This window comes from Streptomyces sp. NPDC000878, assembly GCF_053599695.1.
In genome coordinates this window covers 1-45,492 of record NZ_JBSFMT010000078.1, presented here as the reverse complement: position 1 = coordinate 45,492, position 45,492 = coordinate 1, and the positions used below count along the sequence as shown (strand labels likewise).

Annotated in this window: 32 protein-coding genes; 17 read left to right on the top strand and 15 right to left on the bottom strand. The window is 70.2% G+C overall.

The window, feature by feature from the left end; translation table 11 throughout:
* The first annotated feature begins 381 nt into the window (after window positions 1-381).
* Window positions 382-1,380 carry a DUF2510 domain-containing protein gene (locus ACWDR4_RS41750; protein ID WP_450416361.1) on the top strand — a complete coding sequence of 333 codons (999 nt, stop codon included), beginning with the start codon at window positions 382-384 and terminating at the stop codon, window positions 1,378-1,380.
* Window positions 1,381-1,518: 138 nt separating this feature from the next.
* Here ACWDR4_RS41750 and ACWDR4_RS41745 read toward each other — a convergent pair whose 3' ends face one another.
* Window positions 1,519-2,133 carry a TetR/AcrR family transcriptional regulator C-terminal ligand-binding domain-containing protein gene (locus tag ACWDR4_RS41745; protein WP_450416359.1) on the bottom strand — a complete coding sequence of 205 codons (615 nt, stop codon included), beginning with the start codon at window positions 2,131-2,133 and terminating at the stop codon, window positions 1,519-1,521.
* A 225-nt stretch (window positions 2,134-2,358) separates the two neighbouring features.
* Here ACWDR4_RS41745 and ACWDR4_RS41740 point away from each other — a divergent pair, with 225 nt between their 5' ends.
* Entirely contained in the window at window positions 2,359-3,174 is an 816-nt protein-coding gene (locus ACWDR4_RS41740) for a phosphatase PAP2 family protein (RefSeq protein WP_450416358.1), read from the top strand.
* Entirely contained in the window at window positions 3,171-4,172 is a 1,002-nt protein-coding gene (locus ACWDR4_RS41735; protein WP_450416356.1) for a hypothetical protein, read from the top strand. The genes ACWDR4_RS41740 and ACWDR4_RS41735 overlap by 4 nt, the downstream gene beginning before the upstream one ends.
* Window positions 4,173-4,429: 257 nt before the next feature.
* Here the strand turns inward: ACWDR4_RS41735 and ACWDR4_RS41730 are convergent, their stop codons facing one another.
* The 6 genes from ACWDR4_RS41730 to ACWDR4_RS41705 all read right to left on the bottom strand — a co-directional run bounded on the left by ACWDR4_RS41730 (window position 4,430) and on the right by ACWDR4_RS41705 (window position 12,893).
* Window positions 4,430-5,320, bottom strand: coding sequence for a phospholipid scramblase-related protein (locus tag ACWDR4_RS41730; protein ID WP_450416354.1), 891 nt, complete (start codon window positions 5,318-5,320; stop codon window positions 4,430-4,432).
* An 88-nt stretch (window positions 5,321-5,408) separates the two neighbouring features.
* Window positions 5,409-7,463 carry a phosphocholine-specific phospholipase C gene (locus ACWDR4_RS41725; protein WP_450416353.1) on the bottom strand — a complete coding sequence of 685 codons (2,055 nt, stop codon included), beginning with the start codon at window positions 7,461-7,463 and terminating at the stop codon, window positions 5,409-5,411.
* A 190-nt stretch (window positions 7,464-7,653) separates the two neighbouring features.
* Window positions 7,654-10,149, bottom strand: coding sequence for a caspase family protein (locus ACWDR4_RS41720; protein WP_450416351.1), 2,496 nt, complete (start codon window positions 10,147-10,149; stop codon window positions 7,654-7,656).
* Complete coding sequence (locus ACWDR4_RS41715) at window positions 10,146-10,523, bottom strand: effector-associated constant component EACC1 (protein WP_450416349.1); 378 nt, start codon at window positions 10,521-10,523, stop codon at window positions 10,146-10,148. Before ACWDR4_RS41715 ends, ACWDR4_RS41720 begins: the two co-directional genes overlap by 4 nt.
* Before the next feature lie 149 nt (window positions 10,524-10,672).
* A complete protein-coding gene (locus ACWDR4_RS41710) occupies window positions 10,673-11,839 on the bottom strand; it encodes an NAD-dependent formate dehydrogenase (RefSeq protein ID WP_450416348.1) in 1,167 nt (388 codons plus the stop codon).
* 121 nt (window positions 11,840-11,960) lie between these two features.
* A complete protein-coding gene (locus ACWDR4_RS41705; RefSeq protein ID WP_450416346.1) occupies window positions 11,961-12,893 on the bottom strand; it encodes a LysR family transcriptional regulator in 933 nt (310 codons plus the stop codon).
* Window positions 12,894-13,106: 213 nt separating this feature from the next.
* Between ACWDR4_RS41705 and ACWDR4_RS41700 the strand changes: the two genes are divergently transcribed.
* The 3 genes from ACWDR4_RS41700 (at window position 13,107) to ACWDR4_RS41690 (ending at window position 15,362) form a co-directional block, all read left to right on the top strand.
* Entirely contained in the window at window positions 13,107-13,526 is a 420-nt protein-coding gene (locus ACWDR4_RS41700) for a TOBE domain-containing protein (RefSeq protein WP_450416344.1), read from the top strand.
* A 122-nt stretch (window positions 13,527-13,648) separates the two neighbouring features.
* Entirely contained in the window at window positions 13,649-14,329 is a 681-nt protein-coding gene (locus tag ACWDR4_RS41695) for a TetR/AcrR family transcriptional regulator (protein ID WP_450416342.1), read from the top strand.
* Between the two features lie 199 nt (window positions 14,330-14,528).
* On the top strand, window positions 14,529-15,362 hold the full coding sequence (locus tag ACWDR4_RS41690) for a hypothetical protein (RefSeq protein ID WP_450416340.1): 834 nt from the start codon (window positions 14,529-14,531) through the stop codon (window positions 15,360-15,362).
* Window positions 15,363-15,387: 25 nt separating this feature from the next.
* Here ACWDR4_RS41690 and ACWDR4_RS41685 read toward each other — a convergent pair whose 3' ends face one another.
* Genes ACWDR4_RS41685 through ACWDR4_RS41675 form a run of 3 tightly spaced genes read right to left on the bottom strand, consistent with a single transcriptional unit; the run spans window position 15,388 to window position 24,926 of the window.
* Entirely contained in the window at window positions 15,388-15,591 is a 204-nt protein-coding gene (locus ACWDR4_RS41685) for a hypothetical protein (protein WP_450416339.1), read from the bottom strand.
* A gap of 3 nt (window positions 15,592-15,594) precedes the next feature.
* Complete coding sequence (locus tag ACWDR4_RS41680) at window positions 15,595-16,236, bottom strand: hypothetical protein (RefSeq protein ID WP_450416338.1); 642 nt, start codon at window positions 16,234-16,236, stop codon at window positions 15,595-15,597.
* The gene (locus tag ACWDR4_RS41675; RefSeq protein WP_450416337.1) at window positions 16,233-24,926 is read right to left on the bottom strand and encodes a ricin-type beta-trefoil lectin domain protein; all 8,694 of its coding nucleotides are present in this window, start codon (window positions 24,924-24,926) and stop codon (window positions 16,233-16,235) included. Before ACWDR4_RS41675 ends, ACWDR4_RS41680 begins: the two co-directional genes overlap by 4 nt.
* A 302-nt stretch (window positions 24,927-25,228) precedes the next feature.
* Between ACWDR4_RS41675 and ACWDR4_RS41670 the strand changes: the two genes are divergently transcribed.
* Window positions 25,229-28,150, top strand: a complete 2,922-nt coding sequence (locus ACWDR4_RS41670; RefSeq protein WP_450416335.1) for a hypothetical protein — start codon at window positions 25,229-25,231, stop codon at window positions 28,148-28,150.
* 276 nt (window positions 28,151-28,426) lie between these two features.
* Window positions 28,427-29,191, top strand: a complete 765-nt coding sequence (locus tag ACWDR4_RS41665; RefSeq protein ID WP_450416333.1) for a LamG domain-containing protein — start codon at window positions 28,427-28,429, stop codon at window positions 29,189-29,191.
* A 78-nt stretch (window positions 29,192-29,269) separates the two neighbouring features.
* Here ACWDR4_RS41665 and ACWDR4_RS41660 read toward each other — a convergent pair whose 3' ends face one another.
* From ACWDR4_RS41660 to ACWDR4_RS41645, 4 genes are all read right to left on the bottom strand, one after another.
* Complete coding sequence (locus ACWDR4_RS41660) at window positions 29,270-30,442, bottom strand: lactonase family protein (protein WP_450416331.1); 1,173 nt, start codon at window positions 30,440-30,442, stop codon at window positions 29,270-29,272.
* Window positions 30,443-30,552: 110 nt separating this feature from the next.
* Entirely contained in the window at window positions 30,553-32,283 is a 1,731-nt protein-coding gene (locus ACWDR4_RS41655; RefSeq protein ID WP_450416329.1) for a carboxylesterase/lipase family protein, read from the bottom strand.
* A gap of 2 nt (window positions 32,284-32,285) precedes the next feature.
* Window positions 32,286-33,569 (bottom strand): HupE/UreJ family protein, encoded by a 1,284-nt coding sequence (locus ACWDR4_RS41650; RefSeq protein WP_450416328.1) that lies wholly within the window; start codon window positions 33,567-33,569, stop codon window positions 32,286-32,288.
* On the bottom strand, window positions 33,566-34,810 hold the full coding sequence (locus ACWDR4_RS41645) for a DUF3500 domain-containing protein (protein WP_450416327.1): 1,245 nt from the start codon (window positions 34,808-34,810) through the stop codon (window positions 33,566-33,568). The genes ACWDR4_RS41650 and ACWDR4_RS41645 overlap by 4 nt, the downstream gene beginning before the upstream one ends.
* A gap of 126 nt (window positions 34,811-34,936) precedes the next feature.
* Between ACWDR4_RS41645 and ACWDR4_RS41640 the strand changes: the two genes are divergently transcribed.
* The 9 genes from ACWDR4_RS41640 (at window position 34,937) to ACWDR4_RS41600 (ending at window position 44,939) form a co-directional block, all read left to right on the top strand.
* Window positions 34,937-35,647 carry a response regulator transcription factor gene (locus ACWDR4_RS41640; protein ID WP_450416325.1) on the top strand — a complete coding sequence of 237 codons (711 nt, stop codon included), beginning with the start codon at window positions 34,937-34,939 and terminating at the stop codon, window positions 35,645-35,647.
* Window positions 35,644-37,056, top strand: coding sequence for an ATP-binding protein (locus ACWDR4_RS41635; protein ID WP_450416324.1), 1,413 nt, complete (start codon window positions 35,644-35,646; stop codon window positions 37,054-37,056). The genes ACWDR4_RS41640 and ACWDR4_RS41635 overlap by 4 nt, the downstream gene beginning before the upstream one ends.
* A gap of 618 nt (window positions 37,057-37,674) precedes the next feature.
* Entirely contained in the window at window positions 37,675-39,153 is a 1,479-nt protein-coding gene (locus tag ACWDR4_RS41630) for a helix-turn-helix domain-containing protein (RefSeq protein WP_450416322.1), read from the top strand.
* On the top strand, window positions 39,135-39,725 hold the full coding sequence (locus ACWDR4_RS41625; protein ID WP_450416320.1) for a helix-turn-helix domain-containing protein: 591 nt from the start codon (window positions 39,135-39,137) through the stop codon (window positions 39,723-39,725). Before ACWDR4_RS41630 ends, ACWDR4_RS41625 begins: the two co-directional genes overlap by 19 nt.
* Window positions 39,726-39,888: 163 nt before the next feature.
* The gene (locus tag ACWDR4_RS41620) at window positions 39,889-40,605 is read left to right on the top strand and encodes a ParA family protein (protein WP_450416319.1); all 717 of its coding nucleotides are present in this window, start codon (window positions 39,889-39,891) and stop codon (window positions 40,603-40,605) included.
* The gene (locus ACWDR4_RS41615) at window positions 40,602-41,477 is read left to right on the top strand and encodes a hypothetical protein (RefSeq protein ID WP_450416318.1); all 876 of its coding nucleotides are present in this window, start codon (window positions 40,602-40,604) and stop codon (window positions 41,475-41,477) included. Before ACWDR4_RS41620 ends, ACWDR4_RS41615 begins: the two co-directional genes overlap by 4 nt.
* 126 nt (window positions 41,478-41,603) lie before the next feature.
* Entirely contained in the window at window positions 41,604-41,915 is a 312-nt protein-coding gene (locus ACWDR4_RS41610) for a hypothetical protein (RefSeq protein WP_450416316.1), read from the top strand.
* A gap of 262 nt (window positions 41,916-42,177) precedes the next feature.
* A complete protein-coding gene (locus ACWDR4_RS41605) occupies window positions 42,178-43,491 on the top strand; it encodes a DUF4365 domain-containing protein (RefSeq protein WP_450416315.1) in 1,314 nt (437 codons plus the stop codon).
* On the top strand, window positions 43,488-44,939 hold the full coding sequence (locus ACWDR4_RS41600; protein ID WP_450416313.1) for an argonaute/piwi family protein: 1,452 nt from the start codon (window positions 43,488-43,490) through the stop codon (window positions 44,937-44,939). The genes ACWDR4_RS41605 and ACWDR4_RS41600 overlap by 4 nt, the downstream gene beginning before the upstream one ends.
* A 189-nt stretch (window positions 44,940-45,128) precedes the next feature.
* Here ACWDR4_RS41600 and ACWDR4_RS41595 read toward each other — a convergent pair whose 3' ends face one another.
* Window positions 45,129-45,353, bottom strand: a complete 225-nt coding sequence (locus ACWDR4_RS41595) for a hypothetical protein (protein WP_450416312.1) — start codon at window positions 45,351-45,353, stop codon at window positions 45,129-45,131.
* Window positions 45,354-45,492: the final 139 nt, after the last annotated feature.

Below are 45,492 nucleotides of genomic sequence, written 5' to 3'. Positions count from 1 at the left end.
TCCCGACGTCGTACACCTCGCCGTCAGGCCTGGATAGCCCTCACGCCCGGCCCTGCGGGCCTGAAAAGCACGGGGCGCAGCCCCTGCTTTTCAGGGGCGCGGGGAACTGCGCGACCAGCCCCCACGGCGCCGCAGCCAACCATCAACCCCTCACGCCGTCTCAGCCCGCCTCCACGACCTCACCGGCACCCAAACGCCCTCGGCCCACTCACCCCCGGCCGGGAACAGCGGCCCAGGAGGCGCCGGTGCGACCGCTGGTCGAGGGCGCCTGACCTCCCGTATCCCGCTTTCTCGGTATGTCGGGCCGCCTTTCTGCGTCTTTCCGTGAGGAAAGGTGGCTCCTCTCATCCGCCTTTCACCCGGGCCTCATACGGTGGGGGCATGACGCAGGAGACTCCTCCCGGCTGGTACCCCGACCCCGGGCAGACAAGTGACGGCCCCGCCACCGAGCGCTGGTGGGACGGTAAGGCATGGACGGAACAGACCCGTCCCGAGGGCTCGGCCGCCGCCTGGGGTCCACCGGTGCTGGCCACCGGCGGGGCGTATCCGGTGTACCCGGACTATTCGCCGGCAGACACCGGCACCCGGCGCGGGCTGCGCACCGGCATAGCCGTGGCGGTGGCGATAGCCGTCCTCGCCGGCATAGGCGGCGGTGTGTACGCGCTGACCAAGGACGGCGGTGGCGGTGACAGCAACGTCAGCTCGCAGGTGCCGGGCGGTACCGGTGGGCAGGGCGGGCCCGGTGGGCAGAGCGGTGGCGGTCAGGGCGGGCCCGGTGGTGGCACCGGGGGCGGCTCGGGCGGGCAGACTCCCGATCCGCAGCAGTCCGAGCCCTCGGAGAGTCCGAAGATCGACAGCGGGTCCGTGCCCGACTCGGTCAACGGGATCAGCCTCCCGATCCCCGACGGCTGGTACGGCCAGTCGATCGGCGTGGGCGGGCAGGTGACCTCGGACAGTTCGTACAAGTGCCCGGGCGACACCACGAAGACCTGCACGAAGGGCGGGGCGTACTCGGCGCCCGCGCTGGCGCTGGGCACCTCGGGCAGCACGGCCGAGGCGGTCGCCAAGGCGGACATCGAGGCCAACGCCGAGGAGTCGTACGGCGGTACGACCTACGGGAAGATCACCTCGCACGAGGTGCTGGCCTCCAAGGCGGTGACCGTGGCCGGACAGAAGGGCTATCTGGTCCGCTGGAAGGCGATCACGAGCAAGGGTGCCGACGGGTTCGTCGAGTCACTCGCCTTCCCCGCGCCTTCCAACCCTCAGCAGATCGTCGTCGTCCGGTTCGGTGTCGACGCCGACCAGAAGGAGTCGGTGATCGACGAGATCACCGCCGGCATCAAGGTCTCGTCGGGGGACGGCAGCGGGCAGAACGTGTGACCGAATGGATCGGCCGGGTGGGGCGCCTCTCCGCTCAAGAGGAACCCCACCCGGCCGGGGGGTGCGCGCCGCCCCCGTCCCCACGGGTCGGCGCGAACAGGTCACCGTCCGGTCATGCCACGGGCGGCGGCCTGCGTCTCAGGTGACGCCGAGTGCGGGCAGCACCGCGGCGTCCACGAATCTGACCAGGTACTCCGGGTCGGCGTACTGCCCCTCCAGGACGGGGCGGACCCGCAGCACGCCCAGCATCTGCGCCGGTACGTACTCCAGCGCCGGATGGTCGGCGGCGATCTCGCCCCGCTCGACCGCGCGCCGGATCATCTCGCGGAACGCGTCCAGCTCCGGTTCGACGAGCGCCTCGCGCAGCGCCTCCTGCAGCTCCGGGTCCTGCATGGCGGCATGGCCGAGCGCCTGCATCAGCTGGGTGTCGTGCCCCGACCACTCGCCCGTCGCCCGCGCCGCCTCGCGCAGGTCCCCGGCGAGGGACCCCGTGTCGACGCCGGCGAAGCGGGCACGCCGGTTGGCGCGCAGCGCGGCGGCCACGAACTGCGGCTTCGTCTTCCACTGCCGGTAGAGCGTCGACTTGCTGCAGCGCGCGCTGGCGGCGACGCCCTCCATGGTCAGCGCCTCGTACCCGCACGCGCGGATCTGGTGCAGCACGGCGTCGAAGTACTCCTGCTCACGCTCCGGCGTGATCTTGGAGCGGCGGGAGGCGACGACCGGTTCCGGTCCCTCCGCGGCCTGCGACGTCATGACTGCACTCCTTGTCCCTGTCGTTTCTGACGTTTCTGTCGTTCGTATCGGGGCGCCCTGTGGCTTATTCCCGATTTCAGTGTGGCGTAAGTCCATCGATACGCCAGTGTACCGGAACGGATTCGTTTCGGTACACTCTCGTATCGGTACACCAACGTATCGATGAGCTGAGCGCCCGTACAGACGAGTTCACGCCCATAAACGCACTACCGAAGGGGTCGGGGGATGGAAGCCCGCACCGCGCCTGCCAAGGCGGAACCCGCCGGTATACGACGGCCGCCGCTCGTCCGTGAACTCCTGCTGGTCGCAGGTCTGTTCCTCGTCTACAAACTCGGCAGGCAACTGGCGACGGGGCACACCGCCGAGGCCTTCCAGAACGCGACCCGCGTCTGGGACTGGGAGCGCGCCCTCCACCTCCCCGGCGAGGGCGCCGTGCAGTCGGCGCTGCTGCACAGCGACACCGCGATCCATCTCGCGAACACCTACTACGCGACCGTGCACTTTCCGGCCACCGCCGCCTTCCTGGTCTGGCTCTACCTCCGGCGCCCCACGCACTACGTCTGGGCCCGCCGGGTCCTCGCCGTGGTCACCGGGGCCGCCCTGGTGATCCACCTCACCTTCCCGCTGGCCCCGCCGCGGCTGCTGGGCGCGGCCGGCCTCATCGACACCGGCCAGGTGTACGGGCCGACGGTCTACGGCGCCTCGCCCGAGGCCGACACCCTGTCCAACCAGTTCGCGGCCATGCCGTCGCTGCACTTCGGCTGGGCCCTGATGGTGGCGATCGGCCTGATCGTCGCGGCCCGCTCCCGCTGGCGCTGGCTGTGGCTGCTGCATCCGCTGGTGACGCTGGTGGTCATCGTCGGTACGGCCAACCACTACTGGCTCGACGCGATCGTGGCGTCGGCCCTGCTGGGCATCGCCCTCGCGGTCGTCCACCTGCCGCACCGCACCGAGTCGACAGCCGGGCAGGGGCAGGGCAGCAGGCTCACCCCGGCCGACGAGCCCGCCCTCGTGGGAGCGGGACTGGGGGCCGCACGATGAGCACCGCCACCCTCGTCGCCATCGCCCTCTCCCTGCTCTCCGCCGTCGCCTACGCCGCCGCGGCCGTCGCCCAGGAACGCCTCGCCTCCCGCAACGCCGACGCGGGGATACGACGGCTGCTGGCGACCGGCGCCTGGTGGGGCTCGGTGCTGCTCAACGCGGCGGGCGCGCTGCTGCACGTGGTCGCCCTCAAGTACGGTCCGCTCACGGTGGTGCAGCCGTTGGGCGCGCTCACCCTGGTCGCCGCGGTGCCGCTGGGTGCGCGGGTCGCCGGGCGGCGGGTCAGCGCGGTCGAGTGGCGCGGCACCGCCCTGACGCTGCTCGGACTGGCGGCGATCCTGGTCACGGCGTCCGGTCCGGCGCCCGACGACGTGCTGAGCCTTCCGGAGGCCCTCGCGGTCGCGGGTACGACGATGGTCCTGATCGGGGTGCTGGCCCGCCGCGGCGCCAAGCCCGGGCTGCGGCACGCGAGCGCGTCCGGCATCGCGTCCGGGGTGGCCTCGGCGCTCACCCAGACGGTCACGGTGGCGGCGACGGCCGGCTCGGGCGCGCTGCCCGGCTGGCAGGTGATCGGGGTGGCGCTGCTGGTCTCGGCGTTCGCGGCGGGCGGCTTGATCCTGTCCCAGACCGCCTACCGGGGCGGCCTCGGCGGCCCACTGGCCCTGGTGACCCTGGCCAACCCGGTCGCCGCGGCGGTGATCGGCCTGACGCTGCTCGGCGAGCGGCTCCAGGGCGGAGCCGCGGGCCTGCTGCTGGCGCTGGCGGGCGCGGGGCTCGCGGGGTGGGGCGTGGTGACGCTGTCGCGCTCGACGCCGGACCCGGCCGCGGTACCCGCCTCGGTTCCGACCGCGACTCCGATTCAGGTCCCGGTCCCGGTCCTGGACGACGAGGAGCATCCGGTGGCGTCGGTTCTCGCGCTGGAGGCCCATCCGGCGCCGTACGAGCCGTCGTTGATGCCCCGGCAACCGTCGGAGCCGGGACACCTCACGTCCCTGTGAACCGGCCGGTCTTCGTGAACCGGCCGGTCTCTGTAAACACGCCTCGGAGCCGGTGACACCTCACGCCTCTGTGAACCGACCGGTTCCTGTGAACTGACCGGCCTCCGTGAACACGCTCGGAGCCGAGACACCTCGCGTCACTGTGAACCGTTCGGTATCCGTGAACCGACCTGCCCCATGGCCACACCCGTGAACAGAGGCTTCAGCCGGCCCCTGTGAACCGACCGAACAGCCCCGCCGGCCGTGAACGGCCCCCGTCAGCCCAGACCCCGTGAATCCTGCTTCAGCGCCGTGTCGACGGTCAGCGCCGTCGCCACCACGAGGCTCAGCAGGGGCTCGGGCAGCTGGTAGTGGATCTGCAGGACGTAGTTGTCCGAGGTGGTGAACATCGTCTTCGCCAGACCTTCCCAGGTCTTGGTGATACGGGCGACCTCGTTCTCCGCGTGGTCGACGATCGCGAAGTTCCAGGCCCGCCAGTTCTCGGCCTTGACCGCGCCGACCTGCTGACCGCCCGCCTTGATCGCGAAGTTGATCTTCCCGAACATGTTCTGCTGGACGATCTCACCGACCGGCGAACCGTCCGGACGCCGCACGATCACCCGTGACTTCAGGAACTTCCGGGGCCGCGTCAGCAGCAGCACCGGCTGCCCGTAGGCGTCCCGGATCTCCAGCTTGTGCGTCATGAACTGGTCGAGGCTGGAGACGAAGCGCAGGATCTTCTTCAGGGCGCTCTGTCCAACCTGGACGACCGCGCCCAGCTCCTTGCCCTGCTGGTCCATGACCTTGTACTCGTTGGTCAGCTCGATCAGCTTGGCCTTCTGGTTCACCACCAGCACCGGCTCGCTGAACAGCGTGCCGCCACCGGCCCCGCCCGCCGCGACCCCGGCCTGCTGCTGCACCTGCCGCTGAACACGCGGGTCGGCACCGGCGACCGGCTGCGCCGACCCGAACCCCTTCTGAGGCTGACCCTGGGGCTGCCCGAATCCCTGCTGGGACTGCTGGGCCGGCACCGTCTGCGGCTGCTGCGCCTGCTGCTGGTCGGCACTGGTGTGCTCGGTCCACTGGGAACCGTCCCAGTAGCGGAGCGTCTGGGGTGCTCCGTGCGGATCCGGGTACCAACCTGCGGGTATGTTCGATTGCGTGGTCACCGGGGCACACTACCCGGACGTGGCTGGATCACAACCATGTACCGGTCAAGGCACCCCGGCCCACTCGCCGCCCTCCGAACAGCTCGCGTCAGCAGGCGGCTATCGCCGGATCGCTCACGCCCACCCGGCCGTTCTCCACGTGCCCGGCGAACCGGCGCAGGAACGACGCGTCCGCCCCGGAGGTGACCGTCAGGTCGTACCACCGCCTGCTGGCGCCCAGGTCCACCCGGTGCCGTACGGTCGCCCCGGCCCGCACCCTGATCCTGCGGGCCTGTCCCCCGTACCCGTTGCTCACCGTCAACTCCACTGTTCCGGAGCCCTTGTTGGTGAGCGTCAGCTCGACGTCGTCCCTGGTGTGCCGTGCGGTCACCTCGGGTCCTGCGGCGCCCTTGCCCCGGCCCTTGAAGACCCGCAGGAAGCCGTTCGGGCCGTGCACCGTCAGGTCGTACACGTCCTTGGAGCAGGCCGAGTTCCAGGTGTCCGAGACGATCTTGCCGGCCTCGGTCGTGTAGTGCCAGGGGCCGTCGGTGCGGTTGCCGGACGTCACGACGAAGGCGGCGCCGGCGTGGCTGCCGGAGGCGAAGGCGAGCGTGTACTTTCCGGCCACCGGGTCGGCCGAACCGTCCACGTGCGGGGCGTACTTGAGCGGGCGGGCCGGGCGTGTGCCGCGCTCCTGCCGGGGCATGCGCGGGTCGGCCGGCGGAGTGGGTTTGTAGTCGGGGTGACGGTCGCGGTCCTGCGGCTCGTAGCCGTCGGTCTCCGGCAGCGGGACCGGATGCGCGTCCTTGCGGGAGAAGTCGAAGGCGGCGGTGAGGTCGCCGCAGATGGCCCGGCGCCAGGGCGAGATGTTGGGCTCGCGCACCCCGAAGCGCTCCTCCATGAACCGGATGACCGACGTGTGGTCCAGGGTCTCGGAGCAGACGTAACCGCCCTTGCTCCAGGGCGAGACGACCAGCATGGGCACGCGCGGGCCGAGACCGTAGGGGCCGGCCACCCGGCTCGCGTCGCCCTTGTAGAGGTCCAGCGACACGTCCACCGTGGACTTGCCCTGCGCGGCGGACTTCGGCGGCAGCGGCGGTACGAGGTGGTCGAAGAAGCCGTCGTTCTCGTCGTACGTGATGAACAGCGCGGTCTTCGCCCAGACCTCGGGGTTGGCGGTGAGCGCGTCCAGTACCTGCGAGATGTACCAGGCGCCGTAGTTCGAGGGCCAGTTGGAGTGCTCGGAGAAGGCCTCGGGGGCGGCGATCCAGGAGATCTGCGGAAGCGTGCCCGCCTTGACGTCGGCCTTCAGCCGGTCGAAGTAGCCGTCGCCGTTCTTCACGTCGGTGCCGGTGCGGGCCTTGTCGTACAGGGGGTCGCCCGGCTTGGCGCCCCGGTAACTGTTGAAGTAGAGCAGGGAGTTGTCGCCGTAGTTGCCGCGGTAGGCGTCCTGGATCCAGCCCCAGGAGCCGGCCGCGTCCAGGCCGTCGCCGATGTCCTGGTAGATCTTCCAGGAGATCCCGGCCCCCTCCAGCCGCTCGGGGTAGGTCGTCCAGTCGTAGCCGACCTCGTCGTTGCCGAGGACCGGGCCACCGCCCTTGCCGTCGTTGCCCGTGTGACCCGTCCACATGTAGTAGCGGTTGGGGTCGGTGGAGCCGATGAACGAGCAGTGGTACGCGTCGCAGACGGTGAACTTGTCCGCGAGGGCGTAGTGGAAGGGGATGTCCTCGCGGGTCAGGTACGCCATGGTCGTGGCGCCCTTCGCGGGCACCCACTTGTCGTACTTGCCGCCGTTGTAGGCGGCGTGCCCGTCGGGCCAGGAGTGCGGGAGGCCCTCCAGGAACTGCATGCCGAGGTCGTCGGCCTCCGGGTGGAAGGGCAGCAGGTCCTTGGTGCCGTCCGACTGGTGCCAGACCGACTTGCCGTTGTCCAGGGTGACCGGATGCGGGTCGCCGAAGCCCCGTACTCCGCGCAGCGCGCCGAAGTAGTGGTCGAAGGACCGGTTCTCCTGCATCAGGACGACGATGTGCTCGACGTCCTCGATCGTGCCGGTGCGGTGGTGCGCGGGAAGGGCGGCGGCACGCTCGATGCTGCTGGAGAGCGCGGTGAACGCCGTGGTCGCGCCCGCGAGTTGGAGGAAGCGGCGCCGGTTGACTTCGGGCATGAGTGAAGGGCCTCTCGTCCTGATGACGGCGTTGGGCGGTACGTGACGGAATGGGGGCGCCTGGAGTTTCCCAGGGGTACCGAACGGCACGGAAGGGTCTGGTGGCCTGAGTGTGAAGGTCGTCGGTACGCGAGATGAGGAATGGGCCAAGACCGGCCAACGGCGTCTTCAAGCCAGGCCCAAGAGACCGCTACCCCCGGCCCCCGAGGTCGGGATAGGGCAGGCGTTCAAGGCGCGAGTGGCGTCGGCCGGCATGGTGGGCGAGGGCCCTGTCCAGCCGCTCGGGTGTCGTGTCGAGGCGGCTCCCTTCGAGGGAGAGCAGCCGCAGACCTCCGTACCCCTGCTTGTAGAACCACCACATCGACCGCCGTGGCTGTGCGCCCGGCCTGAGCCACAGCACGACGGAGTGCCGGACCGAGGGATGCCGCTTCGCGATGATCCCGATGCTCTCGATGTCGCCCCACGGCACACGCAGAGCGTGCGGACGAAAACCGCCGACGGCCAGCGTCACCCCGGCGGCGCCCACGTGAAGGGTGACGCGGTGCCGTCCGGCGAGGTAATAGACGGGCAGGGCGAAGATCGGCAGGTACACGAGAACGAGCGCGTCGAGCATGTCGAGCAGGACCGGCATGTGCTGGTCCTTGGGCCAGAGACCGAGGGCGAACGTCGGAGCGAAGGACGCGGCTCCGATCAGCACTGCGACACCCGTCGACCTGACCCCTTTGAAGGTCGTCCCCTCGGTCGGCACGGCGAGCGTTGTCGCGCCCCTGGCCCGGACGGGCCGCAACCCGTCGTGTCCGGGTGGCACGAACTGCCCCTCGCCGGCGAACCGTTCGAGCGCCGCATACAGTCTGTGCGGCCTGCGGGTCACTTCCGGGAGTGTGCACAGCGTGAGGCAATCGACGGCGAGTCGGGGCAGGTAGAAGACGGTCCGGTCGACCGGGCCGGGGGCCGCCCGGGCGAGGGGGCGGATCGCCAGCAGCCCCAGTCGGTCCGACCGCCCCACCCAGTGGACGACACCGATGCGTTCGATCTCGGTCCAGGCGTAGACGATCTCGGTGCCACCTCTGGTGAGCGCAACTCCGGCCGCGCTGATCTCCAGCCGGACCGGGTGGACCATCCGGGAGACGGCGAACCAGAGCACTCCGCAGGCGATGGCGCAGAGGAGGAACGACAGGGTCTTGAGCCACATGTGGGTGGGCTCGGTGAGCGCGTCCTCAGGGAAGAAGAAGTACGCCAGTACGGCCGAGAACGCCGCGACGAGGGCGAGGAAGCGTCGGTCGGTGGAGAAGACCTCTGTCACACCCTCCCCCGGCACCGACCGGCCGAGTGATCCGCCGCTGGGGGTCCAGGCCGAACCAGCGGTCCGCGAAAGGGCCTTCTCCACCACCCCGGGCGGTACGTTCAGGTGCCCAACGTCCGCGAAGCACAGGGCGCCGGTCCTGCTGTCCCGACGGGGGCCCGGAGAGCCGCGCCTTCCCGTTTTGATCAGAACGCCCGGTTTGGGCCGCAGCATCAGTCCGTACCGGGTACCTCGCAGTCGCCCCCTCGGGCGGGCCACCACCCACACCCGGCTGACGCGATGCCACGGGTAGTAGAAGTGCTGGTCCTTGCTGTAGCGGACCTCGATGCCGTCCGGGCCGATCGTCAAGGAGTAGTTGGTGGGAAAAATCAGGGACGACAAGCCCATCAGCAGAAAGAACCCGGCCACCACCCCGATCATGACCATGGCGGGGACCGAGTTCGCCTCCACCGGCTCCTCGCCCTTCGGACCGAATCGGAAAGTCACCCACAACAGGCCCGCAACGGCCGGAGCACCGATCGAGAACTCAATGCGGCGCCGGTGCCAGGCATCGTGCCGCAGCCGGGTCTCGGGGATCCGTCCCTCGCGCCCCGCGACCGCCGGCCGCGCTTCGATGCCGGCCTCCTCCTCGCCAGCCCGGTGCGCCGCTTGGTTCCGCACCAGCGCCAACGCCGAGTGCCCGTCGGAGCCCTGTTGTTGCGGGCGCGGCATGGCGCGCCGCTCCAGCGCTGCGGCCAGCGGCTCGAACAGGGCGCTGAGCGGCAGCAGTTCGGGACCGCCGGGCACTCCGTCACGCAGCAGCTGGATCAGTTCGCCGGTGAAGGCGGTGTAGCGGTCCGAGAGCGGTGCGTACGACTTGAGGTCGCCGGAGGAGGAGGTGAGGAGGTAGGTGCCCCTGATGTCGAGCGGGGCGTCCCCGCGGCTCGTGTCGCTCATCATCGCGTCGAGGACCCAGCCGCTCTGACAGCAGTCGAGGACGAGGATCTTGTTCGGGCAGGACGAGGTCTCGAAGATCTCCCGGATCGCCTGGAACGGGACCGTCGTCCAGCGCAGGTCGTTCTGGTCGGTCCCGCTCAGCGCCAGATGCAGTTCGCTGTAGTCGTGGTTGAGGATGCCGTGGCCCGAGAAGTAGACGAGCAGGGTGTCCGAGGCGTCGGCCGCCGCTTCCCGGATCTCGCGGCACACCGCGCGCGGGTCTGCCGAGTCCTGCACGACCGTGCATCGGGCCGGCAGGAACGATCCGCTGTCCGCGGTGAGCAGTTCGTGCAGGACTTCGAGGTTGTTGCGTACGGCCAGCAGGGGCTTGAGGTCCGGGCTGTCGTAGGACGAGGTCCCGATGAGGACCGCCCGTGACCCCCGGGGGTCCGGCAGCCTGGCCGTCACGGTCGCGGCGGGTTCAGGTGGTCCCGGAGTGCCTCCTCCAGCAGTGCCCTCGCGTCCTCGGCCGAGTCCGCGGTGACCTTCGCGCTGCGGCCGTCGGGCAGCGTGATCTCGACGGAGGTCGGCGACCGCCGGGCCCCGAGCAGCGCGGGCAGCGTCGTGATGAGCGCCGTGACGGCACCTCCGCCGCCCAGCCCGACGAGCAGCAGTTCCAGGCCGCCACCCATCTCGCCCTCTTCGGAATCGGGGCCGCTGCGTACGGTGTCGACATGACCGCGGAGTTCGGGTCGTGCCGTCAGTTGCCGACGGAGCGCGGCGAGGTCGGCGCCGGGTGCGTCATGGCCGCTCTCGTCGACCAGGCGCAGTTGTACTCGCATGACACGCACCTTCCCCCGCCGTGTGGTGTGCGGGACAAGTGTGCAGTAGACCCAGGGGTGTTGCACCGGACTTGTGCACCTTGCGGGCACGGGGGATCCGGAGGAGGCCACCGCGCGCGTCGCCCAAGTGCGAGCGGCGGCCTCCGGGTTCACGCCTTCGCGGAGACGGAGTACGAGTGCGCCCCGGTGCCGGCGAGCGCGCCGCCGTCGACGATCAGGTACTCGTCGCGGATCGGCCGCCCGCCGAACCACGACTCCAGGATCTCGCGCGTGCCCGCCGCGTAACGGGCCTGCGCGGAGAGTGAGGAGCCGGAGATGTGCGGGGTCATGCCGTGGTGCGGCATGGTGCGCCAGGGATGGTCGGCGGGCGCGGGCTGCGGATACCAGACGTCGCCCGCGTAACCCGCCAACTGCCCACTGCGCAGGGCACGTTCGACGGCGTCGCGGTCCACGATCCTCGCCCGGGCCGTGTTGATGAGATACGCCCCGCGCTTCATCGTGGCCAGCAGCTTGTCGCCGAAGAGGCCCTCCGTCTCCGGGTGCAGGGGCGCGTTGATCGTGATCACGTCGCAGTGCGGGGCCATGTCGACGGCGCTCTCGTGCCAGACCAGCCCCAGCTCGCGCTCGATGTCCTCGGGCAGCCGGTGGCGGTCGGTGTAGTGCAGCTTCACGTCGAAGGGCGCGAGGCGGCGAAGTACCGCCAGGCCAATGCGACCGGCGGCGACCGTACCGACGTGCATGCCCTCGATGTCGTACGAACGGGCCACGCAGTCCGCGATGTTCCAGCCGCCGTCGAGCACCACCCGGTGGGAGGGCAGGTAGTTGCGGACGAGGGACAGGGTCATCATCACCACGTGTTCGGCGACGCTGATGCTGTTGCAGTACGTCACCTCCGCAACCGTCACTCCATGCGCGATGGCCGCGTCCAGGTCGACGTGGTCGGAGCCGATGCCGGCGGTGACGGCCAGTTTGAGGTTCCTGGCGGCGGCGATCCGCTCGGGGGTCAGATAGGCGGGCCAGAACGGCTGCGAGATGACGACGTCGGCGTCCGGCAGCTCCCGGTCGAAGACGGAACCGTCCCCGTCCTTGTCCGAGGTGACGACCAGGGTGTGGCCGCGCTCCTCCAGGAAGCGGCGCAGCCCGAGTTCGCCGGAGACACTGCCGAGCAGCTGCCCCGGAGTGAAGTCGACGGCCTCGGGAGTGGGGGCCGTCTGGCCGCCGGGGTAGTGGTCGATGCGCGGGAGGTCGTCACGGGCGTACGAGGTCGGATATCCGTCGGTCGGGTCGTCGTACAGGACGCAGAGCACCTTGGCCATGTCGCGGCTCCTCAACTCCGTTGCGGGAACGTGCTCTTCACCATCCCTGGGTCGATTCCGCAGGTCAAAGCGAACGTCGCTATGTCGGGATAGCCGCCGTCTATCAACTCCCCACGGCTCGTCAACTCCCGTCGCCGAGGTAGCTGTTGAGGAGTTCGTCCAGCGCGTCCCGCACGCCCGCCTCCCTCGCCACCTTCAACAGCGCCTCGGCGAGCACGGACTGCGGCTCGTCCCGTGCGAGAACGAGTCCCACCCGTGGACCGTGCGCGGGCCCTTCCAGCGGGACCACCCGCATGCCGTCCGGTACGCCGAACATGTGCAGCCAGGCGTGCGAGATCACGCTCGACCAGCGTCCGCCCGGCAGCTGCGCGTACAGCCCGGCGACACTGTCCGACTCGATGGCGGGCGCGGCCGTGGCCCCGTCGGCGGCGAAGCACTCGTCGATGATGCGCCGGTTGCGCATACGGGAGTTGAGCAGACACAGCGGCAGGGCGGCGGCCTGCGCCCACCGGGCCGTCGGCCGCGTGCCGAGCGGGCCGTCGAGCGGGGTGAGCAGCACGTACCGCTCCTCGTAGAGCGGGAACCGGCGTACGTGGCGGAGGCTGTCGTCGTCGAGGTACGTCATCGCCGCGTCCAGCTCGAACTCGGCGAGCCCGTGGGTGATCTCGGCGGACGACAGCGACTCCAGGCTCACCCGGGCCTGGGGGTACCGGTCGCAGAACGGGTTGGTGAGAAGGGAGGCGGCGGGCAGCGCCGTGGGGACGACGCCGAGCCGGAGGGTCCCGGTGAGGCCGCCGCGCATCGCGGACAACTCCTGCCGCAGGGCGTCCCGTTCGGCGAGGATGCGATGCGCCCAGGCCAGCACGACTTCGCCTTCCGGGGTCAGTCCCTCGTACCGTCTCCCCCGCCGGACGATCGGCACGTCCAGTTCGTGTTCGAGCCGACGGATCGCGGCGGACAGGGACGGCTGGGACACGAAGCAGGCGGCAGCGGCGCGGGCGAAGTGCCGCTCGCGGGCGAGCGCGACGAGGTACTCCAGCTGACGCAGCAGCATGTGCCACCTTCCGGGCGGGTCATGAAGGCCAGGGTCTTCGTGACCCGTCGTACAGCATCGGGGGTCGTGTCCAGGACGGGTAGTCGACGAGGGACCCGCCGGACGCGCCGGGCCCCGCGGTGGCCGGTCCGGTCGCCGTCCCGGCTAGCGTGAGGCTCACAAAATCACCCAAGGCCGACATTCCACACCCCTTCCCCTGTGAGGCGTTCCGCCATGAGCCTGAGCATCCGCAACCAGATCCCCGGTACCGTCACCGCCGTCACCACCGGAGAGGTCATGGCCACCGTCAAGGTCCGTCTCGACGGCGGCCAGGACATCACCGCCGCGATCACCCGGGAGTCCGTCACGGAACTCGGCCTCGCCGAGGGCACCGCCGTGCGTGCCCTGGTCAAGTCCACGGAGGTCTCGCTGGCCACCGCCGCCGTCAAGGGCGTCTCCATCCGCAACCAGCTCCCCGGCACGGTCGCCGGTATCACCACGGGCGCCGCCATGGCCTCCGTCAAGGTCACCGTCACGGGCGGTGAACTCACAGCCGCGATCACCACGGACGCCGTGAACGAGCTGGGCCTGGCCGCCGGTTCCCCGGTCGTCGCCCTGATCAAGTCGACGGAGATCTCCCTCGCGACCGGGTGAGCGGGTGGACGTATGGGCATATGGGCGCGTGAGCGGGTGGGCAGGCACGGGCCCACCGGCCGCCCCCGACCGCTGTGGCACACCGTAACCGGAGACTGCTGTCCGATTGCTAGGCTGGGGGTATGGCGGCGGAGAGCGTGAAGGCGGGCGAGCGGGGGCTGCGGGCGGACGCGCTGCGGAACAGGCAGCGGATCGTGGCAGCCGCTCGCCGGATCTTCGAGGAGCAGGGGCTCGACGCGCCGTTGGACGAGGTCGCCGAGCGCGCCGGGGTGGGCGCGGGGACGCTGTACCGGCGGTTCCCCACGCGCGGGGAGCTGGTCGAGGCCGCCTTCGAGGACGAGTTGCGGAGCGTGGCGGCCATCACCGAGGAGGCGCTGCGCTGCGCGGACCCCTGGGTCGGGTTCAGTACGTATGTCGAGGGGCTCTGCGAGGCCATGGCGGCCGATCGCGGCCTGAGCGACCTGTTCACCGTCCGGCTGCCCAACTCGGAGGTCGCGGCGATCCTGTGCGACCGGCAGTCCGACGCCCTGACCAAGCTCGTACGTCAGGCCCAGGAGGCCGGAGCCCTTCGGGACGACTTCGTTCCGGAGGACGTTCTCCTGTTCCTCCTGGCCAACGCCGGGGTCGTCAAGGTGACCCGGTGTGCCGCCCCGCACGCGTGGCGACGCCTGGTCGCGTTCCTGCTGGCGGCGTGCAGGGCGGACCACACGGACCCGCTGCCGGCCGCGCCGACCCCGCTGCAGACCGAACGGGCCCTGCTCAGCCACGCCGAGACGAAGGGCCTGGGGTCGAACCGGCCGTGACGGCCGCTCCTCGCTCCCGGCTCCTCGCTCCTGCGGAACCCCGCGTGCCCGACCGACGTCTCCTGCTTGATGTCCCCCAAATTACTGTCTCCCGGCGGGAATAAGCGGAGACTTCAGTCCAGTTACCTGATCGAAGAGCAGGGTGTCGACGCGTCCGCCGAGGTGACGCGTCCTCGGCCGATCAGGAGGCTGTCGGACGATGAGCTGCATCACCGCGTGTGCCCCTCGCCGCCGCGCACGCCGCGAGGAACTCCGGGGACGGCTCGCGCCGCCGAAAGTGATCACGTGCAGGGGCCTGCGGCGCGGGGCGGCGGGGGTGGCGGGGACGGGCCTGGTGTACGGCGGCCTCCTCGCCGTGACCGCGGACGACAACCCGATCTTCGGTACCGGCTGGGTGGGGTCCGCCGCCGAGACCGCCCGTCCGTTCGGGACCGCCGTGACAGCCTGCTGGACGACGTTCGGTGAGGCCACGACCCAGCTCCTGGGCCGCGTCGAGGCCTTCGCCGTCTGGCCCCTGATGGCGCTGGCCCTGCTCTGGCTGGCGTCCCGGAACCAGCCGGTCTATCTGCGCGGCGCCCTCGCGCTGTTCACGTCGAACGCGGCCGGTCTGGCCGTCTTCGCCTCGGTCCAGGGCTTCCCGGCGGACGAAGCGGCCCTCGTCGGTGACTACTTGGCGCTGCCCGGCGTACGGGCGGGCGGGTACGTGCTGATGGCGCTGGCGGTCGTCGCCGTCACGGCAAGGTGCTGGGTACGGGCCTCGGCGACAGCCGTCGCGCTGTTCGCGGGCACGGCGGCGGTGCTGACCCCGGACCAACACATGCTCGGCACCCTGTCGGCCGCGCTCGCGCCGCTTCTCGCGTGGTACGGAATCGCGGCTCTCCAGTCCGGCCGGGCAGCCGGACGCCGACGCGTCGATGCCGTCCCGCACGACACCGTGCCGGAGGCCGGCGTGGTCGCCCTCCGGCTCCGTGCCGAGGCCCCGGCGGAAGAACGGGCCGACGCCGAGCCCGTACCGCTGCCAAGAGCGGGCTGACGGCGGTCACTTCAAGCGCTGACGCTCACCCCTGGACCAGGACGAGGATCCCGCCCGCCAGCAGGAACACCCCGCCCGCGATGGCGATCCCGGCGAGGACGGCCAGGAACGGGGGACGGAGGATCAGCGTCGAGGACGGCCCGGCGGGCGCGCTCAGCTGCCGTCGGCGGACTCCAAGCGCCCGGACACCGGCGTACACACCGATGAGGCCCAGGATCAGATACGGCACGGGTCAGCCCTCCTGGCTGTCGAGCAGGTCCGCGAGCCTGGCGATCACTGTGGTGGGGTCTCCCTCGCAGAGGGACTCGGCGGCGTCGGGGGTCCAGAGCCGGAAGTGCCCTGGCGACTGGAACGCCACCGACGCGAGGATCCTGGAGTCGAACGCGTTCGGCCTGACGAGGAAGTTGCGGTCGATCAGCGGGTAGAACCTGCTGACCGTCGGGTCGTCCGAGGCCAGTTCGACGACCTCCCGGTACAGCTCCGAGGGGCGAGCGCGGACGATCCGCCACTGCGTCTGAAGGGCGTCTCCCCGCTCGTAGGCCAGTTGCAGCTCCGAGAACTCCACGAACGGCCAGCGGGACGCCATCTCCTCCAGCCCGGTACCGGCGAGCCAGGCGAGGGCCGCCCGGGCCACCAGGCCCTTGTCCAGGGTCGCTCCGTGCGCCCATCCCCGGTCGCCCCGGAGGAACGTGAGGATGTAGGTGTCGTCACCGGTGAGCACGGACACCCGTGACCGGCCGTCGGTGACGGAGACGGGCCCCCGTGCGGGGCGTTCCCTCGATGGCGTGAACAGATACGGGGAGTCCGCCCCGAGTTCGGCGTTCAGCGCCGCGACCAGCTCGGCGCCGAACGCGGCGGCGGGGAATTCCGTCATGGGGTGTAGTCCTTCATCTGACTCGTGATGTCCCTGCCGCGCATGAACCACTGGATACCGGACCAGGGACGGGCCTCGTCTATCCACACGTGGTAGAAGATCCGCCACATCTCCCATTCGGTGCCGCGCGCCTTTTCCGGATGCTTCCCGGCCCGCCCGTTGTCCACCGCTTTCTGGAACACCGCTATGGGGTCGGATTCATCGTCGGCCAGATCGCCGAGATCCACAAGAATGTGAATATCCGGGTTCGACAGAGACGCGTTGACCTCGTTCGCCCATTGGGGATAAGCGTCCTCGGCCTCCCCTCGCTTGACCGAATACACCTCGTGGTTGAACGTCATACCGCCTTCCCGCCGGGCCAGCGGCTGCCCGACACTCGCGACGCCCAGCACCACCTTGTCACCGGCCACGGGCGAGACGCCGGTGGGTCCCTCGCCCGGCGTTCTGCACGCGCAGTCGGACGCGTGGTGCGGCTTGCCGCACGTGTTGTGCACCAGCACCGGCACCCCGCCCGCCACCACGTAGTACGTGTGCAGCTCGCGGACGGTCAGGTTGTACCGGTAGGCCGCGCCCGGCGTCGCCCGCACCCCGGTGATCAGGACCCGGTGGCCGTCCTCCGTGGTGAGCGCGTGGCCCGCCGTCAGCTTCCCCGCGGGGACCCAGGTGTGCGTGGTCGCGTCCCGGAAGGGGTGCTTGGACGTGGTGTGCAGGGTCGCCGTACGGCCGTGGCCGAGGTTCACCGTGACGTCGGTCAGGTCCTTGTCGCGGTGGACCAGCGTCGCCACGACCTCGCGGGTGCCGGAGTGTTTGCCGTTCCCGGGGTTGGCCGACTCGACCTTGTCGCCGGTTTTGATCCTGCCGATCGCCTTGGCCCTGCCGTCGGCCATGAGGACGGGCGTGTCCGGCGCGAAGCTGCACTGGCCGCCCTCCTCGGTGCCCGAGTCACCGGTGCCGGGGTCGTCCGAGGACGCTCCCGCCTTCCGTGAGGCCGCCGCCTCCTGCTGGACGTCGGACTTCTTCGGGTTCGCGGCGTTCTCACCGGCCGCGTCCTTCGCGGACTCCTTGCCCGCGCCCGCGTCGGCCGCAGCGTCACCGGAGCCGCCCGAACCGCCGGAGGCGTCGTGCGGGGCGGGTTCCGCCGCTGCCTTGGGCGCCGCGTCGGAACCACCGCCCGCCGGAGGCGACTCCCCCTCCTCCGCGGCGAATCCGCCTCCCCCGGCGCAGCCCATGGCCGCGCAGTCGCCGCCGAACATCCCGGCGACCATTCCGGCGCCCTCGGCCGCGCCGAGCACACAGGCGGGGGCCGCGATGACGGTTCCGGCACAGGCGGAGGCGACGACCACGACGGCCACCACCACGACCACGACTGTGACCACGGTCGCGACGACCGGCAGGGCCTTTTTGAAGTAGTGCCCGGCGCAGCCGAAGAAGCCGTGGCAGCCGCCGTGGTGCTCCTTCTTCTTGCCGCTGGAGGTGCTGGTGTCGGGCTTGCTGGAAGCGGCCTGGCACGCGGATCCGCAGCCACCGCCGCCGTCGGCGACCAGCATCAGCCCGCTCGGGTCCGCCGAGCTGGCCGGGTTGTCGCCCGCGTAGGTGTAGCCGCCCATCTGGTTGGGGTCACCGGGTTCGAAGACCGGGTCGGGGGTGAGGAAGCGGCCGGTGACGGGGTCGTAGTCGCGGGCGCCCAGGAGGTTGAGGCCGGTGGTCGTGTCGGTGGGCTGGCCCAGGAACCCTGCGTTCTCGTCCGGTGCCACCCATGAACTCGGCTTGGTGCCGCGCGGGTTGCCCCAGGGGTCGTAGGAGCGGCGGGTGACGGCCAGGCTGGAGGCGTCGATGGCGGTGACGGCGGTGGCTTGGCCGTTGGCGATCTGGTAGGTCACCGAGCCGCTGCTGGAGCGGGTGACGGTGGTGCCGTCCGGGCCGGTGATGTCGCGCAGTCCGGTCCAGGTCTTGGCGGAGACGTTCAGGGTGATCTGCTCGGCGCCGCCGAAGAGGTAGAGGACGCGGGTCTTGTCGGTGCCGTCGACGGCGGCGGTCTGTTCGAGCAGGTCGCCCTGGGCGTCGTACAGGTACTTGCTGGTGTTGGTGTGGGTGCCGGAGGTCGTGGCGACCGTCGCGGTGCGGCCCTCGGCGTCGTAGGTGAAGGTCTGGCTCTGGCCGGCCGGGATCGCGCCGGTGGCGGCGCCGGTCCAGGTCTGGCCGCTGCCGCCGCAGGTGGCGACGGTCAGCTGGGTGGCGTTGGTGGCGGAGGCGCCGGGGTCGGTCAGGCAGACCGCGCTGTTGGCGTTGTTGACCAGGGTGCCGGTGGCGGTGACCTTCCACTTCTGGGTGGCGTCGGTCTTGCAGGTGTCGATCACCACGAGGGTGCCCGAGGTGGTCGCGTTGCCGGTGGTGTCCAGGCACAGGCCGAGGACCTTCACCGTGCCGTCGGTGCCGACCGTCCACTTCTGGCTGGTGGCCCCGCTGCACGCGTTGATCTGCACCTTGGCGCCGGCGGTCGTGGAGCCGCCCGCGTCCTCGACGCACTTCTTGCCGCCGCCGGAGATCGTGAAGCCGGTGGAGAGCGGGCCGGTGGTGGTGATCTTCCGGCTGATGGTGTCGCCGGCGTTGACGTTGCCGTACGAGGGGTCGGTGTACGTGGACGCGATGCTCGCGGTGCCGGTGCCGGGGTTGCTGAGGGTGGCCGTGCCCGCCTGGTCGGGGAGCGTGGCGGTCGTCGTGCCGTCGGTGCCGGTGTAGGCGATGGTCTGGGTGGTGTTGTTGAGGGCGTTGCCGGTGGTGTCGTGGCCGACGGTGCCGGTGCGGTCGCCGAGTTGGTCGTAGGTGTAGGTCTGCCAGTAGGGGGCGGGCCCGCCCACGGTCGTCGTCTTGACCGGGGATGTGGTGGTGGTCTGCACCCTGGCCGTCGTGCAGCCGCCGACCGCGCCGACCGTGGCGGCGCCCGGGTCGGTGATGCCCGCGGTGTCCGTCCAGGCGGCGGTCAGCCGCTGGAAGGAGTCGTAGGTGAAGCACTGGGTGTCGTGCGTGGTGTTGTTCTGCAGGTCGTCGATCGCGGTGAGTTCGCCGGCCTGGTTGTAGCGCAGGTTGACGACGTCCAGGGCCGTGGTCGACGTCTGGAGCATGCTGCTGGCCTGGGTGACGCGCCCGGTGGTGGCGTCGTACTGGGCGAAGGTCGCCAGCTCCTTGCCGGTGGGCCCGTAGTTGGTCTGCAGGACGCGGCCGAACGCGTCGTGGACGGTGGCGTCCAGGTAGGCGGGCGTGTTGGCGGAGCTGATGAAGCCGCCGATGCCGTCGAGGTTGCCCTGCTGGGTGTAGCCGTAGTCGATGTCCTCGGCGGGCAGGCCGCCGTCCGCCTGGTAGTGCTGGGTGGACAGCAGGCCGACGTTCGGGGTGTAGCGGGACGTGGAGGTGTAGGTCACGGTCCCGGAGGCGGGCGCGCTGGACTGTCCCGCCGCCGCGAAGCCCTCGGCCGCCGGGATCGTCAGGGTGGAACCGAGCGGCTCGTAGGCGGTGTTGTAGCCGGTGACCGCCTGCGTGTACGCCTTGCCCGCCGCGCCGCCGACGTAGCGGGTAGCGGAGGTCTGGTAGCCCTTCTCCAGGGTGTCGTAGACCCGGGACGCGAGCAGCTTGGTCGAGTCCGGGGCGGCGGCCCAGGCGCCGGAGTACTCGGCGGTGGGCCGGTTGTCCCAGTCGTAGGTGAAGGAGAGCGCCTGGCCGCGCGGGTCGGTGGTCTGGAGGAGGTTGCCGGCCAGGTCGTACTTGTCGAACGTGGTGGTACCGGAGTTCGGGTCGGTCTGGGACTTCTTCTGGCCGAGCGAGTTGTACGTGTACGACCAGGCGTTGCCCGCGCTGTCCTTGATCGAGTCGATCTGGCCGGCGGCGGTGTAGGTGTAGCGGGTGGTGGCGTCGGCGGCCGGGACCGCGTTCGCGGTGCCCTGCTTCCACAGCACGGCACCGGCGGAGGAGACGACGGCCGCGGTGGAGTCGTCGCGCACCTGGAAGGTGGCGCCGGTGACGGCCGTCAGCCCGCTGGTCCACAGCTGGGCGACGGCGGTGCTGTAGACGACCAGGTTGCCGTCGGTGCCGAACTTCGCCCAGGCGCCCGGGTTTCCGCTGGTGCCGGAGGACCAGATCGTCTTGCCGGTGGCGAGGGCGGAGAGCACCAGGTTGCCGTCGGCCTGCATGCTCAGCCGGACGCTGTCCGAGGTCAGCGAGGTGCCGGAGGGGATGACCGAGCCGCCCGTCAGGGTGACCGTGGAGCCGGTGTTCTTCACCACCGTGCTGGTGGTCTGGCCGACGGCGTTGCTGAAGGTCGCGGTGGAGCGCCCGCCGGCCGGCGCCGTGGTGTCGACCTCCTCCGCACCGGGGTAGCTGGTGGAGCTGTGCCACTGCTCGACGGCCTGGTGCCAGAGGGTCCCCCGCAGCGGGCGGCCCTGACCGTCGTACGTGGTGGTCGTCTCGGAGGGGATCTGGTTCTCGTTCGCCGCGTACAGCGTGGTCGACGGCAGGTTGTTCGGCTCGGAGTAGGCGGAGTAGGACGCGGTCTGCCAGCCGTGCGAGTCGTAGAACGTGTCCGAGATGATCCGGCCCGAGTCCGAGTCGCCCATCGCGGTGGACTGGGTCTGCCTCGGCTGGAGCATGCCGTCGTAGATCGTGATCGAGGTGGCGTACGTGCCGTCCTCGCGCAGTGTCTTCGAGGTGACCGAGGTCGGCGCGCCGGGCTGGGTGACCGTGTCGCCGGGGGCGGGGACGGCGCCGGGGTCGATCGAGTAGGCGAAGGTCTCGTCGGCGCTCTGGCCCGCCGACTTGTCCCGGCCGGGCAGCCAGACGGCGGTGCGCCGGCCGAGCGCGTCGTAGGTCATGTCCGTGGTGCGGCCGTTGGCGTCGACGCTCTCCAGCGGCAGTCCGCGCAGCGCGTCGAGGGTCGAACTCACCTTCCAGCCCTGGCTGTTCACGGAGGACTTGGCGGTCGCGTTGGTGTTGTTCCCGGAGTCGGTCCAGTCCGGGTCGAAGTCGGTGTGGGTCTTCTGCCCGGTGGCGTCGTAGGCGTCGGTGACCCGGCCGGCGCCGTCGTAGTCCATGGCGGACGTCGTCTGCCAGTTCTCCGTGGTGCCGGTGAAGCCGGTGGCGGTCTGGGTGCCGGTGACCTGCCCGGCGGCGGTGACCTGGCCGAAGGTGCCCAGGCCGGTGAGGGTGCCGTCACCGGCGTAGAAGATCTTCTGGTCCGTCAGCAGGCTGCTCGCGCCGAGCGCGGTGTCACAGGCGCCGACGACGGTGGTGACCCGGTCCGCGTAGGACAGCATCATCGCGTTCGACGCGGGCGGGGTCGCGTAGGTGGTGGTCGCGCACTTCTCCTGCTTGGGGTCGGTGCCGTCGCCGTGCCCGTTGACGGTGGAGACGCGGCCCTGGCCGTCGTACGAGGTGTCGGTGCTGGTGTGCCGCCAACTGCCGTTCGCCAGGCGCTCGTACTCCACGGAGCTGCTGGCCTGGATCCGGTGTGCGGTGAGGTCGGGCAGGGTGGACAGGGCCGGTTCGGTGTCGCCGGGGTTGTCCTCCTGGGTCCAGTCGGTCCAGGGGGTCTGGTTGGCGGAGGCGGTGGTGGTGAAGGTGAACGGGCCGTTGACGCTGACCGCGTCGACCGTGCCGCCGGCCGCCGTGTAGGTGTCGTCCTGGAGGGTCGTGCCGGCCAGTTGGTCGGCGTCGGGGACGCTCAGGACGGTGCTGCCGCCGACCTTGGCGTCGACGGTGACGGAGCGGCGGGTGCCGTCGGCCTTGTAGTCGCCGTCCATGCCCTGGAGGTAGGTCGTGGTCTGCTGGGTGACGGGCTCGGGCGCCTGCCCGGTCTGCACGGTGACTGTGCGGAAGCCGCGGAACTGGTCCCAGGTCCGGTACCGGTCGTCGGTCTGCGCCGAGTCGTCGCGGTGCCAGGCTGGACCGGCGTAGCTGTAGCGGGAGACCTGGGTCTCGGAGCCCGCCGGGTTGTTCTGGGCGTCCGGCTTGTACTGGCCGGCGATGGTCAGGTCGGACACGGCCACGCTGTTGACGGTGACCTTGTTGAACCAGTCCGCGATCGGCTTGGAGGCGCCGGGGACGGTCCAGTAGACGGGGTAGCAGGAGTCGGTGTTGCTGTCCGCGTGCGCGATCGACAGCGACTTGCCCGCGCAGGGCGCCGAGTTGTACTCGACGGCGATCGACTCACCGGTCTCGGTCTGGACGCTCGATATGCGCGGCCGGTACAGCGGCGGGGCGGACGGGGTGTCGTCGTTCACCCGGTTGTCGATCTCGGTGCCGGTGAAGGAGACCTGGTTCAGCGCGATGTCGCTGTTGCCGTTGCCGTAGGTGTCCTTGCCGGTGTGCCGGACGGACTGGAGCCACATCACGGCCTGCAGCGAGCCCGCGTCCTTCGGGTCGACGGAGGTGCCGGTCACCGGGTCGACCGTGCCGCCCGCGTCCGAGTACACCTGCCCCAGCTGGTAGGAGTCGACCGCGGTGAGCTGGTCGGTGGCCTTCACATGGACCTTGGTGGTGATGGCGGCCAGCCGGGTGGTGGACCAGAAGCTGGGCCCGGACGTGACGCACACGTCGGCGGGGACCGTGGTGGCCCCGTCCGGCAGCTTGGTCTTGTCCGTGGAGTCGCAGTGCAGGTCCCACGGCACGTCCGGCCAGTGGGTCGCGGTCGAGTCCTTCAGATTGCCGGCCGAGCAGTCGGTGAACGTGGACGTGGTCTGGCAGCGCTGGGCGAGCCCGAAGTCCACCTCGGCGGCCGGGGTGCGCCCGGCCTGCTCGTCGGCCAGCTTGTAGCCGTACGAGATCAGGGTCAGCGCGCCGCCCCGGGTGTACGAGGTCAGCGTGCCGGTGTCGTCGGGGTCGTCGCTCTCGCCCGCCTGACCGCCGCCCAGGTCGTAGTAGTCGGACTCGGTCGTGTAGTCGTAGCGCTGCACGAATCCGGTCGGCGCCACCACGAAGTCGAGGTTCCAGCGCCACCCCTCCGGCTTGTCGCACTGGGACGCCTTGCCCTTGGCGCTCGTGTAGCAGGGGTCGGAGGAGCGCGGGTGCAGCACCGGCACGCCCCAGGCGGAGTGCGTCGAGTCGTCGCCGGGGTTCGTGGGCATGGTCGCCCCGGTGCCCGGACCGCTCGGCGAGTGGTCGGCGCCGAAGTAGGCGGCGGTGCCGTCGGTGGTCAGGACCCGGTAGTAGACACCGTCGTGCAGGCCGTTGGCCGCGCCGGACAGCTCCTGTACGAGGGTGCCGTCGTCGCCCTGGAGGCGCCACTGCTTGATCTCGCCGGCCACGGTCGGGTCGACCCCGTCGGGGACCAGGACACCGGAGTGCGAGCCGAAGGACAGCGTGGCGTTGTCGCCGCCCCAGCACTCGTCACCCGAGCCCTTGAGGATCTTCTTGCCGTCGGAGTCCAGGAGCGAGCCGCAGCTGCGGTAGCCCCGCTCCACGAAGCCGACCTGGTAGCTCCAGCCGTCACCGGCCCAGGACGCCTGGGAGTTACGGGCGGTGGTCTCGCCGTCCACCGACTGGGAGTCGTAACTCAGGCCCACCGAGGGGGCGTTGCCGCCGATCGCGGCGGGCACGGAGACCGGGTAGGCGTAGGTGAAGGAGCCGGTGGCGGAGGCCTGCCAGGTGCTGGCGGCGGAGAGGGTGGTGGCCCCGAAGTCACCCTGGGAGCCGGAGGTTCCGGAGGTGACGGCCAGTGCGGTGGTGTCGGCGGTGGTGGTCGCGGTCAGGGGCTCGGTGCGGGCCGACATGGCGGTCGGGCCGTCGGTGGCGGCTGTGCTGTTGGTGGCGGCTGGGGCCTCCGTGCCGCCCGTCTGTCCCGGAGTGACGGCCTTCTGGTCCGGAGTGACGGCTTTCTGCTCCGGCTTGTCCGTCTTCTGTCCCGGCTTGTCGGCCTTCTGGTCGGGATCGGTCGCGGGTGCGGGGTCGGCTGCCGCACCCAGGGTGACGGTCGCCGTCAGCTGGTCGGCGGCAGGGCGGTTGGTGAACTTCAGCGGGGTGCGCTTCTGGCACTCCGCCCGTTCCGGGGTGGTCAGCGCGCAGCCCGGCAACTGGACCAGCTGGAGCCGTGAACCGTAGCCGCCGCCGTACGCCTTCGCTATCGCCGCGTAGTCGACGACCACCTTCACCCGGCCGGAGGCGGTCGCGCCGGACGGGGTGATGCCGAGCAGCATGCCGTTGGCGCCGCTCTTCAGCGTCTGGGCATGGGACGCGGTCTGCACGCTGACCGCCGGGACAGCGGTCCCGTCGTCGGCGGGGGCAACCCACACGGGCAGGGCGCCCGCCTTGACGGGCTTGGCCGCGCCGGCGGTCGCGAGGGCGACGGTGGCGGTGCCCGGCTTCGGCCACTGCGGGGCCGCCGCCCGGTAAGTGCCCAGCGGCCTGTACCCCTTGGGGTGCGCCGGGGTCTTCTGCCGCAGGGCGTGCGCTCCCACGGCCCGGGTGGTGTCGACGGCCTTGGCGGCCTTCGGCTTCCACACCGTGCCGTCGAACGAGAAGCCGCCGTGGTGCCCGAAGTCCGGGTCGTCCGAGTGGCCGGCGAGGAAGCCGGGGGTGCCGAATCCGCCGGCGACCGCCACCGGCAGCAGCAGGGCGAACAGGGCTACGGGAATGGCCCAGAGGCCCAGCCCGCCAAGGAATCTTCGGTGCCACACACCCGCGAACCAGCGCCGTCCAGCACTCACACGTACCCCCCGGAGCACGACCCTGAAGGGCCGTCATTTCGTCACCGCACACGTGTGAGTGATCGACCGGAGGCTAAATACGGCCATGATCGCGACTCAAGACCCTTTGCCAATTCCGTGAAAAGACCGTGCTTCAACTTGGCAGACCATGTGTAGTTTCTGTACCGGATTTGATCACTGCTCCGTGGCTACCGGGCTTTCCCCCACCCCGATGCCCGCAATCGAAGGAAGCCCGCCACGTGTTGAGATCTACCGGCCTTTCCGAAGCACCGATAGGAACCCGCCAAAGACGCGCCGCTCCGGTGCGCCGACTCGCTCTGTTCGCCGCCGCTCTCGGCCTGTTGGCGGCCCTCCCGGTCCTGCCGGCCGTCGCCGACGGCTCCTCGGCCACCACCCCGGCCGACCCGCTGCTGGCCGCACAGGCGCAGGCCGTGTCGAGCGGCAGATCCGTCCCCGTGGACGCGCTGACCACGGAGGTCTCCACCACCGAGGCCCTGCCGGACGGCACCTTCAGCAACACCACCAGCGCGCTGCCGACCCGGGTGCTGAAGGACGGCGACTGGGTCCCGGTGGACTCCGGCCTGGTCGCCGACGGCCACGGCGGCTACGCGCCCGCGGCCACCCCGAACGGCGTGACGCTCTCCGGCGGCGGCGACGGCCCGCTGGTCACCCTGACCCACGCCGACGGGCCGAGCATGGCCCTGAGTCTGCCGTTCACGCTGCCGAAGCCGCGCGTCGACGGCGACACCGCGCTGTACTCCTCGGTGCTCCCGGGCGTCGACCTGTCGGTGTCCGTCACCGACCAGGGCGGTTTCAGCGACGTCCTGATCGTGCACGACGCCGAGGCCGCCGCGAACCCGGAGCTGAAGAAGCTCACCCTGGCCACCGCCACCCACGGTCTCACCCTGGCCACCACCGGCTCCGACACCCTGAACGCCACCGCGACCGACGGCGACCTCGCCTACACCAGTCCCCAGCCGCTGATGTGGGACTCCGCCACCGCGCCCGTCGCGGCCCAGCAGACCGGCCCGACCCCGGGCCCGGCCTCCTCCGTGGACGGCCCCGGCCCCGGCGCCGACACCGAACCGGTCGCGATGACCGCCACGAGCGGTGCCGTCACACTGACCCCGGACGCCGGCATGCTCAGCGACCCGGACACCACGTACCCGGTGTACATCGACCCGTACACCAACCCGGTCTCCTCCACCGCCGGGCACTACACCGAGGTCTACTCCAGCTCGACCTGCGACGACTCACCGCAGTACGACAAGGCGCAGACCAACGGCCAGGGCGTCGGCTACCAACGGTGGGGCGGTGCCTGCGGGGTGGGCCTGGAACGGTCGTACTGGGCGATCAACACCAGCGGGCTGCACCCGGCGTTCGTCGTCTACGACGCCTTCGTGAAGATCTCCACGACGTACGCGGCCAGCTACGACTGTTCCCAGAACCAGCCGCTGACCCTGCACACCACGAACGCGATCTCCTCCGGCACGGACTGGCTGTCGAGGCCCGGTGTCCACGACAGCGCCTTCCCGCCGGCCACCGACACCGTGCCCAGTGGCGCCAACTCCGGCAGCTCGTGCAGCAACAGCACCGCCACCTTCCATGTCACCGACGGGGCGCAGAAGATCGCCGACCAGGACGGCGACGGCTACGACGCCGACGGCACCTTCGGCGCGGGCTCCAACACCTGGACCGTCGGTCTGTACGGCAACGAGTCGCAGACCTCCGGCAACACCGACTACCTGCGCATGTCGACGACCCTGACGCTCACCACCCGGTTCGACATCCCGCCCGCCGTGCCGACCGACCTGCACATCACCCCGGCCGCCGCCGGTGCCTCGGCCGCCTGCACGACCAGCGGGGTGGGCTGGATCGGCGCGACGACCTACTCGGACGCGGGCAGCAACATCACCCTGCACTCCACCGTCACCACCCAGATGTCCGGCGAGAACGTCAAGGCGCACTACCACGTCTGGGACCGCACGGTCGATCCGGACGGCGACGGCAGTGGCGCCGACGTGTCGACCCCGGCCAGCGCCTTCCTCGACTCGGGTACCGACGCGGCGGTGAAGATCGGCGCCACCCTGAAGGACGGCCACCAGTACGGCTGGGACGTCTACGCGGAGGACGACTCGTCCTCCGACCTCAAGTCCCCGATCTCCGACCACTGCTGGTTCTCCACCGACTTCACCGCGCCGCCGACGCCGGAGGTGACCGGCAACTCCTTCTTCCCGTCGGTGGGTTCAGGCCCCGCGGCCACCCCGCCGGTCTACGCGGGCCCCGGCAGGACCACGGACTTCACGGTGGCCGGCGCCGACAGCCCGGCCGCCGACACCACCTGCGACCCCGGCCCCTGCAAGTCCAGCGGCATGGCGTCCTTCCTGTGGCAGCTCGACTCGGCGCCCACCGCCGCCGACGGCCAGAGCGCCGCAATCACCGGCACCGACAGCCAGGGCAGGTCCGTCGCCACCATCCCCGTCCCGATCCAGGACTGGGGGGTGCACACCCTGTACGTGGCCGGTGTCGACAAGGCCGGCAACATCTCCACCGCCCCCGCCGGCTACACCTTCACCGTCCCCTGGAACCCGGCCACGCCCGTCAAGCCCGGTGACATCTCCGGCGACGGCGTGCCCGACCTGCTCGCCACGACCAAGACCGGCGATCTCGACCTGGTCCCGGGCAACCTCGACCCCGCCCAGGCGGCCGACCCGGTGCAGAGCGGCCCGGTCACCGGTACCCCGCCCGCGGTCACCGGCCCGGTCACCGTCGCCACCAAGGCCGACTCGCCCGACGGCACCGGCTGGGACAGCTACCTCATCGCCCACCGGGGCAACCTGCACGGCACGACCGTGGACGACCTGTTCGCGTACAAGAGCGGCAAGTTCTACGTGATCAAGAACGACCAGGACCCGGTCGACGACGCGTCCTTCCCGCGCTCCCCGTACTCCACGTTCGGCGGCTTCATCGGCCGACGGTTCGACGTCGTCTCCAAGGACGCCTGCGCGCCGGCCGACGTCGTGGCGGACGCGACGCGCTGCCGCTCCACCGACTACGACGACCAGACCTGGAACGTCAGCCAGCTGATCACGCCGGGCAACGTCTTCGGCAACACCAACGACTACCCGGCCGTCATCACCGTCGAGAACAAGGAGCTGTGGATCTACCAGTCCGACGGCGGCCAGCACCTGAAGAACCCGCTCCTGCTCGGCGACGGCGACTAGACCGGCCAGACCCTGATCGCCGCAGGCACCGCCAACGGCAAGCCGGTCCTGTGGTCCCGTGACAACGCGACGGGCGCCCTGTACAGCTACCCGATCACGGTCGACGCCACGACCCTCGTCCCCGCCCTGCTGCACCCCACCACGCACACCGGCCTGGGGCTCACCCTGCCCCCGGCCGCCTACCCCCGTATCGCCTCGCCCGGCGACATCAACAGCCCCATCCAGCCGGGCGCGACCAGCGCGGGCGGCCCCGACGGCCTGCCCGACCTCTACACCGTGGACGCCACCGGCCAGCTCGTCGAGTACAACTACCGCCAGAGCCTCGTCCTGACCTCTCCGCCCACGTACGGCTTCGGCGCACCGGTCTCCCTGGGCTCGGTCTCGGACACCGCCACGCACTGGTGGAAGCTCGCCGAGGGCGCAGGGGCCAGCACGGCCGACGCCACCGGCTCCCTCACCGCGGGCCTGTCCGGCGGCTACACCTGGACCACGGACTCCACCCGGGGCAGCTCCGTCACCCTGAACGGCACCACGGGGTACGCCGCGGCGACGGCCCCCGCCGTGGACACCTCCAAGAGCTTCACCGTCTCCGCGTGGGTGAAGCTCAACTCCCTGACCGCCAACAGCACCTTCCTCTCCCAGAACGGCGCCGTGAACAACGGCTTCCAGCTGTACTACTCCTCCGGTTCCGGGGCCTGGGCCTTCGGCCGGCACAGCACCGACGCGACCGGCGCCGTCTGGCGGGCCGCCTACGGCAGCAAGGCCACCGCCGGCAAGTGGACACACCTGGTGGGCGTGTACGAGGCCACGGCCAAGGAACTGCGCCTGTACGTCGACGGAAAGCTCACCGGCTCCAGGGACTGGACCTACACCCCCTGGAACGCCACGGGCCCGGTCCAGATCGGCCGCAAGCTCTCCTCCGGCGTCTACGGCGAGTTCGCCAACGCGGCGATCAGCGGCATCCGTACCTACCCCACCGCCCTGCCCCCGGCCGACGCGTCGGCCACCGGCGACACCCCGAAGGTGACCCAGCTGGACTGACCACCACGACCACCACCGCACAGAAACCCCTGGCAGGGGATTCACCGGACCCCTGGCTGTGTTCCCTCTCCTGGAGGCTCAGGGGCGGCTGAAAGTGATGCAGGCGGGCCTCGGTACGGGTACGGACGTGCCGGTGTCCGTGAGCTGGCCCGACCGTGGGTCGACGCCGAAGAGGTTCACCGTGCTGCTCGCCTGGTTCGCGACGAACAGCCATTTCCCGCTGGGGTGAAAGGAGAAGCTCCACGGGGTGAGTCCCGCACAGGGAATGCGCTGGACCAGCGTGAGCAGGCCGGTCGCTCGGTCCGTCGAGAAGACGACCAGGGTGTTCTCGCCTCGGTTGGAGGTGTAGACGAAGCGGCCGTCACGGCTGATGGCCAGTTCGGCGGCGCTCGTGGTGCCGGTGTGTCCGGGCGCGTCGGTCGACAGGTGCTGGAGATGGGTCAGGACGCCGTCTTCGGGGCTCCATCGCAGGGCTTGGATGTCCGCGGTCAGTTCGTTCAAGAGGTAGACGATCCTGCCGCTCGGGTGGAAGACCACGCGCCGTGGCCCCGACCCCGGCGCCGTCGCGTAGGCACTCGGGCCGTCGGACAGGGTTTGCGTGGCCCGGTCGAAGCGGTGGACGAAGACCCGGTCGGCGCCGAGGTCAGGGACCAGCGCGAACCTGCCGCTCGGGTCGATGACCACGTGGTGAGCGTGCGGGCCTGTCTGGCGCGGGTGGGGGCCGGAACCGGTGTCCTGCACCCGGGACACCACGGCGCCGGGTCCGCCGTCCCCGCCGATCGGCACGGAGACGACGGTGCCGGCCGCGAAGTCCGCGGCCAGCAGCGTCTTCGACCGGACGTCGACCCCGATGTACGACAGTCCGCCGTTGGCCGGTGTCGCCTGTGTCGCGATCTCGCCGAACTGTTCAAGCGCGCCGGTGGCCCTGTCGACGCGGAAGGCGCGGACGGTCCCGCCGGATTCACCGCCGGTGGCGTACAGGACCGCCTTCCTCGGGTGGGCGGCCATCCAGTTCGAGCCGGTCTGCGCCACGGGCCCGACCGACGTCAGGGTCGCGTCGGACGGGTCGAACCGCAGCGCGTGCACCTGGCCGAGGGTCCAGCTGCCGACGTGGAGGAGGTCGACCGCCCTGCCCGGCGCGGCCTCGGCCGGCGCGGCGGACAACAGCGGCACTCCCGCCGCGGCGGACGCCGCCATGGCCCCCAGCAGCGTTCTGCGGGACGGTGTCCGGGATCTTGAGTCGTCGTTCATCGAGCGGGTCTCTCCGTCTCTGGGCGTCACACCTCGACGGCTGAAGGATCGACGCCCACCCTCGCTCCGAGCCGATACGTCCATGTCTGCACCGCGTACGGGCTGCCGGCTCAGTACTCCGTCATCTGCGACTCCAGGTAGCTCTTCAGGAAGCCGTACTTGGCGTCCGTGTCGGCCGCCGCACGGGGCGCGAAGGCGTCGCCGAGTTCCATCGAGAGCGGCCTCGTCGTGCGCAGGGCGGGCCAGGCCGGCAGTGACCGCCCGTTGGGGTTGCCCGTGGCGGCGAAGTTCGCCACGTAGGAGGAGGTGGTGTCGGCGATCGCGTGGTCCTCGTCGGTCCACGGCCGGTCGGTGCCGTAGAGGTTGCCGAAGAGGTAGTACTTCTCGGCGCCGTGGTAGGCGCCGGCGCCGTTCGCGGGCTCGATGGGGTTGGTGGTGTCCGAGCCGGGCGGCGCGTGCGTCCACCAGTAGTTGTAGACCGGGCTGCGGCTGCCCGCGGTGTTCCTGAACTGGGTGCCCCACAAGAAGGTGGAGACCCGCTCCTCGTCCCGCGCGTAGGCGTTGTACTGCGCCGCCGCCTCCGCGTCGGTGACCGCGGGATAGAGCGTGAGGAACTCGTCCGCCCGGTCACCGAAGGTCGACGCCGCGTACGCCCGGTAGGCGGCGGCCGTCATCGTCAGCGTGGGTGAGGCGCCGTTCTCGTCCTTGTTGTTGCCGGTCAGAACCGGTACGTCGTACTCGGCCCGGGACGTCATGGCGTCGGTGTACGTGGTCGGCAGCACATGGCCGTCGAGGACGTTGCCGAAGTCGGTGCCTGCGACCGGTGCCCCGGGGGCGTAGACCTTGGTCACGATCTCGTCCGCCGACAGGGCCCGCAGGTCGGGCAGTGAGGACGCCCCCATGTAGCCGGCGAACGCGGAGCCGTTGGCCTCCGCCGCGGCGAGGGTGTCGTAGCCGCCCGCCACGCGGCCGAGCGCCGGGTCCTTGGTGTACTGGACGCCGGCCGCCAGCAGCGCACGGTGGAACAGTCCTCGGGCCAGCTTCGAGATCATCAGGATGTTCACGAACGACGAGCCGTGCGACCAGCCGGCCAGGGTCACCCGGTCCGGGTCGCCGCCGAACGCGGCGATGTTGCGCCGGATCCAGCGCAGCGCCGCCACCGTGTCCAGGACGCCCCAGTTGCCTGAGCCTCCGTGCCCCGACTCCGCGCTCAGTTCGGGGTGGGCGAAGTTGCCGAACGCGCCGACACGGTGGTTGAAGGTGACGACCACCGCGCCCTTGGCGGCCAGGTTGGCGCCGTCGTAGACCGGCTGTGAGGCCCACATCGCGCTGTTGCGTCCGCCGTAGATCCAGACGAAGACCGGGCGGCGATCACCCGAACTCGCCGCGCCCGTCCAGATGTTGAGGTTGAGGCAGTCCTCGCTCAGCGGGGGCACCTTGTCGGCGGCGATGCCGGTGACCGGCTGGGGGCAGGCGGCGCCCCAGGTGTCGGCTGTGCGGACGCCGGTCCAGGACGGCGGCGGCTGCGGCGGACGCCAGCGGTTCTGCCCGGCGGTGGACGCCGCGTAGGGGATGCCTTTGTAGACGGTGATCCCGTCGAGGGCGGCCGGTACGCCGACGACCGGACCCGACTGTGTCTTCACGGGGCTGCCGGAGGTGCTCCTGGGCGCGGCCGACGCCTGAGCCGCCGCCAGGCCGCCCAGCAGCGCCGCGCCGGCCGTCGCGCCGACGGTGCGTCCGAGGAAGCCGCGGCGGCCGAGCCCGGCCGGGTCGCCCGCTGTTTCCGCCGCGGCGGCGGCCACGTGCGGGTGGCCGCTGTGGACAGGTTGGATGTCTCGCATGCTCAAGTGAGTCTCCCGGTGGAAGAAGTGCGCGGTGCCATGTACAGCGCGACGACAGCGAGTGCCGCGAGTGATGCGGCGACGAGCAACGGGTGTGCGACCAGCCACGTCTGGACGCCTTCGAACGGGTCGGAGGATGTCAGGGCCGCGCGCTCCAGCATCCAGGAGGCCGAGAACAGCAGGCCGAGGGCGGCCAGCGTGAGGCGGAACGCCGGGTAGCAGGCTGTGCGGGCCAGGACGAGCAGCGACGGCATGATCAGTGCGACGACGAGCAACTGGGTCAGTTCGATGCCCAGGTTGAAGCCGAGGAGTGTGGTGACGAGGGACCCCCGGTCCAGGCCGAGGTCACCGATGAGCGAGGCGAACGCCAGTCCGTGGACGAGCCCGAAACCACCGGCGATGAGCACCTCGCCACGGGCCACGAGAGGACGTATGGCGTGCACCGCGGACACCCCGATCGAGAAGGCGATCAGCGTCTCCACCGGCCGGGACGGTACGTGGATCGCTCCGGCCGCCGCGAGGGCGAGGGTGAGCGAGTGGCCCGCGGCGAACGCGGAGACCACGTGCACGACGCGGACGACAACCCGTCGCCTCGACGTGCCGCCGGCGTGCCACCGGCCCCCGGCCGCCACCAGCGGGGCCGGGACCAGCAGCATGAGGAGGAACAGCAGGTGATCGGCTCCCTCGCCGACGTGCTCCGTCCCCAGGCCCACGGTGGTGACGAAGCCCCGCAGCCATGAACCTTGCCCGGCGGGGACGTCGAGGCTCGTGGTGTCCCGGTCGAGGACTCCGAGGGTCTCGGCGTCGTCCGTCCTGAGGATGCCGCGGTCGAAGTCGTACCGGACGGTGGCGATGACCCGGTGGGTGACGAGTTCCTCGACGACGACGTCGTAGCGGAGGTCGAAGTCGGTGACACGGCCGTGGGGCGGGCGGATCTCCAGCGGATAGACGAGATGGGCCGTCGCGTCGATCGTACGGACCGTCGGGGTACCGAGCGTCACCGTCCAGGGGGTGCCGCCGTCGCCGACGGCGGCGATGTGCTCGGCCGTGTAGTCCCCGAGGAACGACCGGTCGGCGCCGAGGACGCTCGTGGAGGTGAGCCGGCGGTGCACGGCGATGGCGAGCCGGTCGATCGGCAGTTGCACCTCGCCCTCGACCCGGTCGTCCCGGACGTCCAGGAGGACGGCGGAGGTGCTCATCGGGTGCGCGCCGGCCGGTGACGCGAGGCCACCGACCAGCAGGAACGTGAGCACGAGGGTGGAGAGGAGACGGCGCACGGACGTCATTCCCAGCCGTAGTCGGCGGTCTCGTCCCGGAAGATCGTGTGCTGGTGGATCTCGTCGGTGGACGCGCCCGGCTGGTTGGAGAACTCGATCCAGGCCGACGGTCCGTCAAGTCGCACGTAGGTCTGGCTGTTGTCCAGTGTCGTCCCGCCGCTCCAGCCGATGTACGTCTCGTCGTACTCCGAGACGTACTTGGCCAGCAGCCGTGCCGCCGCCTTCTCGTCCAGGTCGTCGACCCAGGCCCTGAGCATCGCGGTGACCTTCGCCCGCTGCTTCTTGGTGAGGCTGCTGACCAGGACGCCCTCCGGCCGGGTGGGGAAGGGGCCGTCGTGGCCGGGGCCGAGGTAGAGGTCGTCGAAGCTGCCGTCGATCTCGGCGGCGGTCAGTTCCTCGGCGGTGAGGGACTGGATCGCGGCGATCGTGGAGGTCCGCTTGTCCTCCAGCGGGGCGTAGTACAGGTTCTCCCAGTCGAACTCCATCGGCTCCACGGCGGTGAGGGTGGGCGAGATGCTCACGCTGCCGCCGGCGTACGTGAGGTTGTAGGCGGCGTGGTGACCGCCGTACTGGAGCGTGAACTGCCCGGATTTGCTGGGCGTTCCGAAGAAGGAGACGTAGTACCACTCCGAGCCGAAGTTGGCGCCGCCGCCTCCGCCGGGGGGACGGCCGCCACCGGTCGGGGTCGCGGTCGGCGTCGTGCTGGGGGTGCCCGTCGGGGTGCCGCCGCCCGGTCCGCCGGTGTCCGGGAGCGAGGCGAGATAGTCGTCGGCCTTGCGGATCTCGACGAGTTCCTCGTAGCCCTTCCTGCTGAGCGCGGCCTCCATGACCTTCAGGGCCGCGGCTTCCTGCGCGTCGGTGAGGTCGCCCAGCTTCAGGCCGTTGCGCTCGACGACGGGCGTCGGGAAGTTGGACCAGCCGGTCTTCTTCGCCGGGTCGTCGAAGTCGTAGAGGGCGGTGTCCTTCTGCTCGTCGGACAGCGTCGCGAGGAACGCGTTCGCGGCGGCCACGACCTGCGCCGTGTTCGCACCGCCGGCGCCGGTGCGCAGGGCGGAGGCCGGGACCGGATTCGGCTTCGTCAGCGCCGCCGACGACGACGCCGGGTCGACGGTGCCACAACCCGCGCCGCCGAGACCGAGGCACACGGCGACGGCCACGGCACGGTGTACACGTATCCGCCTCCGATCCGGCGCGAGCGACGGCGATGCGGGGGCGGTCGGTGCGGCCATGGGGTGGGGAACGGAGGACATGGGACTCCTGTGAGGGGTGTGAGTGCAGGTGCGGCCCCATGCTCCGCGAGCGATCTCAGACCCGGTCGGGAGCCGGTCCGGAATTCGATGAGAACCGGTGCCGGAGCGGTGTGCCATCATGCCCGGATGTCTGATCGTGTCCTCATCGCCGACGACGATCGCGCGGTCCGTGAATCCCTCGCGCGCGCACTGGAGTTGGAGGGGTACGACGTCGTCACCGCCGCCGACGGGGTCGAGACGCTGCCCCGGGTCCGCCGGGAGTCCTTCGACGTGCTGGTCGTCGACGTGATGATGCCCCATGTCGACGGCATGGCCGTGTGCCGCGTGCTGCGCGCCGACGGTGACCGCACACCGGTCCTCATGCTCATCGCCCGGTCCCGCACCCCGGACCGGGCGGCCGGCCTCGACGCCGGTGCCGACGACTATCTGCCCAAGCCCTTCGCGGTGCCCGAACTGACGGCCCGGCTACGGGCGTTGCTGCGCAGAGCCGCCCTGACACCGAAGCCCGTGCGGGAGACCGAGGACGCGGAGCGGGACGACACCGTTCTGCGCATGGCTTCGCTGCGGATCGCTCCGGCGGCCCGCCGTGTGTGGTGGGGCGAGAAGGAGGTGCGGCTCACCAGGACCGAGTTCGACCTGCTGGAACTCCTGGTGCGCAACGAGGGACTCGTGCTGGATCACCAGACGCTCTACCAGCAGGTCTGGGGTCGCGACGCCGGCGTCGACGCCAAGAACCTGGCGGGCTACGTCGGGTTTCTGCGGCGCAAGCTCGGAGCGGCCGGGGCGCCCGATCTGATCCACACCGTGCGCGGCGTGGGGTACGCGGCACGGCCATGACCCTGCGTACGCGGTTCGCGCTCGCCTTCGCCACCATCGGTGCCGTGGTGGCGTTCCTGGTCGGAGCGCTGAGTTATCGCGCCACCTCCGACCGGGTCATCGCCGAGATCGACCGGACCCTGCGGTCGGCCACGGTCGCCCTGGCGCACGCCAAGGAACGGGGAGGGCAGCCACTGGTCTCCGAGGTGATCGCTCAGGTACCGGAACTCTTTCCCGGGCCCGACCGCCCCGGTCCCGGGGACGAACAGGAACGGCGGATGATCCTTCAGGCCGTCGCCGTCGACGGAACCGCCGCCCGCCTCGGTGGCCCGGGCGTGCCGCTGCCGGTGTCCGACACCGGGCGGACCCTGGCCGCCTCGGGCAAGGCTGGGGACACGGACATCGCCGAGGTCGTCGTTGCGGGCCGCACCTACCGTCGGCTGACCACCGCCCTTGGCGGGAACCGGGGCGCGCTGCAGGTGGCGGTCCGGATCGACCAGACCCGCCATGTCCTGGGCGGAATGGCCATGGAGATCGCGTTGGTCAGCCTCGCGGTCATGCTGGTCGCGGCCGGCGCCGGTCTGCTGGTCGCGGGACGCATCACCCGGCGCCTGGTACGTCTGACCGAGGCCGCCGAAGAGGTCAGTGCCGACGGCCGGGCCGTGCTCGGACACGCGGACCTGACGGGCGGGCGGGACGAAGTGGGCCGGCTGTCCACGTCGTTCAGCAGGATGCTCGGGCGTATCGCCGCCGCCCGTGACGCACAGGAGAGACTGGTGCACGACGCCGCCCACGAGCTGCGGACCCCTCTCACCAGTCTGCGCACCAACGCCGCGGTGCTGCCTCGCGTCGCCGAGCTCTCCCCACAGGCCCGTGACCGGCTCCTCGACGACGTCGAGGGCGAGACCGGCGAACTCGCGCACCTCGTGGAGGAACTCGTGGAGCTGGCGCTGGCCGGCGGCCAGGAAGAGGACGAGGAGGCCGTGGAGCTGGCCTCGGTGGCCCGCCGTGTCGCGCGGCGCGTGTACCGGCGCAGCGGTCGCCTGATCCATGTCGACGCCGACGGCACCGTGGTCCGTGGCCGCCCGCAGGGCCTCGAACGCGCGCTGGGCAACCTGCTGGAGAACGCCGCCAAGTTCGACCCCGACGGCGACGATCCCATCGAGGTGCGCATCCGCCGTGGAGCGGTCACCGTGTCCGACCGTGGACCGGGCATCGACGCCGACGCTCTCCCCCGGGTGTTCGACCGCTTCTACCGCGCCGACACCGCTCGCGCCCTGCCCGGCTCCGGACTCGGCCTCGCCATCGTCCGCGACGTCGCCGAAGCCCACGGCGGCACGGTGACCGCGGGCCCTCGCCCGGGCGGCGGGGCCCGGATCGGCTTCACCGTGGCCGGGTCGCGCCTGCTGCCCGGGGCCGAAGCCGAATGACCTTCTCGTGGACGAACCGGGTCCGGCCGTCTGACGGAGGTTGTTTCCGTCGGGCTGGCCTCTGAACAGGCCTTTTACATCGAACCTTCCGCCAGGCGGAAGCGGTATTGCGTCCCCGTGACGCCCTTCCGGACGATGACTCCACCGCAGACAGACGGGAGCCGCAAAGATGCCGCACACAACCGCCTTTGCCAGGAACCAGTGGTACAGCTAGCGGACCTTTCTGACCTGCGCTTGTGTGGGGGCGATGAGGCTGTGACCTGCTAGGACGGGTTGCAGAGGCGATCGGAGGCAGTCAGAGGAAAACACTCTGATTCGACCCCGGATCGACCCGGGTCACTCAGAGGCAGTCAGAGGCAACACCTCTCTGGAACTGGCCTTTGAGGGACCCGAGTTGACTGGTGTGGATCATGGGTGGCGACTCTGGCGGACCTGCGATTGATCCCCGGTCGAGCTGCGATGGGGACGCCTGCCTCCGCTCGGGGCCAGGCATGCGAAGGCTTCCAGGATGGCCGTCCTGGAAGCGTTCACTGGCACCGATCGGAGGTCGGTCCCGGACACCACCCGTGGTTTTAGCGGGCCTGGGTGGCGTCCACGTCTTTGCGAGACGACCCCACCGTGCCACACAGCACCCACCAGACGAACCTCCAGCACCAGCTCTCCCACCCGTCCGGCCCCTCGGGCCTCTCCCACTTGCCCTCGCCGGCAGCCGATCTCGTCCTCCTCGGGGACCTCACCGGCCGCTACGCCGCCGGGAGTTACAGCAGGCTCGCCTCCGACAAGCGGACCGTGGCGCTGCGCACGGATCACCAGGGCGCTGCCGAGCACGGGCACCGGATCACCGCGGCCATCGCCTGCCACGTGGCCCGCATCGGCGGCACCGTCGACCATCTGACGCAGCTCCTGCTGCACCCGGACCATGAGGGCGGCAGGCACGCCCGCAACATCGCGCTGCGCTCCGGGCAGTCGCGCGCCCTGGACTACATCCGCCGCGTGTGGACCAGCGCCTCGGAAGCGGTCAGCACCACCAGGGCGCTGGGCTCCCGGCACGACGCGTACGAGGTTCTCGCCGCGCTGCGCGACCGCATCGAGACGACGCCCTGGCGCGGAGAGCGGGGACGCACCGCCCTGCGTGTCCTGCGGGCGCACCTGAACTTCGCCGAGACCGCGGGCGGCCTCCTGCACCACGCCAGCGAACGGCAGACCGCCGAAGAAGCCGGCATCTCCCGCACGACATTGCGGGCCGTCTACGAGAAGGTCCTCAAGCCACAGGGCTGGCTGCGCCGGTTGCGGGTCGGACACGGCCGGGAGGGCTCCACCTGGTACCTCAACGCGCCGTCGTCTCGTTTCCACACCACTCAGTACCCCCCCGACCCGGCACTTGAGGAGTGGACCACCCCTGAGACGGCCACGACTGCCGACATCGACTCCACCGTCATCGCTCGCCTGATGGGCCACGACGCCTTCGCCCACCACGGCCTCGGCAGCGCCGCCCTCATGATCATCAGTGCTCTGTGCCAGCGCCCCCACCAGACAGTTGCTGAGCTCGTCGGTACCTCCTCGGTCTCTCGCGCCACTACATACCGGTCCCTTCGGCGCCTTGCCGAGCACGGTCTTGTGCACCGCACCGGGGAGACATGGGCCCTCGCGCCACGTGCTCTGGAGGGCATCGGCAGCAGCCTCGCGGACCCCGACACCGACTTCACCCCAGTGCCGGCACAGGGCTGGGCCGAAGTCGCCGCGAGACTCGGCACGTCGGGCGGCACAGCTCACCGCAAGGCCCTCTACGCGGCCCAACGCGCTGCATACCGGCACGCGTTGGACCGGCTCACGGAGCACCGCAGCAAGGCCGTGGTGATCGTCCGCGAAGACGGTCGCCAGGTCCTGGTCCCCGCGCCACGCCCCGACGAAATCCCGCCCGCGTGGCACACCGCCGACGGGCGTGTCCTCGATCCGGTCACCGGCCGCGCCGCTCCCGACTGGCAGGTCGCCACCGACGGCCGCCTGATTCTCATCACCCCTGCCGACCAGCGCAGTTACGACGAGCTGGCCGCTTCCCATGCCGAAGCCCTCAGCGAATGGGAGTCCGCAGCATGAACCCACAACCCCGTCCAACCAATCCTGCTCAGAGCCAGCCGGTGACCGCTGAGGCCTTGCGCACGCAGTACGAGTCCGGTGCGACAGTCGATGAACTCGTGGCTGCCAGCAGCCTCTCGTACGGCACGGTTCTCAACCGACTACACGAGGCCGGGACCGAAATGCGCACGTCGTGGCAGACCCGCCGCATGCGCAACGACCCGCAATCTCGCAGGCGGCTCGCAGCTCACCTCCGTGTTCTGTACGAGGAACACGGCGCGACGCTCGGCGAACTCGCGGCGGTCGCCGGAGCCACGAGGCCCCGTGCCCGGCGCCTGCTGGTCGAGGCCGGTGGCGCACCACGCACGTCACAGCAAACGCAACGGATCCGCTCTGCCGCCAGGGCCGCCGAGCGTCAGAAACTCGCGTTGTCCCTGCGTGCCCGGTACGAGGCCGGTGCCACCGTGCCGGACCTCGCCGAGGAGTGCAGCTACTCCGTCGGCACCGTCTACCGGCTCCTGCACCAAGCAGGCACCCGCATGCGGCCCCAGCACCGACACGGCCCCACTCGCCGCGAAGCCAACCGGCCGTGAGGGCCGAAGCCAGAGCTGTCATTCGCTCCACCCAAGGCCATCCCGGCTGCCACCGCAGAGCACGGGCCCCTCCCCAGTCCACACGGAGACGCCCGTCTCGCCCATCGAGCTTCCACCGAACCACACGACAACATCCCTTCCCCTTCCAGGAGATCAAGCACTCGTGAACGAAAACACCCGTCACCAGACCCTGGCCGCCGCCACCGAACCCGTCTGGGACGCGTTCGTGATCGTGGTCGGCATGCTCAAGGGCGGCACCGGCAAGACCACCTCCGCCTGGTTCATCGCCCTCTACTACTCCGTCGTCCTCAACCTGCCGACGCTGCTGCTGGACGCGGACGCGACCAGCCAGTCCGCCTACGACTGGTTCAAGGTCGCCCAGGCCGCAGGCTTCGAGATTCCCGAGAACCTGGTTATCGAGCGGTACCCGTTCGACGACATCGCCGAATACATCCGCACCAAGCGCGCCGAGTTCGGCGCGATCGTCGTCGACGCCGGCGGCGGCAGCGCCCGCATCTTCCACGAGGCCGTTACCGAGGCGAACCTGCTGCTCGTCCCGGTCGCCCCCACCAAGATCGAGCGCCGCAAGCTCGTGGCCACCTTCGACGAGGCCGAGCGCGCCGCCGCCCGCAACGAGCACGGCGTCACCGCCCACGTCGTGATGGTCAAGGCCGACGACCGCACCAGCCTGCCCAGCCGGGCGAAGGACCAGCTGCTGGAGCCCGCCGCAGGTGAGGGCATCGGCCCGGACCGCGACGAGGCGTTCCCGCTCGCCGAGACCACCATCCACTCGTGGGTGCACTACATGGAGGCCTTCGGCGAGATCCCCACCGAACTGAGCGAGTACGCCAACCTGATGAAGGAGCTAACCGAGGCATGAGCGAGAACAACGAGAGGCCGAAGCCGCCGTCCCGCCGCACCGGCGGGCGCGCCCTGGGCGGGGCCAAGAAGACGGCCCCGCCGCCCCCTCCGCCGGCCGCCGAGCTCACGCCTGAGCAGTTCGTCGCCGAACAGGCCGCCGCCCAGGGCAAACGGCGTCCCTCTGCGGGCGGGCCGCAGGTTCAGTCCCCTTCTGCCATGGTTCCCGTCGAGGCATCGGCGCAGGGCCGAACTGGGGCAGCGCTCGACGGGGCACTGGCTTCCGGGCCGCCGACAGGTGAGGTCGTACCGAGCGGCATCGTGCCGGAGCCGGTTGCCAGCCAGCCAGTGCACCCCGCCGTTCTCACCCCGGAGGCCGGGACGGAATCTGCTGGGGATCAGGGGGAGCAACAGGTCCAGCATGAGTCCCCGGCTACCGAATCTGGAGCACCTGCGGTTCAGCTGACGCAGCCGGCCGAACCCGTTGCGCGACATGGCCTGTCCCCCAGCACGTTCGCGGCTCCTGATGTGGCCGCGGCCGCCGAGGTGGCGGTTCGTCAGGCAGCTTCTCTGGTCGCAGGCGGTACCGCGTTCCCGGTGAGGACCGATGTTCCGGGGTCTCACCAGGAGCAGTACGGGCTTGCGGAGGCAGCACCCAGCGAGGGAACCCCGTGGGCTCACGGCCCCGGCCGCCCGAAGGACATCCCCGAGACAGCCGTGATCCTCAACCAGCGCATGATCACGCGCGAGAGCCTCGACTCGTCGGTTCCCGCGGCGCTGAAACTGAAGAAGCGGCTCAAGCGCTTCGCGTTGGACAACGAACTCGATCACCTGCCCATTGGCGACATCGTCTCGGTCGCACTGGACGAGTGGCTTACCACCCGCGGCTTCTGACGCGGCGTTCATTTCCCAGGGTGTCCGCGAACGCTTCGCTCGTTCGCGGACACCCGTCCCGCTGACTATTCCACTAGTCGACTAGGCGGCTAGCTAGTCGACTAGCGGGCCGGACTGGAGCAGCCCATGCCCGATCTCTCGCGCCACGCCCGTCAGCTGCGTGAACTGGCTGACGCTCTCGACACGCAATCCGACCTCACCGACGATCCGTTGGCGCCTCATCCGGACACACTGGAGGTCATCAATGGCCGCAATACCAGCCGTGGGCAGATCAACTACGCCGTCCCCGACGCTCTCCAACTCCAGCGGCGCATCCGCCGGTACCACGCGGACCACGGCGTCCAGCACGGCGACATCGTCGCCATCGCGCTCGATGCATTCCTTCGCGCCAAGGGCTACCCTCCCTACCTCACATCACCCAAGGCCGAAGAGCCGTGATCACTCGGCTGGCCTGCGATGCACTGCACTTTGGGCGAAGTCAGTGAAGCCTTCGAAATTTCCCAGTGCCCTTACTCGGAGTCTCCTCCCGCATGCGTGCACCGGTCGTTGTCGGTGGTCCCTCCTATCCTGAGTGACCTGGACCACGCGTGAACGACGGAGGATCACTCCATGAGGTGGAACAACAACGCGCGGCCTCGGCCTCGCAGATCCGGCCGGGCTACGGCGGGCACTCCCGTGTCCTTCTCGGAGCACTGATCGGATGCCGCAGCGCAGCGTCCAGCAGCGGGCCGGGTTCCGGGGCGAGGCATTCGTCGACAAGGCCGTCTCCGACGCCGGCCACGTGTGGAACGACACTAAACGTGACTTCGCCATCGACGGTCAGATCGAGTTCGTGGACGTCGACCGCGAAGTCACCGGTGTCGCCGTCCTTGCACAGGTGAAGGGCACAGAAGTCGGGTTTCGCGGCGAGACCGCGACCGAATTCAAGTTCACGTGCAAGGCCGACCACATCGCCTACTGGCTTCGGCTGGGCCGTCCGGTCGTGCTCATCTGCGTGGACCTGCGTATCCAGCAGGCGTGGTGGAAGCGCATCGACACCTGGTTCGCCGACCCTGAACGCAAGGCACGGCGCGTCGTTCAGTTCGACAAGACCTCAGATCGCTTCGACCTCGACGCCTTCAGTCAACTGTCGGCCCTGGGCGTGCCTGCCGGAGAGCCGCTGCCACGGCTCGAAGGAAGCGAACAGCTGGTCTCGAACCTCCTCACGATTGAGGGCTTCGCACCGCTCATCTACGAGGCGTCCACGCCGTGTCGTGACCGCGGCGATGCCTGGGAGCGGATGCGCTCGAACGGCAACCAGTTCGAGAGCGGCTTCGTCCTCGCCGCCGGACGCATCTACTCACTGTGCCGACTGGACGAGGGCCCGCTCGCCGTCCTGTGCGACGGGCCGGTCACCTCCATCCCGACGCAGAACTGGGCGACCACTGAGGACCTGGATGTCCAGCGGCGCTTCGTTTCCCTGTTGAACTTCACCCTGCGCTCCGCCCACCATCCCGATCTGGTCTGGCACCCCACCAAGAAGATCGTCTACATGCAGGCCCCGCCGGACCGATCCAGCCGGAAGATCAAAGGCCGCTACCGAGGCAGCCGCGGACGCACCTTCTTCACCCCGTACTTCGGCAAGGACGACACAACCAAGATCAGCTTCTGTCGTCACTACGCCGCCAGCCTGTACTTCCGCCGCTGGAGCGAACAGTGGTTCCTGGAGATCAACCCCACCTACCACTTCACCATCGACGGCCGACGCGACTCCCTGTACGACGCCGAGTACGTCCAGAAGATCAAGCGGCTGGAACGCAACAACGCCGTCTACCAGCTCGTCCGCGCCTGGGCCGACTACCTGCAAGGCGATGACACCCTGTTCAGGAGCCGCGATGAGCGCATCCGATTCAGCCAGCTCCTGCAGCTCGACTGCGATGCCGCCATCGACGAAAGCGTCTGGATCCCGCAAGAACCAGCCATGAAACCGAGCCTGAACGGGCTGGCCGAGGGACTGTGGGAGCTGCCGCAATGAAAGCACCGGTGCTGCACGAGCCGGAACTGGAGTTCCGGGCCGGAAACCGCCACATCGATCCCCGATACGGCATCAGCGTGTTCGGCCCGGCCGACGCCGACTCCCCCACCGGACCCCGCCAGATCCCCATCGCCCTGGTGGGCCCCGCCCATGCGGTCGACGGCATCCGAAGCTGGCTCCAGCGCTGCCAGAACCACATCGAGGCCAAGGACACCAAACCCGGCCAGGAGAACCTGCACCAGCCGTTCCCCGGTTTCAGTACCGACTCCCCGTTCGGCGCCGAGCTCGTCTTCGACGACGCCCTCGTCCGCGAGATCCCCGAACGCCACCTGCGCCGCCTGGCCCGCGCCGACACAGCCTCCGCCACCAAGGAGGCAGTCGAGATGTACGCCGACGCCGCCCGGTCCCTGACCGAAACCGGACGCTGCCGCGTCGTAATCTGCGCCCGCCCCGAAGAACTCCACGACCGCGAAGACCACCCACCGTCAGAGGAGAACAGGGCCGAACGCGAAGAGAACCAGGACAAGCGAAGAACCGGAGGCGACTTCCACGACCTGCTCAAGGCCACCGCGCTCACGCTGCCGGCTCCCCTGCAGCTGATGCGCAAGGAGACCTGGACCGGGATCCCCAGCAGGACCAACGGGCAGACCGTCCGCCCTCTGCAGGACGAGGCCACCAGGGCCTGGAACCTGCACACCGCCCTGTATTACAAAGCCGGCGGGACCCCCTGGCGCATGCAGCGTCACACTTCCGATCTGGCCACCTGCTACGTCGGGGTCAGCTTCTACCGCAGCGCGAACGGAAACGAGCTGCATACCGCCGTCGCTCAGGTGTTCAACGAACGCGGCGACGGCGTCGTCGTCCGCGGCGGCACCGCGCAGATCTCCAAGCGCGACCGCCAGCCCCACCTGACGCTCCCCGACGCCCGGCAACTGCTGCTGCACGCGCTGACCGAGTACCGCACCACCCACGGCCACCAGCCCGCACGCATCGTCGTACACAAGACCTCGAACTTCACCACCGGCGAGATCGACGGCTTCCAGGAGGCAGCCGACCTACGCGACATCGACCATGTCGACCTGCTGTGGATCCAGCGGCGCGGCGCCCCGCACCTCTACCGCACCGGACAGCTCCCACCACTTCGCGGCACCAGCGTCCAACTAGACCCGCGTTCCCTGCTCCTGTACACCCGCGGCTCAGTCCCGTACTTCCGGACCTACCCCGGCCTGTACGTCCCCCAGCCCCTGCTGATCCGGCCCGCAACACACGGCACAGATCTACTGACCGCCGCCACCGACATCCTCGCCCTGACAAAGATGAACTGGAACAACGCCCAACTCGACGAACGTGACCCGCTCACCCTGCGCACCGCCTACCGAGTCGGCTCCATCCTCAAACACGTCCCGACCGAGGCCCGCATCGCCACCCGCTACGCCTACTACATGTAGAGCTACGGGGCAGCGCCCTCAATCACCTGAGCCGTTAACGCCTCGGCGACGCTCTTCTCCTCATCTTCCGCTGAGATCCTCCGTCCCTCTCTGGCGATGCGGAGCTCTGTGAACCTTTCTGTTGGGCGGTAAGCTTGTTGCCTTTCTCGCGGCCACGGTTTTCGTGTGAGCGGCCAGCAATCAGCCGGTCTACGGAGCCCCGAGTGAGCGTTCGGCATTGTCCAAGAGTTCCTTGTACGTCAGGACATCGATCCGGCTCAGGTGAGTGTTAGCGGTGCGCAGTACCTCGTTGATGGTGTCCTCTGGCACTCCAGGTTGTGCTGCGGGATGGCCGACGAGGACAAGGGCGCGGGCCCGGCGCGTCTCAAGGCCGAACTGATTCCGGATGGCCAGGCGCTGCTCGTCCAAACGCACAAGGTAGTTGAGAGCCTGACCAACGGCGTCATGGATCTGTGCGCTAGCCTCGCCGTTTCGGTTGGGGTGATGAGACGTCGTTGATCGTCAACTGTCGCGTGGGCAGGGTGTTTTCACCGCTCGGGCATGGCGGCGTCCC

Bases quoted from the DNA above. Each gene is read 5' to 3' on its own strand.
- ACWDR4_RS41750 (WP_450416361.1), top strand. From the start codon at position 382: ATGACGCAGGAGACTCCTCCCGGCTGGTACCCCGACCCCGGGCAGACA.
- ACWDR4_RS41745 (WP_450416359.1), bottom strand. From the start codon at position 2,133: ATGACGTCGCAGGCCGCGGAGGGACCGGAACCGGTCGTCGCCTCCCGC.
- ACWDR4_RS41740 (WP_450416358.1), top strand. From the start codon at position 2,359: ATGGAAGCCCGCACCGCGCCTGCCAAGGCGGAACCCGCCGGTATACGA.
- ACWDR4_RS41735 (WP_450416356.1), top strand. From the start codon at position 3,171: ATGAGCACCGCCACCCTCGTCGCCATCGCCCTCTCCCTGCTCTCCGCC.
- ACWDR4_RS41725 (WP_450416353.1), bottom strand. From the start codon at position 7,463: ATGCCCGAAGTCAACCGGCGCCGCTTCCTCCAACTCGCGGGCGCGACC.
- ACWDR4_RS41715 (WP_450416349.1), bottom strand. From the start codon at position 10,523: ATGCGAGTACAACTGCGCCTGGTCGACGAGAGCGGCCATGACGCACCC.
- ACWDR4_RS41710 (WP_450416348.1), bottom strand. From the start codon at position 11,839: ATGGCCAAGGTGCTCTGCGTCCTGTACGACGACCCGACCGACGGATAT.
- ACWDR4_RS41705 (WP_450416346.1), bottom strand. From the start codon at position 12,893: ATGCTGCTGCGTCAGCTGGAGTACCTCGTCGCGCTCGCCCGCGAGCGG.
- ACWDR4_RS41700 (WP_450416344.1), top strand. From the start codon at position 13,107: ATGAGCCTGAGCATCCGCAACCAGATCCCCGGTACCGTCACCGCCGTC.
- ACWDR4_RS41695 (WP_450416342.1), top strand. From the start codon at position 13,649: ATGGCGGCGGAGAGCGTGAAGGCGGGCGAGCGGGGGCTGCGGGCGGAC.
- ACWDR4_RS41690 (WP_450416340.1), top strand. From the start codon at position 14,529: ATGAGCTGCATCACCGCGTGTGCCCCTCGCCGCCGCGCACGCCGCGAG.
- ACWDR4_RS41680 (WP_450416338.1), bottom strand. From the start codon at position 16,236: ATGACGGAATTCCCCGCCGCCGCGTTCGGCGCCGAGCTGGTCGCGGCG.
- ACWDR4_RS41660 (WP_450416331.1), bottom strand. From the start codon at position 30,442: ATGAACGACGACTCAAGATCCCGGACACCGTCCCGCAGAACGCTGCTG.
- ACWDR4_RS41655 (WP_450416329.1), bottom strand. From the start codon at position 32,283: ATGCGAGACATCCAACCTGTCCACAGCGGCCACCCGCACGTGGCCGCC.
- ACWDR4_RS41650 (WP_450416328.1), bottom strand. From the start codon at position 33,569: ATGACGTCCGTGCGCCGTCTCCTCTCCACCCTCGTGCTCACGTTCCTG.
- ACWDR4_RS41645 (WP_450416327.1), bottom strand. From the start codon at position 34,810: ATGTCCTCCGTTCCCCACCCCATGGCCGCACCGACCGCCCCCGCATCG.
- ACWDR4_RS41640 (WP_450416325.1), top strand. From the start codon at position 34,937: ATGTCTGATCGTGTCCTCATCGCCGACGACGATCGCGCGGTCCGTGAA.
- ACWDR4_RS41635 (WP_450416324.1), top strand. From the start codon at position 35,644: ATGACCCTGCGTACGCGGTTCGCGCTCGCCTTCGCCACCATCGGTGCC.
- ACWDR4_RS41625 (WP_450416320.1), top strand. From the start codon at position 39,135: ATGGGAGTCCGCAGCATGAACCCACAACCCCGTCCAACCAATCCTGCT.
- ACWDR4_RS41615 (WP_450416318.1), top strand. From the start codon at position 40,602: ATGAGCGAGAACAACGAGAGGCCGAAGCCGCCGTCCCGCCGCACCGGC.
- ACWDR4_RS41610 (WP_450416316.1), top strand. From the start codon at position 41,604: ATGCCCGATCTCTCGCGCCACGCCCGTCAGCTGCGTGAACTGGCTGAC.
- ACWDR4_RS41605 (WP_450416315.1), top strand. From the start codon at position 42,178: ATGCCGCAGCGCAGCGTCCAGCAGCGGGCCGGGTTCCGGGGCGAGGCA.
- ACWDR4_RS41600 (WP_450416313.1), top strand. From the start codon at position 43,488: ATGAAAGCACCGGTGCTGCACGAGCCGGAACTGGAGTTCCGGGCCGGA.